General features: G+C 39.7%; 56 protein-coding genes (1 of these 56 running past the window's edge). 23 read left to right on the top strand and 33 right to left on the bottom strand.

Annotation, left to right across the window (positions count from 1 at the left end; translation table 11 throughout):
* A protein-coding gene (locus tag ACHJH3_RS00280; protein WP_407063106.1) for an acetyl-CoA carboxylase biotin carboxylase subunit crosses the window boundary here: on the bottom strand, window positions 1–1,320 show its 5' portion. 9 nt of this gene lie to the left of the window's left edge; the window shows 1,320 of its 1,329 coding nt (coding positions 1–1,320); the start codon lies at window positions 1,318–1,320; its stop codon lies off the left edge, out of view.
* Complete coding sequence (accB, locus tag ACHJH3_RS00275) at window positions 1,320–1,772, bottom strand: acetyl-CoA carboxylase biotin carboxyl carrier protein (RefSeq protein WP_172198319.1); 453 nt, start codon at window positions 1,770–1,772, stop codon at window positions 1,320–1,322. Before accB ends, ACHJH3_RS00280 begins: the two co-directional genes overlap by 1 nt.
* Window positions 1,773–2,008: 236 nt before the next feature.
* Here accB and ACHJH3_RS00270 point away from each other — a divergent pair, with 236 nt between their 5' ends.
* Window positions 2,009–2,857, top strand: coding sequence for a TIGR01777 family oxidoreductase (locus ACHJH3_RS00270; protein ID WP_407063105.1), 849 nt, complete (start codon window positions 2,009–2,011; stop codon window positions 2,855–2,857).
* Window positions 2,858–2,868: 11 nt separating this feature from the next.
* Here ACHJH3_RS00270 and ACHJH3_RS00265 read toward each other — a convergent pair whose 3' ends face one another.
* Both ACHJH3_RS00265 and modA read right to left on the bottom strand, forming a co-directional pair.
* Entirely contained in the window at window positions 2,869–3,534 is a 666-nt protein-coding gene (locus tag ACHJH3_RS00265; protein ID WP_407063104.1) for a molybdate ABC transporter permease subunit, read from the bottom strand.
* A 243-nt stretch (window positions 3,535–3,777) separates the two neighbouring features.
* Entirely contained in the window at window positions 3,778–4,479 is a 702-nt protein-coding gene (modA, locus tag ACHJH3_RS00260; RefSeq protein ID WP_407063103.1) for a molybdate ABC transporter substrate-binding protein, read from the bottom strand.
* Window positions 4,480–4,648: 169 nt separating this feature from the next.
* Here modA and dcd point away from each other — a divergent pair, with 169 nt between their 5' ends.
* The 8 genes from dcd (at window position 4,649) to ACHJH3_RS00220 (ending at window position 12,512) form a co-directional block, all read left to right on the top strand.
* Window positions 4,649–5,209, top strand: coding sequence for a dCTP deaminase (gene dcd, locus ACHJH3_RS00255; RefSeq protein ID WP_169941100.1), 561 nt, complete (start codon window positions 4,649–4,651; stop codon window positions 5,207–5,209).
* Window positions 5,210–5,341: 132 nt separating this feature from the next.
* Complete coding sequence (gene pseB / locus ACHJH3_RS00250) at window positions 5,342–6,337, top strand: UDP-N-acetylglucosamine 4,6-dehydratase (inverting) (protein WP_407063102.1); 996 nt, start codon at window positions 5,342–5,344, stop codon at window positions 6,335–6,337.
* Window positions 6,324–7,451, top strand: coding sequence for a UDP-4-amino-4,6-dideoxy-N-acetyl-beta-L-altrosamine transaminase (gene pseC / locus ACHJH3_RS00245; protein WP_407063101.1), 1,128 nt, complete (start codon window positions 6,324–6,326; stop codon window positions 7,449–7,451). The genes pseB and pseC overlap by 14 nt, the downstream gene beginning before the upstream one ends.
* A complete protein-coding gene (gene pseF / locus ACHJH3_RS00240; protein WP_407063100.1) occupies window positions 7,448–8,128 on the top strand; it encodes a pseudaminic acid cytidylyltransferase in 681 nt (226 codons plus the stop codon). The genes pseC and pseF overlap by 4 nt, the downstream gene beginning before the upstream one ends.
* Window positions 8,118–8,975 carry a UDP-2,4-diacetamido-2,4,6-trideoxy-beta-L-altropyranose hydrolase gene (pseG, locus tag ACHJH3_RS00235; RefSeq protein ID WP_407063099.1) on the top strand — a complete coding sequence of 286 codons (858 nt, stop codon included), beginning with the start codon at window positions 8,118–8,120 and terminating at the stop codon, window positions 8,973–8,975. The genes pseF and pseG overlap by 11 nt, the downstream gene beginning before the upstream one ends.
* Window positions 8,972–9,445: a UDP-4-amino-4,6-dideoxy-N-acetyl-beta-L-altrosamine N-acetyltransferase gene (gene pseH, locus ACHJH3_RS00230; protein WP_407063098.1), complete on the top strand. Its 474-nt coding sequence runs from the start codon at window positions 8,972–8,974 to the stop codon at window positions 9,443–9,445. Before pseG ends, pseH begins: the two co-directional genes overlap by 4 nt.
* Window positions 9,442–10,461, top strand: coding sequence for a pseudaminic acid synthase (pseI, locus tag ACHJH3_RS00225; RefSeq protein WP_407063097.1), 1,020 nt, complete (start codon window positions 9,442–9,444; stop codon window positions 10,459–10,461). Before pseH ends, pseI begins: the two co-directional genes overlap by 4 nt.
* A gap of 11 nt (window positions 10,462–10,472) precedes the next feature.
* Window positions 10,473–12,512, top strand: a complete 2,040-nt coding sequence (locus ACHJH3_RS00220) for a motility associated factor glycosyltransferase family protein (RefSeq protein ID WP_407063096.1) — start codon at window positions 10,473–10,475, stop codon at window positions 12,510–12,512.
* Window positions 12,513–12,729: 217 nt separating this feature from the next.
* Here the strand turns inward: ACHJH3_RS00220 and ACHJH3_RS00215 are convergent, their stop codons facing one another.
* On the bottom strand, window positions 12,730–14,313 hold the full coding sequence (locus tag ACHJH3_RS00215) for a flagellin B (RefSeq protein WP_407063095.1): 1,584 nt from the start codon (window positions 14,311–14,313) through the stop codon (window positions 12,730–12,732).
* 157 nt (window positions 14,314–14,470) lie between these two features.
* Here ACHJH3_RS00215 and topA point away from each other — a divergent pair, with 157 nt between their 5' ends.
* From topA to ACHJH3_RS00190, 5 genes are all read left to right on the top strand, one after another.
* Window positions 14,471–16,573 carry a type I DNA topoisomerase gene (topA, locus tag ACHJH3_RS00210; RefSeq protein ID WP_407063369.1) on the top strand — a complete coding sequence of 701 codons (2,103 nt, stop codon included), beginning with the start codon at window positions 14,471–14,473 and terminating at the stop codon, window positions 16,571–16,573.
* A gap of 317 nt (window positions 16,574–16,890) precedes the next feature.
* A complete protein-coding gene (locus ACHJH3_RS00205; RefSeq protein WP_407063094.1) occupies window positions 16,891–17,730 on the top strand; it encodes a biotin synthase in 840 nt (279 codons plus the stop codon).
* Entirely contained in the window at window positions 17,711–18,895 is a 1,185-nt protein-coding gene (locus ACHJH3_RS00200; RefSeq protein ID WP_172198393.1) for a cation:proton antiporter, read from the top strand. Before ACHJH3_RS00205 ends, ACHJH3_RS00200 begins: the two co-directional genes overlap by 20 nt.
* Before the next feature lie 2 nt (window positions 18,896–18,897).
* Window positions 18,898–20,172 carry a citrate synthase gene (locus ACHJH3_RS00195; protein WP_173030409.1) on the top strand — a complete coding sequence of 425 codons (1,275 nt, stop codon included), beginning with the start codon at window positions 18,898–18,900 and terminating at the stop codon, window positions 20,170–20,172.
* Between the two features lie 172 nt (window positions 20,173–20,344).
* Window positions 20,345–21,301 (top strand): 3'(2'),5'-bisphosphate nucleotidase CysQ family protein, encoded by a 957-nt coding sequence (locus tag ACHJH3_RS00190; protein ID WP_407063093.1) that lies wholly within the window; start codon window positions 20,345–20,347, stop codon window positions 21,299–21,301.
* Between the two features lie 2 nt (window positions 21,302–21,303).
* On the opposite strand, the gene ACHJH3_RS00185 is transcribed toward ACHJH3_RS00190, so the two are convergent.
* Window positions 21,304–21,468 carry a hypothetical protein gene (locus ACHJH3_RS00185; RefSeq protein ID WP_407063092.1) on the bottom strand — a complete coding sequence of 55 codons (165 nt, stop codon included), beginning with the start codon at window positions 21,466–21,468 and terminating at the stop codon, window positions 21,304–21,306.
* Between the two features lie 54 nt (window positions 21,469–21,522).
* Entirely contained in the window at window positions 21,523–21,678 is a 156-nt protein-coding gene (locus ACHJH3_RS00180) for a hypothetical protein (RefSeq protein ID WP_407063091.1), read from the bottom strand.
* Window positions 21,679–21,722: 44 nt separating this feature from the next.
* On the opposite strand from ACHJH3_RS00180, the gene ACHJH3_RS00175 reads away from it, so the two are divergent.
* Entirely contained in the window at window positions 21,723–21,977 is a 255-nt protein-coding gene (locus ACHJH3_RS00175; RefSeq protein WP_407063090.1) for a helix-turn-helix domain-containing protein, read from the top strand.
* 27 nt (window positions 21,978–22,004) lie between these two features.
* On the opposite strand, the gene tsaD is transcribed toward ACHJH3_RS00175, so the two are convergent.
* From tsaD to ACHJH3_RS00140, 7 genes are read right to left on the bottom strand one after another with little or no spacing between them, the layout of a single operon-like run.
* Window positions 22,005–23,012, bottom strand: a complete 1,008-nt coding sequence (gene tsaD, locus ACHJH3_RS00170) for a tRNA (adenosine(37)-N6)-threonylcarbamoyltransferase complex transferase subunit TsaD (protein WP_407063089.1) — start codon at window positions 23,010–23,012, stop codon at window positions 22,005–22,007.
* Entirely contained in the window at window positions 23,009–24,310 is a 1,302-nt protein-coding gene (locus ACHJH3_RS00165; RefSeq protein ID WP_407063088.1) for a M99 family carboxypeptidase catalytic domain-containing protein, read from the bottom strand. Before ACHJH3_RS00165 ends, tsaD begins: the two co-directional genes overlap by 4 nt.
* A gap of 2 nt (window positions 24,311–24,312) precedes the next feature.
* Window positions 24,313–25,554, bottom strand: coding sequence for a uracil-xanthine permease family protein (locus ACHJH3_RS00160; protein ID WP_407063087.1), 1,242 nt, complete (start codon window positions 25,552–25,554; stop codon window positions 24,313–24,315).
* Window positions 25,551–26,675 (bottom strand): 1-deoxy-D-xylulose-5-phosphate reductoisomerase, encoded by a 1,125-nt coding sequence (gene dxr, locus ACHJH3_RS00155; protein WP_407063086.1) that lies wholly within the window; start codon window positions 26,673–26,675, stop codon window positions 25,551–25,553. The genes ACHJH3_RS00160 and dxr overlap by 4 nt, the downstream gene beginning before the upstream one ends.
* Entirely contained in the window at window positions 26,669–27,400 is a 732-nt protein-coding gene (locus ACHJH3_RS00150; RefSeq protein ID WP_173030404.1) for a phosphatidate cytidylyltransferase, read from the bottom strand. The genes dxr and ACHJH3_RS00150 overlap by 7 nt, the downstream gene beginning before the upstream one ends.
* 41 nt (window positions 27,401–27,441) lie before the next feature.
* Window positions 27,442–27,774: a hypothetical protein gene (locus ACHJH3_RS00145; RefSeq protein WP_407063085.1), complete on the bottom strand. Its 333-nt coding sequence runs from the start codon at window positions 27,772–27,774 to the stop codon at window positions 27,442–27,444.
* Between the two features lie 10 nt (window positions 27,775–27,784).
* A complete protein-coding gene (locus tag ACHJH3_RS00140) occupies window positions 27,785–29,170 on the bottom strand; it encodes an NFACT RNA binding domain-containing protein (protein WP_407063084.1) in 1,386 nt (461 codons plus the stop codon).
* Window positions 29,171–29,228: 58 nt separating this feature from the next.
* Between ACHJH3_RS00140 and leuC the strand changes: the two genes are divergently transcribed.
* The 4 genes from leuC (at window position 29,229) to ACHJH3_RS00120 (ending at window position 33,042) form a co-directional block, all read left to right on the top strand.
* Entirely contained in the window at window positions 29,229–30,494 is a 1,266-nt protein-coding gene (leuC, locus tag ACHJH3_RS00135; protein WP_407063083.1) for a 3-isopropylmalate dehydratase large subunit, read from the top strand.
* A gap of 408 nt (window positions 30,495–30,902) precedes the next feature.
* Window positions 30,903–31,463, top strand: coding sequence for a molybdenum cofactor guanylyltransferase (locus ACHJH3_RS00130; RefSeq protein WP_407063082.1), 561 nt, complete (start codon window positions 30,903–30,905; stop codon window positions 31,461–31,463).
* Window positions 31,460–32,461: a phospholipase A gene (locus ACHJH3_RS00125; RefSeq protein ID WP_407063081.1), complete on the top strand. Its 1,002-nt coding sequence runs from the start codon at window positions 31,460–31,462 to the stop codon at window positions 32,459–32,461. Before ACHJH3_RS00130 ends, ACHJH3_RS00125 begins: the two co-directional genes overlap by 4 nt.
* 8 nt (window positions 32,462–32,469) lie before the next feature.
* Window positions 32,470–33,042, top strand: a complete 573-nt coding sequence (locus tag ACHJH3_RS00120) for a YceI family protein (protein ID WP_407063080.1) — start codon at window positions 32,470–32,472, stop codon at window positions 33,040–33,042.
* A 33-nt stretch (window positions 33,043–33,075) separates the two neighbouring features.
* Here the strand turns inward: ACHJH3_RS00120 and ACHJH3_RS00115 are convergent, their stop codons facing one another.
* The 11 genes from ACHJH3_RS00115 to ACHJH3_RS00065 all read right to left on the bottom strand — a co-directional run bounded on the left by ACHJH3_RS00115 (window position 33,076) and on the right by ACHJH3_RS00065 (window position 47,117).
* Entirely contained in the window at window positions 33,076–34,197 is a 1,122-nt protein-coding gene (locus tag ACHJH3_RS00115; RefSeq protein ID WP_407063079.1) for a glycerate kinase family protein, read from the bottom strand.
* Between the two features lie 111 nt (window positions 34,198–34,308).
* Complete coding sequence (locus ACHJH3_RS00110) at window positions 34,309–35,646, bottom strand: GntP family permease (RefSeq protein ID WP_407063078.1); 1,338 nt, start codon at window positions 35,644–35,646, stop codon at window positions 34,309–34,311.
* 417 nt (window positions 35,647–36,063) lie between these two features.
* On the bottom strand, window positions 36,064–37,335 hold the full coding sequence (locus ACHJH3_RS00105; protein WP_407063077.1) for a DUF2254 domain-containing protein: 1,272 nt from the start codon (window positions 37,333–37,335) through the stop codon (window positions 36,064–36,066).
* 96 nt (window positions 37,336–37,431) lie between these two features.
* Complete coding sequence (locus ACHJH3_RS00100; protein WP_407063076.1) at window positions 37,432–39,441, bottom strand: rhodanese-like domain-containing protein; 2,010 nt, start codon at window positions 39,439–39,441, stop codon at window positions 37,432–37,434.
* A 78-nt stretch (window positions 39,442–39,519) separates the two neighbouring features.
* Window positions 39,520–41,466 carry a multiheme c-type cytochrome gene (locus tag ACHJH3_RS00095; RefSeq protein WP_407063368.1) on the bottom strand — a complete coding sequence of 649 codons (1,947 nt, stop codon included), beginning with the start codon at window positions 41,464–41,466 and terminating at the stop codon, window positions 39,520–39,522.
* A 1,013-nt stretch (window positions 41,467–42,479) separates the two neighbouring features.
* Window positions 42,480–43,256, bottom strand: coding sequence for an AMIN domain-containing protein (locus tag ACHJH3_RS00090; RefSeq protein WP_407063075.1), 777 nt, complete (start codon window positions 43,254–43,256; stop codon window positions 42,480–42,482).
* A gap of 11 nt (window positions 43,257–43,267) precedes the next feature.
* Complete coding sequence (locus ACHJH3_RS00085) at window positions 43,268–43,546, bottom strand: septum formation initiator (protein WP_407063074.1); 279 nt, start codon at window positions 43,544–43,546, stop codon at window positions 43,268–43,270.
* Window positions 43,543–44,793, bottom strand: a complete 1,251-nt coding sequence (gene eno / locus ACHJH3_RS00080; protein ID WP_407063367.1) for a phosphopyruvate hydratase — start codon at window positions 44,791–44,793, stop codon at window positions 43,543–43,545. Before eno ends, ACHJH3_RS00085 begins: the two co-directional genes overlap by 4 nt.
* Window positions 44,793–45,887 carry a recombinase RecA gene (gene recA / locus ACHJH3_RS00075; RefSeq protein WP_169941041.1) on the bottom strand — a complete coding sequence of 365 codons (1,095 nt, stop codon included), beginning with the start codon at window positions 45,885–45,887 and terminating at the stop codon, window positions 44,793–44,795. The genes eno and recA overlap by 1 nt, the downstream gene beginning before the upstream one ends.
* A gap of 239 nt (window positions 45,888–46,126) precedes the next feature.
* Window positions 46,127–46,741, bottom strand: a complete 615-nt coding sequence (locus ACHJH3_RS00070; protein WP_407063073.1) for a tetratricopeptide repeat protein — start codon at window positions 46,739–46,741, stop codon at window positions 46,127–46,129.
* Window positions 46,742–46,754: 13 nt separating this feature from the next.
* Window positions 46,755–47,117: a hypothetical protein gene (locus ACHJH3_RS00065; RefSeq protein WP_407063072.1), complete on the bottom strand. Its 363-nt coding sequence runs from the start codon at window positions 47,115–47,117 to the stop codon at window positions 46,755–46,757.
* Between the two features lie 159 nt (window positions 47,118–47,276).
* On the opposite strand from ACHJH3_RS00065, the gene ACHJH3_RS00060 reads away from it, so the two are divergent.
* The 4 genes from ACHJH3_RS00060 to ACHJH3_RS00045 are packed head-to-tail and all read left to right on the top strand — an operon-like array spanning window position 47,277 to window position 50,309.
* The gene (locus tag ACHJH3_RS00060) at window positions 47,277–48,149 is read left to right on the top strand and encodes a menaquinone biosynthesis family protein (RefSeq protein WP_407063071.1); all 873 of its coding nucleotides are present in this window, start codon (window positions 47,277–47,279) and stop codon (window positions 48,147–48,149) included.
* Entirely contained in the window at window positions 48,150–48,416 is a 267-nt protein-coding gene (fliQ, locus tag ACHJH3_RS00055) for a flagellar biosynthesis protein FliQ (protein WP_169941033.1), read from the top strand.
* The gene (locus ACHJH3_RS00050; RefSeq protein WP_407063070.1) at window positions 48,413–49,186 is read left to right on the top strand and encodes a UDP-N-acetylmuramate dehydrogenase; all 774 of its coding nucleotides are present in this window, start codon (window positions 48,413–48,415) and stop codon (window positions 49,184–49,186) included. The genes fliQ and ACHJH3_RS00050 overlap by 4 nt, the downstream gene beginning before the upstream one ends.
* Before the next feature lie 58 nt (window positions 49,187–49,244).
* Complete coding sequence (locus tag ACHJH3_RS00045) at window positions 49,245–50,309, top strand: tetratricopeptide repeat protein (protein ID WP_407063069.1); 1,065 nt, start codon at window positions 49,245–49,247, stop codon at window positions 50,307–50,309.
* 37 nt (window positions 50,310–50,346) lie between these two features.
* On the opposite strand, the gene ACHJH3_RS00040 is transcribed toward ACHJH3_RS00045, so the two are convergent.
* From ACHJH3_RS00040 to ACHJH3_RS00005, 8 genes are all read right to left on the bottom strand, one after another.
* Window positions 50,347–51,444 carry a nicotinate phosphoribosyltransferase gene (locus ACHJH3_RS00040; protein WP_407063068.1) on the bottom strand — a complete coding sequence of 366 codons (1,098 nt, stop codon included), beginning with the start codon at window positions 51,442–51,444 and terminating at the stop codon, window positions 50,347–50,349.
* Window positions 51,445–51,468: 24 nt separating this feature from the next.
* The gene (locus ACHJH3_RS00035) at window positions 51,469–51,879 is read right to left on the bottom strand and encodes a hypothetical protein (RefSeq protein WP_407063067.1); all 411 of its coding nucleotides are present in this window, start codon (window positions 51,877–51,879) and stop codon (window positions 51,469–51,471) included.
* Entirely contained in the window at window positions 51,876–53,165 is a 1,290-nt protein-coding gene (locus ACHJH3_RS00030; protein ID WP_407063066.1) for a phosphatase PAP2/dual specificity phosphatase family protein, read from the bottom strand. Before ACHJH3_RS00030 ends, ACHJH3_RS00035 begins: the two co-directional genes overlap by 4 nt.
* Window positions 53,166–53,190: 25 nt before the next feature.
* Window positions 53,191–54,966, bottom strand: a complete 1,776-nt coding sequence (locus ACHJH3_RS00025; RefSeq protein WP_407063065.1) for a bifunctional alpha/beta hydrolase/class I SAM-dependent methyltransferase — start codon at window positions 54,964–54,966, stop codon at window positions 53,191–53,193.
* Window positions 54,967–54,976: 10 nt separating this feature from the next.
* Window positions 54,977–55,546 carry a DUF1287 domain-containing protein gene (locus ACHJH3_RS00020; RefSeq protein WP_407063064.1) on the bottom strand — a complete coding sequence of 190 codons (570 nt, stop codon included), beginning with the start codon at window positions 55,544–55,546 and terminating at the stop codon, window positions 54,977–54,979.
* A gap of 14 nt (window positions 55,547–55,560) precedes the next feature.
* Window positions 55,561–56,502 (bottom strand): phosphatidate cytidylyltransferase, encoded by a 942-nt coding sequence (locus tag ACHJH3_RS00015; protein WP_407063063.1) that lies wholly within the window; start codon window positions 56,500–56,502, stop codon window positions 55,561–55,563.
* Window positions 56,499–57,131 carry a lysophospholipid acyltransferase family protein gene (locus ACHJH3_RS00010; RefSeq protein ID WP_407063062.1) on the bottom strand — a complete coding sequence of 211 codons (633 nt, stop codon included), beginning with the start codon at window positions 57,129–57,131 and terminating at the stop codon, window positions 56,499–56,501. Before ACHJH3_RS00010 ends, ACHJH3_RS00015 begins: the two co-directional genes overlap by 4 nt.
* A gap of 2 nt (window positions 57,132–57,133) precedes the next feature.
* A partial coding sequence (locus tag ACHJH3_RS00005) for a CDP-alcohol phosphatidyltransferase family protein (protein WP_407063061.1) occupies window positions 57,134–57,671 on the bottom strand: 538 nt, incomplete at its 5' end.

Raw genomic sequence — 57,671 nt, 5'->3', positions numbered from 1 at the left:
TAAGTAATTCGTATCGTAATTATTGTTGATAAAATCTTTGTTTTCCATCATTCCTATATGAAAATCTCTAGTAGTTTTTATACCGTGTATGACAAGCTGCTCAAGAGCCACTTTCATCTTGTGGATTGCTTTGTTTCTATCCTCATCCCACACGATAAGCTTGCCGATCATGCTGTCATAATAAGGCGGTATAGAGTAATCCTGATAGATATGGCTATCCATACGCACGTTTCTACCGCCCGGACAGACATATTTGGTTATCTTTCCCGGACTTGGCGCGAAAGTGTTTGGATCCTCAGCCGTTATTCTGCACTCTATCGCGTGTCCTTTTAGGTTGATACTCTCTTGGCTAGGAAGCCTCTCGCCCTCTGCGACTTTTATCATAAGCTCGATGATGTCAAGTCCACTTACCATTTCGCTTACGCAGTGCTCAACCTGCAAACGGGTATTCATCTCGATAAAGTAAAAGTCCAAATTTTTATCAACTAAAAATTCAAACGTCCCCGCACCCTCATAGCCTATGGCTTTTGCCGCTTTGATTGCGGTTTCGTGAAGTCTTGCACGGGTATTTTCATCAAGCAAAATAGCAGGGCTTTCTTCGATTAGCTTTTGGTGTCTGCGCTGCATAGAGCAATCACGTTCGCCGACGTGAATAACATTGCCGAATTTATCGCCAATGATTTGAACTTCGATATGGCGTGGGTTTAGGATGTATTTTTCCATATACATTGTTCCGTCGCCAAATGCACTCATAGCCTCGCTTTCAGCCGACCAAAACGCCTTTTCTATATCTTCTTCTCTCTCAACCACTCGCATACCGCGACCGCCACCGCCCGCAGCAGCCTTTAAGATAACGGGATAGCCGATTTTTTTGGCTAGCTCTTTGGCAGCTTTAGTATCTGAAATAGCTCCGTCAGAGCCCGGTATTACAGGCACTCCAGCCCTTTGCATCATCTGCTTTGCTTTACTTTTATCGCTCATTAAAGCCATAGCCTCTACGCTAGGCCCTATAAATTTTAGATTGTGATGAGCGCAAATTTCAACGAAATTTTGATTTTCACTTAAAAAACCGTATCCCGGAAATATCGCGTCAGCTTCGCTTATCTCAGCAGCGCTGATGACTGCAGGGATGTTTATATAGCTGTCGCTTGAACGCGGTCCGCCTATACAGATAGCTGCGTCTGCGTATTTCACATAAAGGGCGTCTGCATCGGCGGTAGAATAAACCACGATAGCCTCTTTGCCCATCTCTTTGATAGTTCTTAGTGCGCGCAGTGCTATTTCACCGCGATTTGCGATTAAGACTCTTTTGATTTCCATTAAATTTTCTCCACTCCAAATAGCGGCATCGCAAATTCAACAGGCTGTCCGTCTGAAACCAACATCTCGGTGATAGTGCAGTCAAATTCCGCTTCAATCTCATTCATTATCTTCATGGCTTCTATGATGCCTATTACATCGCCTTTTCTCACCCTTTGTCCTACTTTTACAAACGGCGCCGCACCGGGGCTTGGAGCTACATAAAATGTCCCTACCATAGGCGATTTGATACTCTCTTTTGGGCTTGTAGTTTGCTTAACTTCAGAGCTTACTACTACATTTACGGGTGTTGGAGCCGGAGCAGGCATTGGAGCGGGCGCGGGCTTAGGAAGCTCGCAACAATCGGCGAATTTTTCAAGCTCGACTTCAAAATCTCCGCTTTTAATCTTGATACGATTCATATCCATTTCGTTAAAAAACTCGATCAACTCTTTGATGTCTTCTTTTTTCATAAAGCTCTCCTAAAAATTTTAAGCTAATTAGGGTATTGTATCAAAAAAATCTAAAACTTCAATTTGTTTAATCTTATATTCATACCAACGGGCTTTAGTTGCATACTCAAGGAGTGACAAATAGTGACATTTAATACAAAAATCAGGCTATAAACCAATATTAATTTTTGATTTTAAAATAAAATTTAGCCTAAATATTGAATAATCAAATTTTATATTAAATTTAAGGAAATTTCTTGGCAAAGATAGCTATAAACGGTACAAGAGGCTTTGTGGGCAACTACTTGACTGATTTTTTAAAGTCAAAACACGAGATAGTGCGCATACCAAGAGGAATTTATAACGACATAAAACAACTGCAAGACAAGATAGAAGGATGTGATGTCATAATAAATTTAGCAGGTGCCAGCATAGCTAAAAAATGGAGCGAATCATACAAAAAAGAGCTTGTATCAAGCAGGCTGGATACGACGATAAATTTAGTAAAAGCTATGCAGAATTTACAAAATAAGCCAAAAATTTTTATCAGTACTTCGGCTGTGGGCATATACAAAACAGGCAAAGAACACGATGAAAGTTCGCAGGAATTTGACGACGGGTTTTTAGGAGAGCTTTCTAAAAAATGGGAAGAAGAGGCGCTTAAAGCCAAGCATCTAGGCATCAAAACGGCTATTTTTAGGATATCGGTAGTTATCGGCAAGGGCGGTGCGCTAGAAAAGATGCTTCCCGTTTTTAAACTTGGTCTTGGCGGAATTTTAGGCGACGGCGAACAAGGATTTACATGGATAGATATAAACGATCTGGCAAGAGCTTATGAGTTTGTATTATCAAACGAGCTTGAAGGCATATACAACCTCTCTTCGCCAAATCCCGTATCAAACAAAGAATTTACCGACGCTCTTGCCAACGCTCTAAAACGACCGGCTTGGTTTAAGGTGCCAGAATTAGCACTTAAGCTTAAATTCGGCGAAGGAGCTAAGATACTAACCCAAGGACAGAAAGTATATCCTAAAAATCTACTTCAAAACGGATTTAAATTTAACTACGCAAAGATAGAAGATAGCCTAAAGCACGCCTTAAGTTAGCTAAATTTGACTTACGCGCCGGTCTTTCTTACTTCAAGCAAATTTATAAATCCAAACATTGCTAGGCTTAAGACAACCAAAATAAGGCTTAAAATGAGCGCGCGTTCGTTTTCTCCGTCATAAACGGCGTTAAAAATCGCAAGCGAAACGGTGTCTGTCTTGCCTACTATATTTCCGCCCAGCATGAGCGTGATACCAACTTCGCCAAGGCCTCTTGCAAGCGCTAAAACAAGGGCTGAAATGATGCTTTTAATGACGTTTGGCATGATTATGAAAACTGCTATTTCAAATTTATTCTTGCCAAGGCTCTGCCCCGCTTCAATAAGACTTTTAGGCAAGCTTTCAAGCGCTGCGGATACGGGCTTAACCAAAAGCGGAAGCCCTGCTAAAAACGAAGCTATAACAAGAGCGCTGAAACTAAAAACTATCTGCAAATTTAAAGCCTCTCCCAAAAACGAGTTGCGCCCCAGCAAATAAAGCAACAAAAATCCCGTCGCAATCGGCGGAAATATCAAAGGAAACATAACCAAAGCCTCAAGAGCCGGCTTAAATTTGCCCTTATAAAATGCTAGAAAATATGCTATCGGAAGTCCGATCAAAACAAGGCAGACAAAGGTTATGCAAAGCGTTTTGGCACTTAAAATCAAAGGGTGAACCAACCAAGAAAACTCGCTCAAATTTTAAACCTTTTTAGTTTTCATACATAAATTTAGTTTGACAAAAGCTAGAAATTTTATCTTAAATCTTTTATTTGTAACGCAAATTAATTTAAATTTACCAAGCCGCGTAAATCTATTTTTAAACTCTCTTTTGATTTTAAATTAATCAAATTTACAAATTCCACTCAGCTAGCAAATCTTAAATCCTTAAATGCTATATAAATTTTGCTTTTAGAAGCGACAAATCAAAAGATCAAGCACTCACTTTAAACCGAATTTGGCAAAAATTTCCTTTGAACGTTCGCTTTTAAGCTCATCTATAAATTTAGCGCAATCTACGTGTTTTTCACATGCCGCAAGCTTAGCCGCACTTATAAAAACGGGGCTATAAAGACTCTCATCTACATAAATCACCGAACCGAATTCATCTCTTCTAGCCTCAGCTTCGGTTGAATTTATAAATCCCGCATCAACTTCACCGTTAAGCACGTAAGCCACAACTTGAGGAACGCCCGCTACGGCAAGCATCTTTGAACTCATCTCTTTTTCTAAGTTCGAATTTTTAAGAAACTCGGTAGTGCGAATTCCGTAAATGGCCTTTTTAGCATCAGGCATCGCGATACGCTCAAATTTCAAGATATCCTTGATATCATTTATCATTTTTTCTTTGGGAGTTACAAGAGCCAAAGTGCCTTTTCCAAGACGTTCGTAGCCCTTTATCTCAAGCCCGCTTTTGTTTAAAAATGCCTCATCGCCTACTATCACCGCCATCTTGCCTTCTGCTGCTTGGATAGTGATTTGCTTGATGTTCGCAAAAGCTGCTTCAACATTTACGCCGTCTTTTTTAAGGTTTTCGATAACTGCCGTTACGGGCTTTTTGTATCCGCCGCCCGCACCCACAAGTAAAGCATCCGAAGCAAGTGCAAAGCAGACAGTAGCCGCTAAAAATAAAAATTTTTTCATGTCGATCCTTTTAGTTTTAAAATTTCGCAAATAATATAAAATATATACTTATATACTAATAAAATAGGCTTTATATCGATATTAATTTAAATTTTATATTTTAAATTTACAAAATACTTCATGCGGCGCGAATATGATATAATTAACAAATTTAAAATAAGGAAAAAAGATGGGTCTAAAAAGCGATAGATGGATACGAAAAAAAAGCTTAGAAGAGCGCATGATAGTGCCTTTTTGCGAGGAGCAGGTAGGCAAAGGTGTCGTAAGCTACGGAGTTAGTAGCTACGGGTATGACATAAGAGTCGGAAATGAGTTTAAAATTTTTACAAATGTCGGCGGCACGGTCGTAGATCCAAAGAATTTCGACGAAAAAAACGTAGTTGATTTTGTTGGCGATGTATGTATAGTTCCGCCAAATTCTTTTGCACTTGCTCGCACGGTCGAGTATTTTAATATGCCTGATAACGTACTGGCCATCTGCCTTGGCAAGAGCACCTACGCACGCTGCGGTATCATCGTAAACGTAACGCCGTTTGAGCCGGGGTTTAAGGGACATATCACGATTGAAATTTCAAACACGACCCCGCTTCCGGCTAAAATTTACGCAAACGAAGGCATAGCGCAAGTTTTATTTTTAGAAGGCGATGAGCCGTGCGAAGTGACATACGCCGATAAAAAGGGCAAATATCAAGCTCAAGAAGGCATAACGCTACCTAGAATTTTAAAATAAATTTTGGCTTTAAAAGCAGGTTTTAAATTTTAAGTTAAAAGTGTAGTTTAGCTGATAAAAACCGCCAGATGAGCTAAATTTTGGTATATATTTTGCTTAAGCTTTATAAAATAAACTTTTTAGGAAATAAAGATGTTTAACGGAAAAAATATTTTAATCACCGGCGGAACGGGAAGCTTCGGCAAGAAATACACCGAAATTTTGCTTAAAAATTTTAAGCCAAAAAGGCTAATTATATACTCAAGAGACGAACTTAAGCAATACGAAATGGCTCAAGTTTTTAAAAATCCCGCGATGAGATATTTTATCGGTGACGTGCGAGATGAAAAGAGGCTTAAAACCGCGATGGACGGGGTTGATTTTGTTATTCACGCAGCCGCGATGAAGCACGTTCCCATAGCCGAATATAACCCGATGGAGTGCATAAAAACAAACATCAACGGCGCTCAAAACGTCATTGACGCAGCCTTTGCTTGCGGAGTAAATAAAGTGATCGCACTATCAACGGACAAAGCGTGCAATCCTGTAAATTTATATGGGGCCACAAAGCTTGCTAGCGATAAGCTATTTGTCGCGGCAAACAACATAGCAGGCAGTAAAAAAACTCGCTTTAGTGTCGTAAGATACGGCAATGTCGTGGGCTCTCGAGGCTCGGTAGTGCCGCTGTTTAAAAGGCTCATTCAAGAAGGCGCAAAAGAGCTTCCTATAACGCATGAGCAGATGACGAGATTTTGGATTACTCTTGAGCAAGGGGTAAATTTCGTTCTTAAAAATTTCGAGCGCATGAAGGGTGGAGAAATTTTCATACCTAAAATTCCTTCAATGACTATGCTTGATCTTGCACGCGCCCTTGCGCCTGAACTTAAAGTCAAAATCATAGGCATAAGGCCGGGAGAGAAAATGCATGAAGTGATGGTTGGAAAAGACGATGCGCACCTAACCTACGAATTTAGCGACCACTACGTGATAGGCCCGTCCATTCAGTTTGCGACTATACAAGACTTTTCGACAAATGCGCTTGGCGAAAGAGGCAAACTTGTAGAAGACGGGTTTGAATACAGCTCAAATACTAATAAAATTTGGCTTGATAAAGAGGGTCTTTTGGAGATGATAAATGATAGCTTATAGCAAGCAACAGATCACAAATAGCGATATAGCAGCCGTTTGCGAAGCTATGCAAGCGGAAATTTTAACAGGCGGAGATAAGGTGGCTCAATTTGAAGCGGCCATTTGCGAATATGTCGGAGTAAAACACGCAGTGGTAATGAATTCGGCAACTTCTGCGCTTCACGTCGGATATCTTTCTCTTGGCGTAAAAGAAAACGACGAGGTCATAACTACGCCTTTAACCTTTGCGGCAACGGCAAACGCAGCTTTAATGGCGGGAGCTAAGGTTAAATTTTGCGACATCAAATTTGACGGAAATATAAACGAAAACAAGCTTTCTGAGCTAATCACATCAAAAACAAAGGTCATAGCTCCCGTTGATTTTGGCGGAAATAGCGTAAACATAATAGAGATCATGAAAATAGCTCGCGTAAAAGGTATAAAAGTGCTTGATGACGCCTCACATGCGCTTGGTAGCACCATAGAAGGAGTTAAAGTAGGCTGCCATGCAGACGCAAGCGTGTTTAGCTTCCATGCGATTAAGCCTATCACTACTTTTGAGGGCGGTGCACTTGTAACAAACGATGACGAGATAGCCAAAAAAGCGCGTCTGTATAGAAGTCACGGAATTTCTAAAACTGAACTTTGGCACAGCGATATGAGCCTGCTTGGATACAACTACCGCCTAAGCGACGTAGCTTGCGCGCTAGGGTTAAGCCAGCTTAAAAGACTTGACGAGACGATCGAAATTCGTGAAAATATCGCTCAATTTTACGATGAAAGATTTGATAAAAATCCATATTTTAGCCTCATAAAAATCCCTGAAAACAAAAAAAGCTCGCGTCATCTTTATCCGATCTTGCTTTTTAGCAATCTTTGGAATTCAAAAGAGGAAATTTTTAAAGAGCTTCATTTAAGAGGTGTCGGCGTGCAAGTGCATTATAAACCGACTTATCAGTTTAGCTTTTATACCAAGCTTTACGGAGAGATCGAGCTAAAGACGGCGGAGGATTTTTACAAAGCCGAACTTAGTTTGCCGTGCCACCAGAGCATGAGCATGGATGACGCAAAATTCGTAGCCGATACTCTACTTGAGGTGCTTAGCGAATTTGCAAACCAAAGGCGCGATATATGAATCTTTGCGTCATACCCGCTCGCGGCGGAAGCAAGCGGATACCGCATAAAAACATCAAAGACTTTGCGGGCTTACCGCTCATTGCTTACAGTATAAAAAGCGCGCTAAATTCGGGCGTTTTTGACGAAGTAATAGTAAGTACAGACGATAAGGATATCGCAAGAATTTCGCTTAAATTCGGCGCAAAAGTGCCGTTCATGCGAGAAGGCAATTTAAGTGATGACTTTGCGACTACAAGCGATGTCATAAAAGACGCCTGCCTTAAAATGGGCGAAAATTTTAAAAACGTCTGTTGCCTTTATGCTACGGCTCCGCTTTTAACGGCTGAAATTTTGCGTGAGGCTTACAAGAAATTTCAAGATAATAAGTGTGAGTTTTTATTTTCCGCTTGCGAATTTAGCTTTCCTATCCAGCGTGCAATCAGGCTTGATGAAAAAGGCGCGGTAAGTATGTTTTATCCGCAGCATCTAAGCACTCGCTCGCAAGATTTAGAAAGAGCGTATCACGACGCAGGACAGTTTTATTTCGCAAAACGAGAGGCTTGGCTTGAGCAAAAGCCGATATTTGCGGCACATTCTAGGGCATTTATCCTGCCAAGACACTTGGTATGTGATATAGACACGCTTGCAGATTTTGAGTTCGCGCAAAAACTTTATAAAATCAATCATGAGCTTTGAAAAACTTGCAAATTTAAAAACCTTAATTAGAGCCGACAGCTCCGCAACTATCGGGCACGGACACATCAGGCGAGATATTGTTCTTGCAAAAAAATTCAAAGACATCGGCTTTGCTTGCATAAATTTTGAAGGCTCGCTCATAAACGAGATAAATTCCCCTGTTTTTACTCTTAAAACAAACGATTTAGATGAGCTAATAAGCCTTATAAACGCTCATAAATTTGAACTTCTTATCGTTGATCACTACGGCATTAACTACGAAGATGAAAAGACGATAAAAGAGGCTACGGGAGTTAAAATTTTAAGCTTTGACGATGAGTATAAGCGCCATTTTTGCGATATTTTATTAAACGTAAACATATTTGCCAATGCTAAAAAATATGAAAATTTACTGCCTCCCGCTTGTGAAATTTGGTGCGGGCGAGAATTTATGCTGGTAAGAGATGAATTTTATCAAGAAAAAAAGATAAAGAGAGAGAAAATTTATGACGTTTTTATCGCGCTTGGTGGAACGGACAGTAAAAATTTGAGTGCAAATTTAGCGCTTAAACTACTTGAAAAAAATTTAAAAATCGCCCTTGTTACAACAAGTGCCAATGCAAATTTAAACGCGCTTAAAAAGCTTGAGAAAAGCTATAAAAACTTAACTCTTTTTACCGACTCAAATCAAATCGCAAGGCTAATGAACGAGAGTAAAGAGCTTATCATTTCGGCAAGCTCTCTTGTAAATGAAGCGCTTGTTTTAGGCGCAAATTTCAGTGCGGTTATAGTTGCAAATAATCAAAAACAGATGTATAAATGGCTTATAGAAAACGGATATAAAGCCTATACAAGCGAGGAGATATGATCCGTCTTATAAATTTTACCGAGCTTACAAAAGAGCAAAAGATGATGGTTTTTGATTGGCGAAACGATGAGCGAGTAGCGAAATTTATGCGCTCAAAAAATATAAACTTAAACGAGCATCTTAAATTTATCGACGGATTAAAAAGCGCTTCTGATAGACTTTACTTTTTGGTCGAAGAAAATGGCGAGTTTATCGGTGTGATCGACTTTATAAACATAAGCGATGAGCAGTGTGAATTCGGACTTTATGTAAATCCGAATTTAAAAAATCAAGGCTCAAAATTAATGCAAATTATAATTAACTATGCGTTTAGCGAGCTAAAGGTTTTTAGGCTCAATTCATGCGCTTATAATTTCAACAAAAAAGCCATTGCGCTTTATGAGAAATTTGGCTTTGAAATTTATGACAAAGATGATCAAATGAGCTATCTGAGGCTTACAAAAGCGAATTTACAAGGTAAAACAATATGAAAATAGGAAATTTTGATACGGATAAAAGCGTATTTATCATCGCCGAACTCTCAGCCAACCATTCGGGAAGCTTGGAGACAGCGATTCAAACCATAAAAGCGGCTAAACGCGCCGGAGCCGATGCGATAAAATTACAAACATATACTGCCGATAGTCTTACGCTAAATTCTCAAAAAGAGGATTTTATAATACGAGGCGGGCTTTGGGACGGGAGAAATTTATACGAACTTTACGAGCAAGCTATGACTCCCAGAGAGTGGCACGAGCAGCTTTTTGACACCGCGCATAAGGAGGGCTTAATCTGCTTTTCAAGCCCATTTTGCAAAGACGATGTGGATTTTTTAGAGAAATTTAACCCACCCGCTTATAAAATCGCCAGCTTTGAGGCGGTTGATTATGATTTTGTAGAGTATGTTGCTAAGAAAAACAGGCCAATCATCATATCAACAGGCATCGCAACTCACGAAGAGATCAAGGATATCGTGAAAATTTGCAAAAATACGGGCAATAACGAAATCGCTCTTTTAAAATGCGCTTCAAGCTATCCTGCACCGTTAAATGAGATGAATTTACTAAATATACCTACTATAAAAGATGAATTTGGCGTGGAGGTCGGCTTTAGCGATCATACCCTAGGTATCGTTGCACCCGTTGTAGCGGTAAGCTTGGGAGCACGCATAGTTGAAAAGCATTTTATCCTAAACAAAGACGTAAGAAGCGTAGATGATGCGTTTAGCCTTGATGAAGCGGAATTCTCGCAGATGGTAAAAGCGGTGCGAGACGCTGAAGCCTTGCTTGGCAAAAAGCAGTTTATCTCAGGTGGCGAAAGCCGCAAATTCGCTCGCTCGCTTTATGCAAGTAAAGATATAAAAGCGGGAGAAATTTTTAGCGATGATAACGTAAAAAGTGTGCGTCCAAGCTATGGGCTTCATCCTAAATTTAAAAAAGAGCTAATAGGAAAAACGGCAAAAAGAGATATAGAATTTGGCGAAGCGATAAAACAAGAGGATCTATAAAAGGAGATAAAATGAGCAAAAAAATTGATAAAAAAGAGCAAATAGGCAAAAGTAGTATAAGCACAAAAGAGGCTAAACACAAAGCCGACAGTCAAGCAGGGCAGATACAAAACCCTATCTTTGAAAAAAACCTTCAAGCGTTATTTCAGCAAGATGAAATTTTAGCCGCTAGGCTCTTTGCTATGGGTGCTCAAGACAAATACGAAGTTTTTATAGGAAAAGACCCTCTTGATATAAACATAATCGACCGCAAAAGCTTTAAATACATATACGAAAATCCCGTAAAAGACACGCACGATATGCTTGAAAGTCTTGAAAAACAGTACAAGCGCTATCCGATTATGTATTTTTACGGACTTGGCAACGGAATTTTATACAAAGCACTACTTTGCAATGAGACACATCAAAGAATAATAGTCGTCGAGCCCGAGCTTGAGATAATTTATATAGTGTTAAATTTAATCGATCTTTCAAACGAACTTGCAAGCGAGCGACTGACACTGTTTTACTCGGAATTTGCCAATTATTCGCAGTTTTATTATCTTATCGCAAAGGTTGAATTTAACAGATACGCAAAGCTTTACGATCTGCATATACATACAGATTTTTATGATAACTTTGCCGATGATTACCAAAGGATCAACCAAGAATTCACTAAAGCCATCTCTCAAATGGTGGTAAACAACGGAAATAGCATTGACGATATGCTTATAGGCATAAAAAATCATATAGAGAACTTGCCGACTATGATCACGGGATACTCTTATGTAGATCTTGTTAAAAAGCGCCATAATCTAATGGATACTGCTATAATAGTTGCCACGGGACCTAGTCTTGACAAGCAACTTGATACGCTTAAAAAATTCGCTCCATATGCTACCGTAATCAGTCTTGATGCCTCTTATCCTATACTATTAAAGCACGGCATAAAGCCCGATTATGTAACATCTATCGAAAGAGTAGTTGCTACTTCAAGCTTTTTTAAGCACAAAAACAAAGAATTCGATAAGGACATATACTTTATCGTAGCTTCGCTAACCCACAAGCAAACTATAAAAAATATCTTACCTAGAAGACTTGTGCTAACAATAAGACCTCAACCTAGCGAATTTATCTTTAATCTAAAAAAATACGGCTATCTTGGCATAGGACACTCCACGGCAAATCAAGCATATCAGCTGGCAAGAGTGCTAGGGCATAAAAATATCGTTTTGATAGGGCAGGACTTGGCATTTGCTCCTGACGGCAAAAGCCATGCGACGGGTCACGCATTCGCTCAAGCAGAAGAACACCTCTACACTAAAGCTTACGGCGGAGAAGGTGAAGTAAGGACTACTTACGTTTGGGATAAATTTAAAAATCAATTCGAGAAAGATATAGAGGAATCCAAAAAAGAAGATATCGCGACATATAACTGCACCGAGGGCGGAGCAAGGATAGAAGGTGCTATCGAAAAGCCGTTTTTAGAGGTAATGGATAAGCTTTGTAAAGACAAAAAAGTAAAAAATTTACCAAACATCAACGAAGTAAAAGAAAAAACCGCAAACAGATATCTTTTACAATCATATAAAGTTATAAGCGAAAAAATAAAAATTCAAGAACTTGCTAAGTCTAAAGTAGAAGAAGTGTTTTTAAAAGTGGCTCCTAAAATAGACAGCATACTAAAAATTAGGGACGAAGGAAAAGTAACCGAAAAGCTTTTTGATAAACTAGTTAAAATTTCAAACCAGATAGACAAAGCAAAAAATGTAATAATGAAAAAAAACTACCAAAAATATGTAGACAATATAGTTTCTATGTCTATTTACTATCAAGAGCTAGAGCTTGCTAAGATTTCAGTTGCACCAAGTGAAACACAGCTAGAAAAAGTAAATAAGCTCATAGAGTGGATTGAAATTCATAAATATTGGCTATTTTCAGTTGCAGGCGGACTAAATGCCGATATAGAAACTACTAAAAAAGCTTCAAGAAATTTGATAAAAGAGCTTAAAAAACGAGGTCTTATAGAAAAATCAAATTTAGGTAAAATCAAAGATAATTTTAGATTTTAGGCATATTAAAATTTCAAGTCGGACATCCGACTTGAAATTTGAGTTTTAACAACTAAAGTAACTTAACACATTTTGAGGAAGCCTTAAGGCTAAATATTTTACAACAAAACAGAATTAATCCTGCACTGCTTATAAATTTAAAGCTTTTGTAAAGCTGTAAGTAACGTTTTTCCAGCTAAGCGGGATAAAATCCCGCTTAGCATAGAAATGCCTAAGGCTATTGTAATAGCCTTAGGACATTTTGTTGAACAGCGTTAGCTTGACTCATTGCATAACTTCCTGATTGAGCTAGGATGTTAAATTTAGAGAAGTTAGCTGATTCAGCTGCAAAATCAACGTCTCTTATTTGAGATTCTGCGGCTTTTACGTTTACTTGAGTAACTGTTATATTATTAACAGTCGCTATTAATTGGTTTTGAACAGAGCCTAGGTCAGAGCGGATAAAGTCAAGCGTGCGTTGAGCAGACTCTGCTATATCCATAACAGCCATAGCGCCGCGTAGAGTCATAACGCCTGCGGCTTGATTAGATGTCATAGCGCCACCGTTTAGATGTCCTCTTTGAAAGCCCATAGCTGCAGCTACGGTTTTATCTATCTGTCCTCTTATCTCCCTTAACGAAACAGACCTCTCTGCACCTCCGTTACTATTTGCATTCTGTGAAGCACTAAAGGCGACAGAGAAAGCACCCTCTTTGCCAGCACCTGTAGCGCCTTTAACTTTGATATCTCTACCGTCAAGACGAACTAGGTTAAGCCTTCCCATAAAAACTTTACTCAAAGAAGCACCTGCTTTACTAAGATTCTGAGCTGCAATTCCATATCCAAAAACGGTAGACATTTTATCTTTATTGGCTGCACCATTTTGTTTGGCAGAAGTTTGTATGGCTCTACCGTCGCGACTTGTTAAGACAAGCTTGCCCGTATCTACAGAGGCCTCTACTCCAGTTTGATCTTTTACCGCATTGATAGCGTTTACAAGAACTCCGTTGGCATCTCCCTCTTGTATGCTAAGGTCGCCTATAGTGACACCATTTATAGCAAATTCTTTAATATCTCCTGCGGCTATAGCCGTTTTACCCGTCCAAGTTACGTCATAAGTAGCTCTTACGCCCGTCTTATCCGAAACTTTATTTATATTTTCGGCCAATTTACCAAGACCTTGTCCAAGTCCCGAACCTAGAGTTGCGCCCTCAACTTTTACGTTATTAACTCCGTCAACATTTAAGAATGTAAGACTAACTTTTGTTCCATTAGCGGCAGTTATAAGCTTAGAGCTCTCAAATCTCGTTAAACCGATCTTATCAGATGTAGTAGCACCGATAGAAGCCTTAACTGTTTGGTTTGAGTAAGCACCGATTTGGAACTCTTTGTTAGAGAATGTTCCGTTAAGTAGCTGCTGACCGTTGAAAGAAGTCGTATTACCGATATTATCAAGCTCTTCCATAAGGCGAACGATATCGGCTTGAAGTGCTTGGCGAGATTGGCTTGTTTGTCCGTCTTGAGCCGATTGAGTAGCTTTAACCTTGATAGTCTCAAGAATTTTTAGCTGCTCGTCCATGGCTTTATCTGCAACTTGGATGATACCGATAGCATCGTTACCGTTTGCTATAGCTTGACCTAGAGCGCTTGATTGAGCACGAAGGCTATCTGCGATAGCAAGACCTGAAGCGTCGTCAGCTGCAGTTTGAATTCTCAAGCCTGAGCTTAGTTTGCCAAGAGAATTAGTTAGCATTCTGTTATTGCTAACTGCGTTTGCGTGTGTGTTAAGTGCATTTATGTTAGTGTTAATGCGAAAACTCATTTTAAATCCTTTTAAGTTTAGTTACGACTTCATGTCGCACAAAAACTATATCGTGAGTTTCAAAAAAAAGTTTATAGGGGGAATGAAAAAAATTAAATTTTTATTTTTATGATAAATTTTTGCTACAATTAGCCGATGAATTTTTAATAAGGTTATAATAATGAAAAATTTAATCATCGTAGAATCACCCGCCAAAGCAAAAACTATCAAGAATTTCCTAGGCAAAGACTACGATGTTATAGCCTCCAAAGGGCATATCAGGGATCTTCCCAAAACAACTTTTGGCATAAAGATAGAAGATGATAAATTTACTCCCGAATACAAAGTAAGTAGCGATCACTCCAAAGTCGTAAAAGAGATAAAAGAGCTTGCTAAAAGCGCTGATAACGTCTATCTGGCAACCGACGAGGATAGAGAGGGAGAAGCCATAGCCTATCATATCGCAATGGCGATAGGCAAAAAACCCGAAAGCCTGCCAAGAATCGTATTTCACGAGATAACCAAAACCGCGATAAACAACGCCTTAAACAGCCCGCGAACTATAAATATGTCAAGCGTAAATGCGCAGCAAGCCCGCCGCTTGCTTGATCGCATAGTGGGATACAAGCTCTCTCCGCTTTTAAATTTAAAAATCCAAAAAGGGCTAAGCGCAGGCAGAGTGCAAAGTGCGGCTTTAAAGATAATAGTAGATCGCGAGCGTGAAATTCAGGCGTTTAAACCTATAGAATACTACACGATAGACACAAAATTTAAAAAAGATTTAGAAGCCGAGCTTGTTAAATTTGAAAACCAAAAGATAGAAAAACTTACGATAACGAATTCAGATCGGGCAAAATTTATTGTAGAAAATTTAAAAAACGACAAATTTAAAATTCGTGAGATCGAAAGCAAAGAGCGCAAAACCGAACCAAGCCCACCGTTTATGACCTCAACACTTCAACAAAGTGCAAGCAACAGGCTTGGATTTAGCCCAAGAAAAACGATGATGATAGCTCAAAGCCTATATGAAGGCGTGCAAACCCATCAAGGCTTCATGGGCGCGATAACATACATGAGAACCGATAGCTTAAATTTAGCCAAAGAAGCAGTTGAAGCCGCACGAGAGATCATTAAAAGCGAATACGGAGAGAAATACCTGCCAAGCAAGGCTAAAATTTACGCTACCAAAAGCAAAGGTGCACAAGAAGCTCACGAGGCGATACGTCCTACAAATTTAAGCTTCACTCCTGAAATAGCGGCTAAATTTCTGGAAAAAGACGCGCTTAAGCTTTATACGCTTATATACAACCGCTTTTTAGCGTGCCAAATGAGCGCAAGCATAAGTCAAACGCAAAATGTCTTTGTGTCAGGCGATAAGGGCGAGTTTAAGATAAGTGGACGAAAAGTGCTATTTGACGGCTTTTATAAGGCTTACGGGGATTTGGATAAGGATAAAATTTTACCAAATTTAAATATCGGCGACGAGATGAACTTGCAAAGCATATCAAGTAGCCAGCACTTCACCGAACCGCCTAGTCGCTACTCGGAAGCGGGGCTTGTTAAAAAGCTTGAAAGTCTAGGAATCGGTCGCCCAAGCACATACGCACCGACCATATCGCTACTAACTTCGCGCGATTACGTAAGAGTGGAAAAAAAGCAGCTCATACCAAACGAGATAGCATTTACGATGATGGGCGTGCTTGAAGAACACTTTAGCGATATCGTCGATAGCGAATTTACGTCTGTTATGGAAGAAAAGCTTGATAGCGTAGCTGAAGATAAGGTTGATTGGCAGAAGCTTTTAAGCGAATTTTACTATCCGTTTATGGAGAAGATCTCAAGCGGCAAAACAAATATAAAAAGCCAAAAAGTAGCAACTCCGATCGGCGAAAAATGCCCTGAATGCGGAGGCGATTTACTTCTTAGAAAAGGGCGATTTGGTGAATTTATAGCTTGCGGAAATTTCCCAAAATGCAAATACTCGCGCAATATCAAAAAACAAGAAATAAACGAGTCAAGCGACCAAGTAAAGCCGAAAAAAGAGCTTAAAAAGCTTGATGTGCCTTGTCCTGAGTGCGGAAGCGATCTTGTCGAGCGCATAAGCAAGCGTGGTAAATTTTACGGATGTTCGGGCTATCCGAAGTGCAATTTCATCAGCAAATACGAGCCGACAACCGAAAAATGCGACGAATGTGGCGGTATGATGGCAAGAAAAGAGCTTAAAAAAGGCATTTTCCTAGAGTGCGTAAAGTGCAAGAATAAAAAGCAAATAGAGGGATAATCACTAGCCCATCCCTCTATACAAAGAATTTCGAACGAGTAAAACTAGTATTAGAGACTTTGCCTGATATCTTAAGCCGCTTTACCGCTTGAGCCGCCTCCGCCAAAATTTCCACCTTTGCCGACACGATAACCAAGCTAATATCTCTTTTTACGCTTAAGATTAATCAAAATTCAAACGGCTAAATTTTAGCCTATTCAAAGTAGAGATTTAACTCAATTTTACAACCAAAAAGCCAAAACAAGGCACGTTTAAACAGATAAAAGCTTTGATTTTGTATAATGTTAATTTTTATAAAATCAACAAAAAGAGAATTTATGAAACAAATTATGCTATGCGCGATCTGTTCGCTAAATGTCGGCAACTGCTCGGAAGACTGCGGTTACTGCACGCAAAGCGCAAAGATAGACGCCAGAATAGAAAAATACAAATTAAAAACAATCGAAGAAATCATCTACGAGGCTAAAATCGCCTCAAACAACCACGCACTTGGCTTTTGCCTAGTAACTTCGGGTAAAAATTTAAACGACACCAAGCTTGAACTTATCTGCCGCGCGGCAAAAGAAATTTCAAAAGAGCTTCCGAATTTAATGCTGATCGCATGCAACGGAATGGCAAGCTACGAAGCGCTTAAAGAGCTTAAGAGTGCGGGAGTTTTTAGCTACAACCACAATCTTGAAACCAGCCGCGAATACTTTGCTAAAATTTGCACTACGCACACTTGGGATGAGAGATTTGAGACGAATTTAAACGCCAAAAGGGCAGGATTGGCGCTTTGTTGCGGGGGTATATATGGACTTGGCGAGAGTAACGAGGATAGAGTTAGCTTTAGAAATAGTCTAAAAGAGCTTGATCCGTTTTCCACGCCTATAAATTTCTTTATCCCGCACGCGGCACTTCCTATAAAACAAGAAAAACTAAGCCAAGATGAGGCGCTAAGAATCATAAAAGACACGAAAGAGGCTTTGCCAAACGCAAGAGTCATGATAGCAGGCGGCCGCGAAGCGGTGCTTAAAGAGCGTCAATATGAAGTTTTTGACTACGGCGCGGAGGCTATCGTGATAGGAGATTATCTTACGGCTAAAGGTGAAGTTGCAAGCAGCGATATAAAAGAGCTTACAAAAAGGAGATATAGCTTTGCCACACTCTGCCACTAGCGGTCTTAGCATACTAATAGCACTTGCTTTTATAGTATTTACCTCGCCGTATTTTTCTAAAATTTTGCGTATCCCAATCGCTCCGGTTGAGATCATTTTAGGTGCGGCTGCGGGGTATTTTGGACTTATAGGGCACAACGACATATTTCACATAGTTAGCGAAGTCGGGTTTTTCTACCTGATGTTTTTAGCAGGAACCGAAGTTGATCTAAAGATATTTTTTACAACCGATAAAAAAATCCTAAAATCAGGGCTCATATACATAGCACTCCTCTATCTGCTCTCATCTATAATTACGTTTAGCTTTGATCTAACACCGCTTTTTATCCTCATCATACCGCTTATGAGCGTGGGTATGATATTTACGCTGTTTAAAGAGTATGGGAGAGAAGAAAAATGGCTAAATTTAGGCATGCTTGTCGGCTCCATAGGTGAAGTTGTAAGTATAGTTCTTTTGACGTTTGTTGGGGCATACCTGAAATTTGGTGCCGGAAGCGAGCTGGCACTTTCTATCATTTACCTTGGAGGATTTTTACTGCTTAGCGCATTTGGCTTTAAGATGCTAAATGTGCTTTTTTGGTGGTATCCTCAGCTAAAAGTCATGCTTATGCCTCATTATGATAACGCCGAAAAAGACATAAGGCTTTCTATGGCGCTATTTTTCGGCATTATCGCACTTATGCTTTATCTTGATCTTGAGATAGCCTTTGGAGCTTTTGTCGCAGGCACATTTATAGCGACATTTTTTGATCACAAAAAAGACCTTCCGCATAAGCTTGCAAGCTTTGGATTTGGCTTTTTGGTACCTACATTTTTCATATATATCGGCTCTACTTTTAAGATTGACGCTTTATTTATGGACGGTATCATCAAAAACGCGATGCTGATAGTATCGGTAATGATAGGTTTTAGGATGATAGCAAGCCTTGTATTTTTAAATTTGCTCGGGTTTAAAAAGACCATGCTTTACGCACTATCTCACTCTATGCCGCTTACGCTTTTGATAGCCGTTGCTACCATAGCTCACAAATCAGGCGACATAAGCGAGGAATTTTACTTCTCTTGTATCCTTGCAAGTCTAACTCAGGCTATAATAGTGATGATAAGTATAAAAATTTTGATGAATTCCCAAAAGAAAAATTTTAGAGCAATCTCAAAGGAGTAAAGATGTCAAACACCGTCACGCTTACGGACAACAGAAACGGCAAGAGCTACGAATTCCCGATTTTACAAGGCACTATGGGCCCTGATGTCATAGATATATCGACATTTTTCAGCCAAACGGGTATGTTTACCTTTGACCGCGGATACACTTCAACCGCGATGTGCCGCTCGTCTATCACCTATATAGACGGACTTAAAGGCGAGCTTATGCACCGCGGATACGATATAGCCTATCTAGCCGACAACAAAACCTTCCTTGATGTCGCGTATCTGCTTTTAAACAAAGAATTGCCTAACGCAAAAGAGTATGATGAATTTAGACTCGAGCTTAAAAAGCGCTCCTTTATACACGAAGGCATGATGAAAATTTTTGACGCTTTTCCGGATAAAGCTCACCCTATGGCGATCTTGCAAGCTAGCGTTTCTGCGCTTAGTGCGTTTTATTTCGATCATCTTAATATGGACAAACCCGAAGAATATCATGAAATGGCTATGCGAATAATTGCCAAAATCCCTACCATAGCCGCGTTTAGCTATCGCTACTCAAGAGGGCTTCCTATTATTTATCCGAATTTAGACCGCGGATTTACCGAAAATTTTCTTTATATGATGAGAAGTTATCCTTATGAGCACGTGAATTTAAAACCTATCGAAGTAAAGGCTCTTGATACGGTTTTCATGCTTCACGCCGACCACGAGCAAAACGCCTCAACCACGACAGTTCGCACCGTAGGCTCAACACACGCTCATCCGTATGCGTGTATATCGGCAGGCATCGGAGCTCTTTGGGGATGGGCGCACGGCGGAGCAAACGAAGGTGTCATACGCCAGCTTGAAGAGATAGGCTCGGTAGCAAACGTAGAAAAATACATCGCACGCGCAAAGGATAAAAACGATCCGTTTAGACTCATGGGCTTTGGGCACCGAGTATATAAGAATTTCGACCCGCGCGCAAGAGTGCTTAAAAAGATGTGCGATCAGCTCTTTGATGAGATCGGCATAAATACCGAGCTTTTAAAAATCGCCAAAAAGATCGAAGAGATCGCACTGAGTGATGATTATTTCATCTCGCGCAATCTTTATCCGAACGTGGATTTTTATTCGGGACTTATACTAAAGGCGCTATCGATTCCAAACGATATGTTCGCCGTTATCTTTGTGATCGGGCGCACACCGGGCTGGATAAGCCAGTGGATAGAGCTAAAAGAGCAAGATACGATTAAGATCGTTCGTCCTAGACAGCTTTATGTCGGAGAAACAAACCGAACGCCGAAGTGATTTTTAAACCTGTGCAAAGCACAGCAACTTATAACGTTGCCCTAGGTGGGGTTAAAGGGGACGGAGCGGGCCTTGTAACTCTGAGCAACCGCCCCCTTGATAAAAATCAAAGTGGGCAAAGTTTAAATTTTAAGCTGATTGCCTTATGCTATATCTATAAATTTGGATTAAAATGAAAGACCTGAATTTTTTACTTGAGCTAGCCAAAAATGCCGCCTTTGAGGGCGGAAAAGAGATTTTAAAATTCTACAAAAGCGACTTAGATAAAGAGCTAAAACAAGCGCTAATGCAAAATATACCGATTGATAAAGATAATTTGCCCTTTAAGAAAAGCAAAATTTCAAACAGCCCAGAGCAAAACGACTCGAAAGAAAAAATAGGCTATGAAATTTACATAAAGCCCGATAAATCACCCGTTACTCAAGCCGATCTTGCTTCAAACGATAAAATTTTTGAAATTTTAAGCTCAAGCGGTCTGCCGATTTGCTCGGAAGAGAAAATTTTAGATAAAAATGCAAATGAATTTTGGCTTATAGACCCGCTTGACGGCACAAATGATTTTATTAGCGGGATAGGTGAATTTTGCGTCTGCATAGCTCTTATCAAGGATTTTAGACCGATTTTAGGCGTGATTTATATACCGATATCAAACGAGCTTTTTTATGCAATCAAGAATCAAGGATTGCACTACGAAAAACTGCCAAATTTCAGCTCTTATCAAGATCAAAATGCACAATTTTCAAAAGAAAATTTAAAAAACGTATCAAACAAAGCGAGTAAAAGCTTAATAACCGTTAGCAGGTATAGCAAAAATAAAATCCCGAATTTGCTAGCCCAAAGCCTAAATTTAGAGCCCTTTAGACTAAGTTCCGCTATCAAATTTTGCAAAATAGCCGAGGGCGCGGCTGAAATTTATGCAAGATTTAGCCCAAGCTGTATCTGGGATAACGCGGCAGGTGAAATTATAGCTAGCGAAGCGGGTGCCGTGATGATAGATCTAAAAACTAAAAATTCGCCGCTTTATACCGTGCAAAATCTAAAAAGCAACGAATTTATCGTGATTTCAAACAAATTCTTAGATAAAAAAGATGAAATTTTAGAATTTATAAAAGAACACATACATAAATAACTTTATTTAAATATATCAAACAACGTTTCCACAATACCTTTTAAAAAAGAGGCTCCAACAAAAAATGCAACTATAATCATAATAAGTTCAGGAGTACCCGCCAAAACGCTACTAAAAAGCGATATGCCTAATAAAATACCAATAAAACCACCAAAAATATAATTCATTACTATCCTTAACTTTAAAAAGCTATGACAAAAAATCATAGCTTTTAATTTTTATTATGACTTCTTCTCCGTAGGTTTCATTTTAAATCCACCATTGCTAGTGCGAACTTTAGTGTATCCTCCAAAACTTTGACCTACTTTTTGATGAGCTCTAGCTGATGAGTAGCTTTTTGTGCCAGAGCTTTTGGCTGATGAACCCTTAAACGCCATTTTGCCTCCTTTTTTTGTTTAATATTTATCCTATAGGATAAAAAATGCTTAATGAATTTAAGAACTTTAGTGATGATGAAATTTTGAATTTTTATAAGAAAATATCGCAAAATATAAGAAATTTAAGAGAAACTAATGGCATATCCCAGCTTGATTTAGCATTAAGCATAGATATAAAATCGGTCGCCTTTTATTCAAACTGCGAAAGCAACCGCTATAATAAACACTTTAATTTGGAGCATATTTATAAAATTTCAAAAGTATTAAAAGTAGAGATAGCTGAAATTTTAAAAGTTTAAACTCTAACGATATTTTTAAATAAATATTCACCCCTCATCAAATTTAACACGCGGATTTATCTTTAGCTCATCAAATTTTACAAACTGATTTTTAAGGTATTTTTCACGCCCTGCTCTAGCTATCATGGCCGCATTGTCAGAACAAAATTTAAGTGGTGCAAGCAAAAGCTCGCAATCAAATTTAAAGCATAAATTCTCAATTCGCGAGCGTAAATTTAAATTCGCGCTTGCTCCGCCCACTACGCCAAAACGCCTGAATTTTAGCTCGTTAAATACTTTCTCAAGCTTATTTAAAATATGCTCGCAGGCTGCATTTTCAAAAGCGTAGCAGATGTCGCTGATATCTTGCTCGCTTAAATTTCCACTTTCTTTTAGCTTTTCTATCTCAACCCTAACCTGATTTTTAAGCCCTGAAAAGCTATAAGCCGTGCGAGGATCAAACAAAAGAGGAACCGTGAATTTAAACCTGTCTTTTTGCACACATCGCTGCGCTGCATTTTGCACTTCAACTCCGCCCGGATAGCCAAGATCAAGCATCTTGGCAACCTTATCAAAGCTCTCGCCGAAGCTATCGTCCATCGTGGAAGCAAGTAGCTTGATATCTCCCTTTTCATCGATGTCAAGTATCATTGTATGGCCGCCGCTAACGAGCATCACACCAAGCGGAAAGCGCGCCTCTTCTTCTAAAAAAAGCGAATAAATATGCCCTATGAGATGATTTACTGCGATTAACGGCACGTTTAGCGAGATACTAAGCGCCTTTGCCATACTCACTCCACCCACCAAGCTTACGGTAAGTCCGGGCTCGTTTGTAACGGCAATTGCCTTAATATCCTTAAAATTTGGCTTTATCTCTTCAAGCAGCTTTGGCAAAGCGGCAGTGTGCAGCCTTGCGGCAAGCTCGGGCACCACTCCGCCAAATTTGGAGTGCTCTTCGTCTTGAGATATCTTTTTATGATATATGAGCTTTAAATTTTTGATATCAAAAAGCGCGATAGAGCTATCATCGCAGCTACTTTCTATCCCTAAAATCATTTAACAAATTCCACTAAAATCATACCGACAAATTTATCCTTCTTGCCTAACTCATAAATTTCCACACGGTAAATCTTGCCGCTTTTGTCCAAAGAAAAAGATGTCATCATATTATTTTTACTTACCTTATGCCCCGCTTCATCGGTATTTTTTGAAGTATAGCCTATAATATTGACACGCGCTCCTTCTTTTTGATCTATCTCAAAGAAATCTTTAACTAAGATTTTACTACCCAACTTAACTATACGCCTCTTTCCGTCAACATCGACCAATATCTCATCAAAAGAATTTGAATACTCAAAAAATTCGGGAGTTATACTTGTCAAAAGACGATTTCCGTATCTGATTTGATAACCGTTTTTATACTCTATGGCAGCAGTTATAGGATTTGATGCATTTAATTCTAATTTCTCATTTTTTGGAAGAGGGATAAATTTGATGCTAGATCTAGGATTTTTAAGACTGAGGATAAATTTATCATTAAAAAGACTAACATCTATAGTTTTTTCTATCGCATTTTTAACGCTTTTAACGCTAATGTCAAAAGGCCTAGTGAATTTTATACCCATCATATTCATATACTCTTCTATGGCGAGAAGATGATAGTATGTTCTTTGCTCTGCATTTAAGTTTTTACTAGCTTCATTTGCAAACGCGGACTTACCTTGAGTTATAGCATAGTAAGTAAGAGATCTTAACATCTCCATATCACCCTCTTTAGTCTTTGTATTTTTCACGTGATACCTGTGTTCTTTATTAAGAAGCTTGAGATTTATTGACTTTATTACAGACTCGGCTATACCTTGCAAATTTTTATAAACTCCATTTTCTAAAAAGGCTTGATCTATAATTACAGTATTGCCCCATTTATTTGGATTTCTATCTTTATCTATAAATTCATCCCTATAAAAACCGCTTCCATCATGCAAATTTAAGATCAAAGAAACATTTTTATCTCTAATTAATTTTTTTATATCGGTTACGGCTTCATAGTCAGGATCATTTTTATCGATATATTGAAATTTTCTGTTCATATCGCCTTTTGTTCCCCGACTTCGTTTTAATATGCTTATGAAATTTAAATTTGGCACAACCCAAACGCTTCCTGATGTTATATTATAGTCGGTAGCTACAAGAGAAGCTGCTAAAAAACCGCCCGGCTCATCGCCCTGAATGCCTCCGATTAAGAGTAAGGTGTTGTTATCATCGGTTCCTTTTTTAATTAACGTATGTTTAAAGTCTTGCGCATAAAGACCTATAAAAAAGGCAAAAAATACGAATATATATCTTAAAATCACCTCTAAAAGCCCTCGTAATGCTTGGTTTTTGGTAGTAGTAAATTTAGTACAATGCCAACTAGCGCACCAAGACCCACACCCGAAAAGCTAACCACGCCAAAGTCAAGCACCATGCCGCCTATCGCACAAACAAAGATAAGCGCAACGATGATCATATTTCTTGGCTCGGCAAGATCAACTTCGTGCTTTATAAGTGTTTCTATACCGACAGAAGCGATGATACCAAATAAAAGCAGCATGATACCGCCCACAACAGGAGTCGGAATCGTAGCAAGCACGGCTCCAAGCTTACCGATAAATGCAAGCAAGATCGCCGTAATCGCAGCAAAAGTCATGATCGCAGGATTATATGCCTTAGTGATACTTACCGCACCCGTAACCTCGGAGTAAGTCGTATTTGGCGGACCGCCGAAAAGAGAAGCGGCAGAAGTGGCAAGCCCGTCTCCTAAAAGAGTGTTTTTAAGCCCCGGATTTTTTAAGAAATTCTCTTTAGTAACGTTACTGATAGCTAGCATATCGCCGATGTGCTCGATAGCAGGCGCGATAGCTATAGGCACCATATAAATGATAGCGTCAAAGTTAAAGCTAGGCGTAGTGAAATTTGGCACCGCAAACCAACTCGCCTTTGCAATCGGTGCAAAATCAACAATGCCTGCAAAATAAGAAGCCGCATAACCAACCACTATACCGCAAAGAATCGGTATAAGTCGCATCATTCCCTTGCCAAACATCATAACCAAAATCGTAGCAAGCAAGGACAAAAAGGCTATGCTCATCGCCGTATTTTGGCTGTAAAGGACCTCATTTCCTTTGCCCATAGCCATATTTACCGCAGCGGGAGCCAAAATAAGTCCGATAGTAACTATCACAGGCCCAACAACCACAGGCGGAAGTAATTTGTGCAAAAAGCCCTCGCCTCGGTAGCGAACGATAAAGCTAAGCACCACATAAAAAATCCCTGCGGCAAAAAGTCCGCCCATCGTAGCAGAGAGTCCCCACTTCTCGATACTAAAAGTTATAGGAGCTATGAAGGCAAAGCTGCTTGCCAAAAATATCGGCGGAACGTTTTTGCGAGTAACAACCTGAAACAAAAGAGTTCCGATACCGGCCGTAAATAGCGCCACGCTCGTATCAAGCCCCGTCAAAATCGGCACTAAAACCAGCGCACCAAACGCCACGAATAAAAACTGAACGCCTATAAGGCTATCTTTTAACCTAAATTTATACCCTTCGTATTTTTTCATCTATATCCTTTTATCTCTTTGCTAGCCCAAATTCTTACTTCTTTATCTATCTCAAAAAGCTCGTTAAGGTTCGTAATCTTAGTATTTCTAAACTCCTTAACGCTTTTTAAAACCACTCTTGAAATTTCTAAAAATTCGCACTCGTTTTTTAGAAATTTAAACACTCCGATCTCATTTGCCGCATTTACGACAACTCCTAAATCAGGATTTGCCAAAAGCTCGTCTTTAAGCGAAAAAATTGGATATTTGTTTAAATTTATCTTATGAAATTTTATGTTTTTAAGCGCAAGCAGATCTAAATTCGCAGTTATGTTTTGACTGAATTTTTTATTTTTTTGATCTGCATTTGACGCATTTAAATCACCCAAAACAGCATGCGCAATCGCTAAACTCATATCAGTTCTTGAAAGATGAGCCGTGGTTGAGCCGTCTTTAAAGGCTACAAGCGCATGAATCATCGACGTAGGCTCTATTAGGGCATCTATCCTATCTGTGCCAAAGAGCCAAAACGCTTCTAAAACTTCAAAAAGCTTGTTTGCCATCGTCGCGCTATCTATGGTTATCTTAGCGCCCATATCCCAGTTTGGGTGCTTTAGAGCATCTTTTGCCGTTACGTTTTTTAGCGCTTTGATAGGAGTTTTGTAAAAAGCTCCGCCGCTTGCGGTTATGATGAGGCTATCTACGGGAGTTTTGTTTTCAAGTAGAAATTTCAGTCCAAAATGCTCGCTATCTATCGGATTTATCTCTTTTGCATTTAGAAATTTACCGCCCACTACAAGGCTTTCTTTATTGGCTAATGCTAGCTTTTTGCCTAAATTTTGGATTTTTACGCTTGGAGCAAGCCCCGCAAAACCCACAAGAGAGTTTATCACAAGCTTAGACTTGCAAGCTTCAAGCATATCCAAAATACCCTGCTCTCCTGTAAAAACCTGCTTATGCTTAACAAATTTAGCCAAATTTTCGTCGTTTATACAGACAAATTTGGGATTAAATTTTAAAATTTGCTCGTTTAAAAGCTCGTAGTTTGAGTTGCAGCTAATAGCCTCAATGCCGATATTAAATTTATGAGCTAAATTTAAGCTGGTTTTGCCTATGGAGCCGGTTGAGCCTAGAACTACCACGAAAGCATCCAAAGCATCGCAACTACGCCAAACAGATACCCGTCTATCCTATCAAGCATGCCTCCGTGACCAGGAAATAGATCGCCGCTATCTTTAACTCCCGCTTTGCGCTTTAAATAGCTCTCAAACAGATCGCCCCAAACACTAAAAGCGCCCACAAAGAAGCTTGTAAGCAAGCTATGAAAAAAGGCTTCGGTTATTATGTAGCCAAACACGCTTCCGGCAACGCTTGCAGCGCATATGCCGCCGATTACTCCTTGCCAGGTTTTATTAGGCGAAGTCGGGCTAAAGGAGTGCTTGCCAAAGCGCTTTCCGATGAAATATGCCCCGCTATCGCAAGCTATAACTATAAATATCATCCACGCAAGATATCCTATACCGTATGTATCATAAAGCATCCAGATAAGAAATATCGGAGTCATCGGGTATAAAAACGGCAAGACGGATTTTAAATTTTCGCTTTTAAAATGAACAAGCACGCTTAAAACGAGCAATACCGCCAAAAGCGCTATAAAAACAGGATTTGAAAAAGGTGTTAGCAGATAAAAAATCATAGCGATAAGCACTAATGACTTCTCGTGAATTCCGTATAATCTCTCGCTTTCTATGAACGAGATAAATAAAACAGCGCCCAAAACAGCGAAATTTAGCAGATGGCTATCGATAAGAAATACGATCAAAATAGCCAAAAACATTATAACGCCGGTAATTACTCGTGTTTTCATAAAATTTCCTTTTTGATTTGGAAATATTATAAAAATTTTGCTTAGATTTTAATATCTAAAATTCTATCTTGGCTAATTATCTCGCTCTCATCGTCATCTTGCGCCACACTGCCTTCGCCGTTTGGCTCCTCTTCACCCTCAAAAACACTCTCACGCTGATCGCTTTGCGATTTTTCGTGTTGATGCTGAGGATCGATTTTATAAGTCTCTTCGGTAGGTCTTACTTGCACAACCTCTTTGTCTTCGTCTTCTTTAAGAGTCATGGCGGCTAGACTTTGCAGGTCAAATCTATTTTGCATATCTGCTTGCTTATTTGCAACGACATTCATATTTTGATTTATATAAATCGTATTTCCAAGCGGCGTTACGGGCATCTTATCCCCCTTACTCCTTTTGTATTATTATCGTCTTATAATCCGTATAATTTACATGCGCTCCGTCATTTACTCTGACATTTGCGCGCTTTGTGTAATGAACCTCATATCTGCCCGCACCCTTTACGCTAAATTCCACGCAAAGTTTGGCGGCAAACTTAAGCACATCTTCGCTGGGCGAATTCTTAGACGTTTTAATAATAACATGAGATGATGCAATATCTTTTAAATGCATCCAAATATCGTCTTTTTTTGCGTTTTTGAGCAAATTTACGTTACCTTTTTCGTTTCTGCCGACTAAAATTTTATAATCGTTTATATAAAAAATATCGATATTGTCGCTTATCTGCTCTTTTTGCTTTATATTTTTAGCTCGTTTAGGGTATAAAATTTCAAGCTCGCTTGTGCTTTTTGCGTTTTTAATCAAATTTAGCAAATTTAGATAAAACTCCTTTTTTTCATTCAAATTTGCTCTTTCGTTTATGACGCCGATTGCTTTTTGCTTGAGTCTTTTTGCTTTAGCGAAAAATAAATTTGCACTATTTTTAGGGCTATCATCAAGCTTTAAATTTAAAATTTCGCCATTAAAACCGCTTAGTTTTATATCTCGTTGAAATTCTTTCAAGCTATGCAAATTTGCAAGCAAAACGGTTGCGTTTGCGCTTAAAATTTCACTTTGTCTGCTTAGCTCGTCCTCTTTCTCAAGAGAGTTTAAATTCTCTTCAAGCGAGTGTAATTTTTTTAAAATTTGATTTGTTTTTACCTCTTTTAAGTCGCTTAAATTTTTCTCATTTAGCTTTAAAAATTCCTCTTTAAAAAACTTCTTAAAATCCGAAATTTCACCGACGGGCTTTTCTTTTATCTCTATGGGCTCGAGCCGGATTAATTTTTTAGACGGTTTAATCCTTCTAAAACTATTTTCAATATGCCTTAAAGCTTCGATTATCACATCGTTCTCATCGGTTATAACGGCGTTTGTAAATCTACCTGTAAATTCAAGATAGAGGTTGCTTTTGCTGCTTTTATAAGAACCCTCCTGAACACAGCAAAATTTTAAAATTCTATTGCCGTTAAGAACCTCGGCGCTTAAAATTTTAGAGTTGTTAAACCGCTTTTTTAACGCCACGTCAAAAGGAGCTTTATACTCCTTAATCGCTATAAATTCATCGTTCGTGTAGATAGATGAAGCTGATTTTGAAAGATCAAAAAACAGCTCAAATTTACCATCAAAACACATCAATATCACCATATCTTGGACGCGTTTAACGGATGTGATTTTTCTAAATTCGGATAAAAACTTTTGTATCTGCTTTAAAACTGCGTATTTCATGAGGCTTATTATATGAAAAATTAACAAATTTTTGATAAAATCAGGTAAATTTATGCGCTCTTGCAACTCGCAATCAGACCTATTTGGCTAGGCAAAGAGACTAAATTCAAAAAGGAAATTTAACATGAAACAGACAATAACCGAAAAGATATTCTCAAGCCACGTAGGACGCGAAGTTTTTGCAAACGAGATAATAGAGTGCGATATAGACATGGTAATCGGCAACGACATCACGACTCCGATTTCTATAAAGCAGTTTGAGCGAAGCGGTGCGACAAAACTTGCAAATCCTGACGGATTTTCAATCGTCATGGATCACTACATACCCGCCAAAGACATCCTAAGCGCAAATCAAGCCAAAATTTCGCGCGACTTTGCCTATAAGCACGATTTAAAGCACTATTTTGACGAAAAAGATATGGGTATCGAGCATGCGCTTTTGCCCGAAAAAGGACTTGTAGTCCCGGGAGACGTGATAATAGGTGCTGATTCTCATACCTGTACCCACGGCGCGCTTGGAGCATTCTCAACGGGCATGGGCTCAACCGATCTTGCGTATGCGATGATAACGGGCAAAAACTGGTTTAAGGTACCGCCTACGATCAAAGTCGTATTTAAAGGCAAGCTTGGCGAGCATGTTTACGGTAAGGACTTGATCTTAGAGATCATAAGGCGAATCGGAGTTGACGGCGCTCTTTATAAAGCGCTTGAATTTAGCGGAGAGACGATAGAAGCGCTTGACATGGACTCAAGATTTTCGATGTGCAATATGGCGATAGAAGCGGGCGGCAAAAGCGGAATTATCGCGGTAGATGATATAACAAAAGAATTTTTAAAAGATAAAAATTTACGCTGCGAACCGAAATTTTTCTACTCCGACGAAGGCGCAAAGTATGAGCAAATTTTAGAAATAGACGTTACGAATTTAGATCCCGTCATAGCCTATCCGTTTTTACCAAGCAACGGAAAGAGCGTAAGAGAGGCGGTCAAAGACGATCTGGCGGTAGATCAGGTATTTATCGGATCTTGCACGAACGGGCGCTTAAGCGATCTTAGAATCGCAGCAAAACTTCTAAAAGGAAGAAAAGTAGCGCGCAAAACTCGCCTTATCATAACTCCTGCAACGCAAAAAATCGCCCTTGCCGCACAAAAAGAGGGGCTTATGGATATATTTGTGGAAGCGGGCGCAGTAGTGAGTAACCCGACTTGTGGAGCCTGTCTTGGCGGATATATGGGAATTTTAGGCGCGGGCGAAAGGTGCGTAGCAACTACGAACAGGAATTTCGTAGGACGAATGGGCGATAGAACAAGCGAAATTTACCTTGCCAACTCAGCCGTAGCCGTAGCAAGCGCAATAGCGGGCAAGATAGCCGACCCTAGGGATTTGTAAATTTTAGATTTATTTTCTCATGGCGGCGATTTGGCTGCAAAATGGAGTAAATTTTAAGATTTGGCAAATACGAGCAAGCTAGAGAATTTTTAAAGCTTTTGCGATAAAGATAATTATCAAGCTTACAACGGCTATCGCCACTAAAACCGCTATAGCCTAGCCAGTTATGTATGTCGCTTCAAAAGGGTTACGCCAAGAAAAACGGCTTAAATTTAATAAATATTTGTGCTTTTACGATTAAATTTGGCACAAAAACGCCGATAAGTTAGATATTTAATAAGATTTAACTTATAAAGCGGCACAATAATCGATTAAATTTAAGATAGTTTTTAAAATTTTAGACGACAAAGCGCTGAAAACTTCCTTTAAATGCACTTTACAAAGAGCAAAAGGACTCAAAGGAAAATAATGAAACATTGCGTTATCTTAGCAGGAGGCAAAAGCTCGCGCATGGGGCAGGATAAGACTCTCATGCCGTTTGGAAATTTTGCCACGCTTACGCACTTTCAAGTGGATAAATTTAGCCAAATTTTTGATAACGTATTTGTAAGCTCGAAATTTGAGAAATTTGATCCGCCGTTAAAACTCATCAAAGACAAAGTTACGGACGATTTTTCGCCGATGTTGGCGTTAGCGAGCATTTTGTCGAATTTCAAAGACGAAAGTGTTTTTATAATCCCTGCGGATATGCCCTTCGTTACCGCAAATACCATAGAAGAGCTTTTTAAATTTACGAAAGAATTTGATATAGTTATCCCGCAAGATGACAATCACACACACTCGCTGTGCGGATTTTTTAACTCAAATTTGGCAGATAAAGCAAAAGAATTTTACGAAAAAGGCGAGCATAAGATCGGGCTTTTACACTCGGTTTGCAAATGTAAAAAAGTAAAATTTGAAGATGAAAAAGAGTTTTTTAATATAAATTATTTTAGCGACTACGAAGTTGCGATAAAGGTAAAAATATGAGAAAAATTTTAATCATAGCGCTTATGTCCGCAAGCTTGTTTGCTCAAAGCGCACAAGAACTTTACGACATGGCTCAGGAATTTGAAAGCAAGGGCGACACAGCAAATGCAATGAAATTTTACAAACTCTCAGCCGAGCGTTCGTTTATCAAGGCTAACGGCGAACAGCTTGAAAAAAGCATCATAGCGCCATCTCAAACGATCGCGGACGCTACTACAGAAGAAAGAAAGATTGCGGCAACCAACGAGCCTCTTAAGATATACGAGAGCGAAGCGCCTTATGACATAGATGAAATTTTAGGCATCAAAATGCACCATCTTAACTACCTTTTGCCTGCGACTACGGCGTTTAAGGATATAGAAGGCAGAAAGAAATTTGAGACAAATTTCCAGCTTAGTATCCAAAAGCCGCTCTTTCATGATGTTTTTGATATGAACGAAACCATCTCGTTTGGCTACTCGCAAAGCTCGTGGTGGCAGACGGCAAAGAGCTCAACGCCGTTTAGAGAAACCAACTACCGACCTGAAATTTTCGTAACGTTTCCTACGAAATTTGAATTTTTACCTCAGCTTGACTACATAAGGGCGGGGCTTTTACACGAGAGCAACGGACAAGGCGGTGAAAAATCACGCTCGTGGAATAGAATTTACGCAAGCGCCAAATTTTACGCAGGCAAATTTATAATCATACCGCGAGGTTGGGTGAGACTGCCTGATCCTGACGGCAAAGACGATAATCCCGGCATAACAAAATATATAGGCGTGGCGGATGTAAATATAGCGTTTCCTTACCGCGGGCACATACTAACTCTTATGCTTCGCAACAACCTGCGTCTTGATAGCACAAACAAAGGTGCTGCCGAAGCAGGATGGCTATTTCCGTTTGGAAACAGCGGAGTTTATGGATATGTGAAATATTTCAGCGGATACGGTGAGAGCTTGATTGACTACAACAGACACACAAATAAAATCGGAATCGGATTTGCATTACTGAAATAAGGACTAAAATGAAAAATTTACTTAGAATTTTATTTTTGATAACAACTGCCACAAGCACCATATATGCTTCAAGCTACAAGGTCGATTTGGAGCATAGTAATGTAGGTTTTATAGTAAAATACTTAAAAATATCAAAAGTTTATGGAAATTTCACAAAATATGATATTAATCTAAATTACGATAAAAATAAAAATATAATCCACTATTTAGATGCAGTCATAAAAGTAAATTCTGTAGATACTCAACATGCCAAAAGAGACAAGCACCTAAAAAGCGAGGAATTTTTTGACATCAAAAATTTTGAATATATAACCTTTAAAATGACAAAATTTGAAAATGACGGTCCAAGTCAAGGAACAATATATGGAAATCTTACTATAAAGGGAGTTACAAAGCCTATAAGACTTGACTTTGAGTATAATGGGCATGCCAAAGAAAAAGACAACATAAATAAAATAGGTTTTAGCATTAAAGGAAATTTGCTTCGCACACATTTTAAATTAGGAGACAAATTTCCCGATAATATGATATCCGACAAAGTTGAAATCAGGATAGATCTTCAAGCTATTCAAATAAAATAAGTATCATAAAAAGAAAATTTTATATACTAAAAATTAAATTCTATAAAGCCTCATAACCTGTTCGCTAACTCGTGTTATGTTTTTCGTTGCGGTTTCTTTATCCATAGCTTCTTCAAGACTTAAGGGCTCATTTAGTATACTAAAAAACGCATCGATGCCGCTTTCATTGCAGCTTGACGCACAGTCCATCACGCATCCTGCAAGTGCTACTGCTGGCTTGTTGTATTTTTTTGCCATCTTTGCAACCCCCGTAGGTGTCTTGCCCATCGAGCTTTGAAAATCAAGCCTACCCTCGCCCGTTATAACCAAATCAGCCTTTCTAACCTCATCTTCAAGGCGAATTTCTTCCGTTATGATGTCAATTCCCGGCTTTAATTTGGCGTTTAAGTAGCTTACGAACCCAAACCCAAGTCCGCCCGCTGCTCCAGCACCTTTAAAATTCCAAAATTCGCTTGAAAAATGCTCGCTCGTAGCGCTTGCAAAGCTGATAAGTCCCGCGTCAAGCTCCTTTACCATCTTCTCATCAGCCCCCTTTTGAGGTCCATAAACATAAGCCGCTCCGTTTTTACCAAATAAAGGATTATCCACATCACATGCTATTAGGAATTCACACTCCTTAAGCTCCGGCATAACGTTTTTTTCGGAAATTTTAGTTATCTTAATCAAATTTTCGCCTATGCCTTCAAGCAAATTTCCGAATTCGTCATAAAATTCATATCCAAGCGCGCTTAGCATGCCCGTACCTGCGTCATTTGTAGCGCTTCCGCCGATACCTATGATGAATTTTCTCGCACCCTTGTTTATCGCATGCACTATCATCTGACCAAAGCCGTAGGTGCTTGTTTTGTTAGGATTTCTGCGCTCTTTTTCTATGAGAGTTAGCCCGCTGGCGCTTGCCATCTCCAAAATTCCAAGCTCGCCTGCGATAGCGTATCTTGCGGGGATTTTTTCGCCAAGAGGATTTTGTACGATAGCTTCTATAAATTCGCCGCCAAGAGCATCGGCTAAAGCCTCCACGCTACCCTCGCCGCCGTCTGCTATGGGCTTAACGATAACCTCGTCGCAAAACGCTTTAATACCCTCTTTTACGGCATTGCCCGCCTCAAACGAGCTTAGCGAACCCTTAAAAGAATCAATAGCTACTAAAACTCTCATAAACTCTCCTTACATGATCTTTCACGGCTCGCATCGCCGCATATAAATTAAAATTTAGGCTAAATTTGACTCTAGTGTAAGTTCAAATTTAGCCGAGAAATCACTTGCTAATTATAGCAATATAAGCGAAGCCAACCAAACGGTCGCCATACCCACAACTCCCATAATAAGAGTTAAGGTAGTTTGGGTCTTATAGCCTTGTTCAGGTGTCATCTTACTGAAATTCGTAACAACCCAAAAATAGCTGTCGTTAGCGTGAGATACGGTCATGGCTCCCGCTGCGATAGCCATAACGGTAAGAGCAGCACCCATTTCCGTAGTAAGCCCAAGAGCCGTCATCATGGATGTGCTGTCGGTAAATAATCCCATAATCGCCGCCGTAGTAGTAAGCGCGACGGTTGAGCTTCCTTGAGCCGTCTTGATGATAGCGGATATAAGAAACGGAAAGAATATTCCAACCGAGCCTATAACGTGAGCGTTCGCTTTCATAAATTCAACAAATCCAGCTGCGGTTATAAACAAAATCGGTCCTACTATCTTAAGCGTGTCGTTTGTCATTAGGTTAAATTCTTTAATCTTGCCCGTATTTACAAGTAAGATAACGGCAAACACAACGCCTACGCCAAGCGCTATAACAGGACTTCCTAAGAATAAAAAGAAATTTGCGATCGCACCTTTCATACCTGCGATTTTTACTATCGAGCCAAGAGCCATCAAAACGATAGGAGCTAAAATCGGAGCCAAACTTAAAAATGCGCACGGAAGCTTGCCGTATTCTTTGATAAGCTCGTCATAGCTCTTGCCTACTTCGTTTAAATCCTCTTTGATGGTTATTTTACTACCTATGTATTTAGAGTAAAGGTAAGCTGATATAAGCACCGGGATAGAAACTACGATACCAACCATAATCACAAGAAGCAAATTTCCGCCTATACCTACAAATCCCGCTGCGGCTATAGGTCCTGGAGTCGGAGGAACAAATACGTGAGAGGTGTAAAGACCGCCCGAGAGAGCTACCGCCATGCCGACAGGGCTTGCGCCGATCTTTTCTCTTATGGCTCTGCGAATCGGATCAAGCACGACAAAACCGCTATCGCAAAACACGGGAATTCCTACTATCCAACCCATGATAAGCATAGCCATTTCAGGATGCTTTTCGCCTACGCATTTTACGACCATATCGGCTAATTTTAAAGCAGCACCTGTCTTTTCAAGCGCCATGCCAATAAGCGCGCCAAAGATGATGACTATACCGATACTTTTAAATATCCCGCTAAATCCGTCGCCGATAATTCCAGGTATCTTAACCAGATCAATGCCCGCAACGATCGCAAGAACCAAGGATATAAGCATGATAGCCAAAAACGGATGCACTCCGACCTTTGATATAAGCCAAATCATCAAAATTATAGCTATAACAAAACACACGATTAACGCAACGCCGCTCATAAAAGCTCCTTTGAAATAAATTTGTCTGAAACATCTTACCAAAAGTTAGTTTTTAAAATCTTAAATGCTAGGCGGATTTGTTTTATATTTATTATCAAAATATTTAAATTTATTATTTTAAGTTTTTGCCAAATTTTAGGCAAAATTTTAACCTTAAAAGAGTTTTGGGATAAGTAAATTGAGTTTAAACCATAAACATCAAATAGCACCTCAATAAGCCTTGAGTACTAAAACATGTCACAAAATTTTAAACAAACACTGCTTTATCAAGGATATAGACTAAACCAAAGGCTTCTTGAACAGCAGCTTATCTGGCACACTTAATGGCAAAAGCGAATCGATTGCTCAATTTAAAAATTTAAACAAGTCTTTTGGCGCTTGTAAATAAGTATAAAGTTGCTAAAATTTTAAGACAGCTTAACCGAAAAATTCACCATACTTCTTACTTAATCTTGCTTTGTCAAAATCACTTACAAGCACGCTTAAGCTTCTATCAAGAGCCGTTTTGGCTTGAGCTTTGGAAGCGGATTTTAAAATTTCATCCTCGCTGTTTTTGTATACGGCAAAAAGCGTCTTTTGAACCCTAAGAGCTACCTCTACGTTTGAAGCTCCGTCGCGAGCTATGGCATCTATGCTTTGAGTTATAAAGTCGCTTATATCAAGGTCTTTAACGCCTATTCGGTCATAAATATATGCTTTGTCCTTATCCTGTAAGACGCTCTCGTCAAGCAAAAGTCTGGCTATCAAATTTAGCACGCTAAATGCCGTTCCAGGGTCATTTACGGCAGGAGACAGGGCTCTTTGCGCAACTTCACTAAGCACGATAAGTCCAAATCTCGGATCTTGCTCAAAGCTTCTTTGAGTTTCTACAACAAAGCTTTCATAAATTTGAGCAAGCATGCCCTCTTTTTCTTTTGCACTTAAGTCGGTATCTTCATCAAAATACAAAAATGCAAGCTCATCGCCCTTAAAGATATAATCTCCCGATCTTACATCAATAAAAATTTTAAAGCCAAATTTTTTAGATAGATTATAAAGATAGTTTAAATTCATATGAGTTAGATAACCCGTGCCTTTAGAGTAAAGCGCCATATCGGGCTCTTTGTCGTTTGGACTCCAGCAAGCTCCCAAATTTGGGCTTAAAGCATGGTTCTTCATGGCTTTTGCGGTAGCCTTATAAATTTTATCAAGAGTATTTCCAAGTCTACCAAGATGCGAGAGCGTATGAACCCACTTTATAAGCGTATAGATAAGATAGACAAGCACGGTAGCCGTACTTATAAATAGTATAAATCTGCCGTTTTGACCGTAGTATTCAAGCCCAAGGGCTATCTTAGCGATCACCGCATAGATAAATGCCGATATGAAGCTAGCTATCGTTATACGGGTATTGTCATCGGCCATTATTAGCTCGGTAGCCCTTGGAGTAGCGTTTGCAGAAGCGCTAGAAAAAGCAGAAACCATAATGGAAAGCGAAAAGGTAATAACTGCAAGCATACTTGAAGCTATGATGTCAAGAAGTCCTTGTAATATATCTCGCTTAATATCAGGCAAAAGCTCGGGCGGAAGATAAAAAGTCCCTAAAAACGCCATAAAGGCAAATACTATAGCGATGACCGCGCCAAGAGCAGGCATAACCCAAAGAGTATTACTCGGCTTTTTTAGCCAGATGAAAATTTTATACCACAAATTTAATCCTTTGAGAGATTATACAATTTTAAGAGCGGGATTATGAAATTTAAAAAGTATAAAAAGAAAAATCCCCGCCAAAAGCGGGGATAAGTGTTACGCTATAAACGCGTAGATCATCATAAATAAGAACACCATACCGGTTACTAGCATCGCATATCCTGCGAGTTTAGCTAGGAAGCTGTATGATTTGAAGTTATCTTCTTTCTCGACTAATTTATCAAACATTCCGTTTTTCATCAAGCGGTCATACCACTTGCTTCTTTCTTGTCTCATCTCTTCGGCAGTTAAGCTTCCTGAGAAGATTACCGTATCCATAGGGAAGCGGTCCGCTCTAAAGTGAGTGTTAAAGAAGTGGATCGCAAAGATAAATCCTGTCGCTAGCAACGCCTCGTCTGAGTGTACTAGAGTCGAAAGGTTTAGCGCCCAACCCGGTAAGAAATTTGAAAACCAAGTAGGGAACCACAACACAAGACCGGAAAATCCGATGATAAACATACCCCAGAACACCGCAAGGTAGTCGAATTTCTCCCAGTATGTCCAGCGGTCAAACTGAGGTCTTTCGCCTTTACCCATAAACCATCTGAAGTGGTCTCTCATATCTCTTAAGTCTTGCATATTTGGCATCAAGCTGTTTACGCCAAAGACACCGCCTTCATATTTACCCCATTTAGCGATTATTTCGGCTATATGGCTAAAGAACACGGCAAACATAATAACCGCCGAAATATGGTGAATTTGAGTAGCCATGATAGGTCCGCCCATTAAATTCATCATATCTTGAGCCCAAGGAGCCGTATAGAATTTTTGCGGTAAGCCCGAGAACGCAAGTCCAAGGAATGAAGCCGCCATAAAGAAGTGCTGCCACATATGGAATGCGCTAAAGCGTCTAACTTTAACTCTATCATGATGAGCTGCTTCTCTTGCTTTTTTCCAAGCGACCGGATTTTCAAGTCTAGTTTTAATAAGCTTAATTGACCACAACAATGTATGGAAGCCAAAGAAGCTAAATACCGCTATAACAAGTCCCGTCATAAATATATACGCCGTATATAAAAGAGGGAATTTCTCACCGTCCGTATGATCCGCGTGAGCTACAAAGCTAACGAAATTCTCATTTGATCCAGGGTGACACTCGGCACATGTTTTGATACGATTTTCCGTCATAGCCAAAGTTGATCTTGGATCATCGATCTTAAATACGTTGTGTGTTCCGTGACAATCAAAGCACGCCGCAACTCTTGGTGCATCGCCCGGCTTGTTAAGCAAGAGCGCTTTACCGTGGAAGGTATCGTGATAGTGCTTTTGTTGCTCTTCGTGACAAGAGCCGCATTTTTGCTCGCTAAGTTGCTTAAGATCAAGCTTCATTCTAGCTTGCGCCGTGTGAATACCGTGACAATCAGAGCAGTTAGGAAGCTCTTTGTTCGGATCTAAATTCTTATGAGACGCTTCATCGTGAACGCTTCCCATAAAATCTTTTTTCACATCTTTGTGACAGCTTGCACAGTTGTCGTTTACGAAATCTTTATCTTTAAAAAGCTCTTCGCGTTGCTCTTTTGAAGCAAATAGAATTTTTTCCGAGCTATGGCAATCTCTACAAGAAGGAATTTGACCAAATAGTCTTCCTCCGTGAACCATATCTTCAAAATCTTCTATCTTTTCTTCGGTTAGCTTTCTTTTTGATTTACCTACTTTTTCTATCTTATTTCCGGCTATTGACCATCCCTCTACGCCATCGGTTAAGATGTAGAGATTTTTATAGCCCAAATCTTTAGCAGTCTTTGCTGCAACGCTGCTATCAAAGCTCATTCTATTATCAGAGTAAAATACTAAATGAGCCTCTTTATCTTTTGGCAATAACGATGCATTCAACTCGTCCGCATTGTTTAAAATCGCTCCGGGAATATGTCCAAACAGACGACCCGCAGGCGAACTCATATCTATAAAATATGTATCTTTTTGACCTAGCATCTTCTCAGCCTGATTGATACTAAGCGATTTTGCCCCTTCAATACCAAAATTTAAAGGCGAATCCATACTAGCAAAAAGATTATGCGATATCGTTAAAGCAAAAAATATCATCAATCTTATACATAATCCATACATATTCTTTCCTCCATATATCCTAATGAACCGTCACTAGGTATAGCGGGGCTATATTTTTGCCCCGCAGCCGTGTTTAGCTTATTTTGATTTACCTTCTAAGATGTTTGTTGCTTGCTCAACGTAAACCAAAGCTTCATCAACTAGTTTCAAAGAATATTTAGGTCCGTGAACACCCCAAGAACCGTCTTTTTTGAGTTTTTCTAAGATATCCTCGGCTTGTCTTGCATAAGATATAACTCTAGCTTTTTGATCTGTTGTAAGTTTTTTGTTGTTACTCATACCGCGATCAATCTTTCTAAGAGCGATCTCTACTTTTGAGTAGCCGTCTTTAACAGGAAGTTGCCATTCCATAACTAGGTCATAAATCATAGCTTGATCTGTAAATTTAAGCTTATCAGGCAATGTTGATTGAACAGGGCTATGGCAACCGCTAGCTCCAGGAGCCATTAGGTTAGGATCGCTAAAGCTTGTTCTACCGCAAGACCACATTAAGTCAACGAAGAATCTTCCGTTTTCATCTCTATCAAGTGTCCAACCTTTTACGGTCATAGGATCTCTTGGTTTGCCTTCAGGCGGGTTGATTGATTTTCTATCTTTATCAACCATGATGTTCCAGATGTGTGAAGCACGAACGTTATCAAAGCCACCTTTGTCAGGGTTTTGAACAGCTGCGAAGTTCTCACAACTCATCATATTTGGCATGTGACATCCTGTACAATTGTCTTTCGCGTGGATTCCGCCTTGTTTAAAGAAGCTTTTTTGAACTTCGTGGCAGTCTTCGCAAGTCTTTTTAAGTCCTGTTAATGTATAGCCGTCTTTCCAGTCGTTAGCTGTAACTTCGTGTGGATCGTGGCAAGTGTTACATCTCATACCTTCATCATAGTGAGCAGAGTTGAACAGTTGAGCACCTTCGGTTCCGCAAGATGGACAAGATGATTTAAAGTATGCATTAAACTGTTTTCTTGGGTTCTTTTCAGAGTCTGCTTTATGCCAAGCAAATCTTTGGTGACATCTTTCGCAGTTACTTGGCATACCCGCACCCCTAGCTCCGTATAAGTGAGCTCCCGCACCGTGGCACTCCTCGCAGCTAATACCTTTTGTTATAGTATGCTCTCTTAATTTCTTAGAATCGCCAAGAGCCGCATAAAATTCATCTTTAGATTTAAAGTCGAATTTAAATGTATGACAAATTTCGCAATACGCACTTGCAGGTTGGAATTTGAAATTTTTTCTATTTGATGCGCCGTATGAGTTCATACCCCACATATGAGAACCGCTCTTGCCGAAATCTTCCATTTTAGTAGGGAATCCCGGAGAGAATTCTGCTATCTTTTTAGTCATTTCAGGAGTTAGGAATTTAGCCCATAAAACTGAGTATTGGTTACCACCCGCTACTAGTTTACCGCTAAGATCGCTTAAATTTCCGTCTTCAACGTGGTATGTTCCGCGAACCAACCATTTATCAAGGAAGCCGTATTTTGTTCTTGGGGTTCCTATGATACCGTATACATCATCAGGCTGAATACCTGTAGTAAGGATAGGAGTTGTCTCGATAGCTCCCGGAAGTCCTTTTTTAACATCTCCACCTACCTCTTCAAGCTCTTCTGGCCATCTTATGGTTTTAGCGTGACGTGAGCGCTCCCATTGCATATATTGAGCAGGGTGGCACTCGCCGCATTTTTTATGCCCTACGAATTTGTTTGGAAAGTCAAGGAATGACTCCATACCAAGACGATAAGTAACTGCGGTATGCTCCATATTGTTCTCTTTAGCATAATCAGGACCATGGTTTATCTCAATAAATTCCTCCACACGATCGCTTAAGCCGTATTTACCTACAAGCCTACCTTCTTTTTCATAGTGAAAAACCGGGTGATTTTTCTTTAAATACTCCCAGTACTCTTTTTCATGCCCAACATAATCTTCCAAAGTTCTTGGGGCAACGCCGTCGTTTTGAAACGTTTCTCCTTGCTCAAAAGGCTCCTCATATCTGTCGTCCGCGCTTAGAGGAGATATAGCGCACATAGCAAGAAAACAACTACAGGTTATAAATTTTAACCAACCTCGTTTCATCTCATTCTCCTTCATAAATTTTATAAACAACATTTTTCAAAAATTATGTTATCGGTACAAATCTAAATATTAAAATTTAATCTTTAGATTTAAAAAATTAAAGCCAAATTTATTAAGGTTCTGGCTATTTAACCTTAAATCTGATCTTTTTATACCGAGAAAAGATCAAATCTAGCTCTCGTCTTTATACCCTCCTTTCATGACAAGAGAAATACAAGAACTAATGTATTAATCCTATTTTAAATGAAATATTAATACATATTTTTTTAAACTATTATAAATTTAAGTGTAAGCGAAATATTATTTTTGAGTTTTTTTTGATGTTGTTTTAGTATCATAATATTCTTATATATAAATTATAAATTTACTATCTATAAATCTTGTAAATTCACTATTTGATATCCAATATTAAAAAGATAATATATTACTATTACATATAATTCTCAATATAAATTTTAGATATACATAACCTTAAATAATAAAAATAGTAACTAAACCGTTACAAATTATAAATTTAATAATTTATAATTTATTAAAAATTTATTAGGATTATAGCAAAAGCGATATTGTCAAAAACAGCCATATAAACAATTGTCTCAATGTAACTATTCGAAACACTTTTTTATTATTACTTTAAATTTAATTTTTAGTTCAAATATTAAGTATTTAGTGGATTTTATGTTTGTAATTCATAATTGGGTTATGCTTAAAATTTACATTATAATGTATAAGTATGGTTTTTAAACAATAGCTTTGATAAATCAAAAACAAATTGTATATATTTCCATTTCTCAATACAGATAAAAACACAAAACTTAAAAAGCTGTAAAACAAATTTGAGTAATCAGTTTTCTTTATTATGTAAGGTCATAACAAGCAGAGGATATCTTTGGTAATAACAAAATTAAGACAAACGACAAATTTTGATGTTATTTGGCATACATTTATTGAAGGTTAAAAAAGGTCTATTTTTTAACCTTCAATAAATATCCTTCTTCGCTAGCATCAATCGCATATTTATATCTACCGTCAAGAGTTATAACTATACGATAAAAATCATTATGGGCACCAAATTTGACATTATTAAAAGCACCGCAATTTATTTCAGCAATCTTTGTATAAAATGGTTTTGAACTTTTAAGGTCTATTACTATCTTATTATCTCTAAGAATCATAAAATCTTTAATCTTAATATCCTTGGTAATAACCTTGATCTTCATAGGGTATATTTCTAAATCAGCCCTATCAAATTTAACAACTTTTAAAGGCTCTTGAATTTCTGGTTTAACAGGAGCCGGATCGATAACAATATCCATTAATTTATCTTTGCTTATATTGCCTACAATAGTTGTGTTGAAATCAAAAACTTCATCAGGCTTTACTTCTTTCTTTAAAATCACCTTATTGTCCAATTCATTAGTAACCGACACATCAGGCTTTAGCACTACCGCAGGCGACAGAGTCTTTGTTAGCGTTAGTTCATCATTCCAATTTATGCTCTTATTTACATCGATAACTTTTTCTTTGATACTTCCGTCTTCGCTCTTATACTTAACCGATATAGAGATAAAATTCCTTGCATCGCTCGGGAATTTTATGTTTTGCTTTTCAAAAGGAGTTAAAATTTCAACCGAATTTGTCGTAGTTACACTTGTATTTAACTCGCCCGTCGGCACGAACGGATTTTCCCTACCAAAACTAAAGCTTAAAAAAACCAATACAAAAAACCAAATTTTACCCATATCAACTCCAGTTATTTACTATCTTGCGGCTCAAGCTCTTTTAGCTCAAAAAACGACTTTTGAAGCTCGGCATTGCGCTTTTTTAAAATTTCCACATCTTTTTTAAGCTGCTCTTTTTGATCCTGAAGCCCAAGCATTACATCTAAAGACCTCTTGCCAAACATTATATTTCCCACATATATGCCAAAAAGAGCCACACAAAGAAGCAATCCGATAATCTTAATAATAGTTTTAAAAGAGTATGATCTCTTTATCTCATTCTCGTCATACTCTTTTAAAATTTCACTCAAATTTCATTTCCTAAAAATTCATCTGTCTCAAGCTCGATCTCAAGCAAGCGGTTGTATTTAGCGTTTCTTTCGCTTCTTGAGGTTGCGCCCGTTTTTATCTGACCCGTATTCATCGCTACGGCAAAATCAGCTATAAAGCTATCTTCACTCTCGCCGCTTCTATGACTCATGACGCAGCGATAGCCCTTGCGTTGCGCTAAGCGGATAGTTTGCATCGTTTCACTTACGCTTCCTATCTGATTTGGCTTGATTAAAATCGCGTTTGCAACGCCTTTTTTAATGCCCTCTCGTAAAATTTTCTCATTAGTTACGAAAAGATCGTCTCCTACTAGCTGAACCTTGCTTCCAAGTCTAGCCGTGAGCTTCGCCCAACCGTCCCAATCATCCTCGCTAAGTCCGTCTTCGATAGAAAATATCGGATACTTATCGCAAAGTTTTGCGTAGTATTCTATAAGCTCTTCAGAGCTAAATTTCTTGCCCTCAAGCTCGTAAGAGCCCGCTTTATAAAGCTCACTTGCAGCCACGTCAAGAGCCAGTTTTATCTGCTCGCCCGGCTTATATCCAGCTTTTTCAATGGCTTGCATTATGATCTTAAGAGGCTCTTCATTATCCTTTAAATTCGGTGCAAATCCGCCCTCGTCGCCAACTGCGGTGCTGTGACCAAGCTCGTTTAAAATTCCTTTTAAAACCTGATAAATTTCAGCCGCAGCTCTTAGGGCATCGCTGAATTTCTCAAACCCGAAAGGCATAATCATAAATTCTTGAAAATCCACGCTGTTATTTGCGTGCGCTCCGCCGTTTATGATGTTAAACATCGGCACGGGAAGCACGCTCGCATTCGCTCCGCCAAGATAACGATAAAGAGGTATATTTAAGCTTTTTGCAGCCGCTCTAGCAACCGCCATAGATACGCCAAGCACGGCATTTGCGCCTAAATTTGAGTAATTATCGGTCCCATCAAGCCTCTTCATCTCATCATCGATTGATTTTTGATCGTAAGCGTTTAGCCCGATTATCGCTTCGGCTATAGCTTCATTTACGTTGCTAACCGCCTTTAGCACGCCCTTACCGCAATATCTACTATCCTTATCCCTAAGCTCCAAAGCCTCGCGCTTGCCGGTACTGGCTCCGCTTGGCACGACAGCGCTTGCAACCGTCCCGTCACTTAGTGCAACCGTAGCGCGTACAGTCGGATTTCCTCTGCTGTCTAAAACTTCTAACGCCGTAACATCATCTACAAAAATCATCATTCATCTCCTGTTTCTTGACTATCTTCGTCATCTTTTCCACCACCGCTTATGATGTGCTCAATTCCCATAGATCCTTTTATCGCAGCTACGATCTCATCGGCCACTTCAGGATTTTCTTTTAAATACGCCTTGGCATTTTCTCTGCCTTGACCGAGTTTGCTCGCATTATAACTAAACCAAGCGCCGCTTTTATCGACTATATCAAGCTTAACTCCATAGTCGATTATCTCGCCCTCTTTGCTGATTCCTTCGCCAAACATTATGTCAAATTCGGCCGTTTTAAACGGAGGTGCGACTTTGTTTTTCACTACTTTTACTTTCGTTCGGTTGCCGATAGGCTCTTCATTTTGTTTAAGAGTCGCTATTTTACGAACGTCAAGACGAACGGAAGAGTAAAATTTAAGCGCATTTCCACCCGTTGTAGTCTCAGGCGTGCCATACCCCATAGCGCCTATCTTCATACGAATTTGGTTGATGAAGATGACGGTGGTTTTCATCTTATGCACGATTCCGGTTAGCTTTCTTAAGGCTTGGCTCATAAGTCTTGCTTGAAGTCCTACGTGTTGATCGCCCATATCGCCCTCTATCTCGCTTTTTGGCGTAAGTGCAGCGACGCTATCAACTACGATAAGATCGATCGCTCCGCTTCTTGCAAGAGTCTCTACGATATCAAGAGCCTGCTCGCCAAAATCGGGTTGAGATATGTAAAGATTGTCCGTATCAACGCCTAAATTTGAAGCGTATTTTACGTCAAGAGCATGTTCCGCATCGACAAATGCGCAAATTCCGCCCGCTTTTTGAGCTTCGGCGATGATATGAAGCGTTAAGGTCGTCTTTCCCGAGCTTTCAGGTCCGTAAATTTCTATAACCCTACCCTTTGGAACGCCGCCTATGCCAAGAGCCAGATCAAGTCCGATCGAGCCCGTAGCTATCGAGTCTATAGGCTCTACTTGCCTATCTCCAAGGCGCACCATAGTGCCCTTGCCAAAAGCTTTATCAATCTGTTTTAACGCCAGATCAAGAGCTTTCTTTTTGTCGGATTCGGATTCTAGGGGGGTTAACTTTTTCTTGTCGTCTTTTTCAGCTGCCATTTACTGCCTTTAAATTTGTAATAAATTGTCTGATTTTATCAAATTTGAGATGAATTTTCGTTTATTTGAAATTTGAAGTTTAAATTTTATATTTGATTTGCACAAAAGCTTAAAGCCCTAAAACCAAAATAAATAATCACGATAAAGCCAAAAGAGCTACCAAAATATAGCTCTTTTGTAAATTTGAATTTATAAAAGTTGCGATTTTATAAAGATTTCCATATAAGCCGCAAATTTGATCAATTAATTTTATTAAGCATCTCCTCAGCCCGTTTGTTTCCATTTTTAGCCGCAAGAGTAAAAAGTCTTTTAGCCTCTTTTAGATCCTGAGCTACACCGTGGGCGTTCATGTAACAAATTCCAAGCATATACTGAGCCCCCGCATGTCCTAAATCAGCCGCCTTTTTAAAATAATTCACCGCCTTTACTAAGTCTCTTCCGATTTTTATATCGCCTTGTTCGTCGTAGTAGATAATACCCAGCATATACGCCGCAGGTGCGTAGTTTTGCTTATCTGCTTGTTCATATAGCTTAAAGGCCTGCTTATAATCAAACATATGATAATAAATATTCGCCAAATTCGACTTAGCCACGGGATTTCCTCTGTCTGCCGATCTTTTATACCACATCATGCCGTCTTTGTAGTTTTTAAGCCTCGCTTCATAAGCATAGCCTACTTTAAGCTCGGCGTCATCGTCCTTTTGCTCTGCATAAGGCATCATGAGATCAATCGCCTCTTTAAATTTGCCGTTATCCGTAAGCTCAAAATATCTATTCACAACATCTTGGGGAACCTCGGCAAAGCAGTTCATAGCAAAAGCGGCAAGTATCGCGGTTAAAATTTTAAATTTCATTATCTCTCCTTAATTATCTCTTGATTATTATCAGATCTTTAAAATACTTCTGATAGTCGTCATGGTATCTGTAGCCCTCTTCTACGTAGTCTTTGATGAAGCCGTCCTTATCGGTAACAAAGTGCATATTTCCGCAGTGGTAAATCGGCTGGCGACTTAAAATCACGCCGTATCCGTTATAAGTGATATTGTCTCCCTTGTACTCGCACTCTTTGTATATATAATACTTATTGCTAAGCATACCGATATCTACATGAGGAAAATACTTAATACGATCAATGACCAAAGATATATGCTGCCCTTTTAGTTGCTTTAAACTAGGGTTTATATACCGACTCGTGCCGTCAAAAATACTCGCACATCCGCTAAAAAACAATGCTTTTTTATAGTACTCTCCACGAATCTATTTAATTTTGCCGAGAACTTGTATCGCAATAAAGCAAATTTTATTATTCAAGATATAAAAGCTTGTTTGAAACTTAAATTTAATCAACTATTCATAAAATTTAACCTATAATCCTAAAAAGGATTAAATTTGAGATATTTTAAAGATATTAGCGTAGCGCATTCACCAGATGCGGACGATATTTTTATGTATATGGCGATAAAATTCGGCTGGGTTGATTCTGTAAATTTGCGTTTTAGCAACCTTGCTTTAGACATCCAAACGCTTAACGTCGAGGCGCTTAAAGGCACTTACGACGCTACTGCGATTAGTTTTGGATTATATCCGCTTATAAGAGATAACTACGCTTTGCTTCGGTGCGCGGTTAGTTTTGGAGAGGGATACGGACCAAAACTGGTAAAGAAAAAAGATAAAATTCTAAAACGAAATTTCAAGGTCGCACTCTCAGGCAAACACACCACAAACGCGCTTTTGTTTCGCGTGGCATATCCTGAGGCGCGCATAGTTTATAAAAATTTCTTAGAGATAGAAAACGCCGTTTTAAGCGGCGAAGTAGATGCAGGAGTGCTCATACACGAAAGCATCTTAACTTTTAGCGAAGAGCTTTGCGTAGAGCGTGAAATTTGGGATATATGGCAGGAGTTTTCAGGCGGGGATCTACCTCTTCCGCTTGGCGGCATGGCTGTTCGTCGTTCACTTCCCATAACCGACGCCATAGAGTGCGAGCGAGTGCTTACCAAAGCCGTTAAAATCGCAACCGAGCATAAGCCGTTTTTATCGCACATGCTCATGGAGCGAAATTTGATCCGAGTCGATAAAGAAAAGCTTAAAATTTATCTGAATTTATATGCAAACGATAGCTCCGTATCGATGAACGAAACGCAACTAAACGCTGTAAATAAGCTGTTTGAGATAGGCTACAAGCACGGCTTTTACGATGAGTTAATCGACGCGCGCGACTATCTGGTGCCAACCGAATACAACGACGTAAGGTTTAGCTAAATGCAATCAACCCTAATCGAACTGGGCATAGAGACCTTTAAAACCGCACTTTATCTTAGCTTTCCTATGCTTTTAGCAGGTCTTAGCGCGGGTCTTATCATCAGCATTTTTCAAGCGACCACGCAGATAAACGAGATGACGCTAAGCTTCGTGCCAAAAATCATCCTCGTAGTCGTCGTTATCATATTTCTCATGCCTTGGATGGTGAGCATGATGGTTGATTTTACTATCCGAATGATCGAATTTATCCCGCATTTCGTGCAATGACTAGGCTTATTGACTTTTCTAAATTTACTTCCGTTAAAATAGGTGGCGTGCACGAGGTTTTGCTCATAGATAGCACACAAGATGATACGCAAGGTCGCGTGATAATAGGCGGAGGAAATAACCTTTTAGTTTCGCTAAATCCTTCACCGATGGCGATTTTAAGCGATAAATTTGACTATATAAAGCTTGAAGGCGAAATTTTAGAGATAGGTGCTGCTACAAAGAGCGGTAAAATTTATAATTTTGCTAAGAAGCACGATCTAGCAGGCTTTGAGTTTTTGCAAAATATCCCCGGCACCCTTGGAGGCATGATCAAGATGAACGCGGGGCTTTGTGGAATTTCCATGAGTGACAATCTGCTTGAGGTCCGTTTAAAACGAGGCTGGGTTAAAAAAGAAGAGATAAAATTTGCTTATAGATATTGCGAGCTAAACGAAATTGTTTTTGCAGCCAAATTTAAAGAGACAAAAGGCTTTAACTCCGCACTTGCAAGCGAATTTGCGCTTAAACGCTCAAACCAGCCAAAAGGAGCCAGCTTTGGAAGCTGTTTTGTAAATCCGGCGGGAGATTACGCAGGCAGACTTATCGAAGCAGTAGGGCTAAAAGGACATTCTATCGGCGGAGCAAAATTTAGCGAAAAACACGCAAATTTCTTAATAAATTTTGATAATGCAAGCTTTGATGATGCAATAAATCTCATAAATTTAGCCAAAAAACTAGTGCTGGAAAAATTCGGCATAGAACTAAAAACGGAAGTTGTTATAATTTAGATTAAAAATATATTAAAAAAGTTATAATTCTTACAGATTTACTCGCAAGGAGGAGTCTATGAAAAAGTTAGCTTTAACCCTGTTTTTAGTATTTAGTTGCTTGTCGGTAGCACAAGCCGGACCAAATCACAACAACGGGCTAGCGGCAAAGTCCAAAGGTCAGTGGAAAGACGCGGAGCACTACTTCAAGCTAGGTTGCTATAAAGAAAAAGTTGATTCTTCTTGCAAAGAGCTTGGGCAGCTTTATGAGTTCGGAAAGGGTTCTGATGTCAAAAAAGACTCGGGGCTTGCAAAGCAGGCTTATGAAAAATGCTGCGAGATATCATTTGGTAAAAGATCCGATTGCTGCAATAAAGTAAAAGACAAAACAGCCGTAAGCCCTGAAAAAGGTTGTGAAAACGGCGATGCATCCGCTTGTATAGACTACGCTTATGAAAAACAAGACGTCAAATACTACCAAAAAGCTTGCGATTTGGGCTCAAATTTAGGATGTCTATGGACAGGATACTCATACACCGAAGGCAAAAACGGCGCGCAGCACGATCCTAAAAAGGGCTTTGAGATATTTTCAAAGCTTTGCAACGGCGGCTACGATGACGGTTGCAAATTTGTAGCGATGGGCTATAGAGACGGCAAAGGTGTCGAGAAAAACATAGACAAAGCGATCGAAATTCTAAGCCAAATTTGCGGGGGCGATAGATTTGACGGATGCGCAAAGCTTGGTGAAATCTACCAAGATGACAAATACGGCAAAAAAGACGAGATAAAGGCGTTTGAGTATTATTTGCTAGCCTTTATAAAAAAAGATCATGAAGCTTCAGGAAAATACGTAAAAGATAAAGATAACGCAGCAAAAGCTTGCGAAGCCAAGATCGCCATTGGATGTGAATACGCAGGCTCTGCATATTATCAAGAAAAGCAATTTGCCAAAGCTGTTGAGTATTTTGACAAGAGCTGCGAACACGGCTTAGTCGAATCATGCCTATTTGCAGGCTACACATACTACATGCCGCCTGCTGAAAGCGGGGTCGCAAAGGATCTTGAAAAGGCTAAAATTTACTTCAAAAAAGGCTGCGATATAGGCTCGGCTCAGTGTTGCAGCGCTCTTGAATCTATAAAATAAACTTACAGGCGCAAATTTAGCTCGTTTGCGCCTAAATTTACTTTTTAAACTCTACTTTTTGCAAGCGCTCGGAGATGAAATTTCGGCGCCCAACTTTGGCTTCTGCTTTGCCGTTTAGCTCCACAAGATCGCCCGTAAATCCGCAAGTATCGTTTCTAACGGTAAAGCTTCCCACGCCATAGATATCAACAGGCGTATCATGCGCTTCAAATTCAGCAATTTTTTCAGGAGTAAAGCCCGAGCTAACGACTATCTTAACATGATTAAAGCCATTTTCATCAAGAGCTTTACGAAGTGCAAAAATAAGCTCTTTGCAGACTCCATGCGGATCAAATCCGCTTGTGTCTTTGTCCTCAAAATACCTATCTATAAGGCTTTGAGATGTATCGACCCTAACGGCACCAAGCCTTGATTTTAGCGCATTTGCGGCTAAAAGTGCATCGGTGATCACGTCGTTATTATAATCAACAAGTGCCGTTACAAGCTCGCCGGGAAATGTTTTAGCGTAAATTTCACACGCCTTTACTATATCTCCCCCACACATCTGAACAAGCGCGTGCGGCATAGTCCCCATACCCTTGCCGCCCCACCAAAAGCCCTGAGCGTCGGTTGAAACGCGATCTATGCCCGCGACATAAGTGGCGTATCCGTCGCCTATCTGCGTTGAGATGTCATCTTGCCTATCCGCCATAGAAAAGACTATCTTGCCGTTTGCAGCCTTTAAGGCTCTAGCGACATTCGTAGCTACCGAGCTTCTGCGAGCCAGTGTGGCATCTATAATATTTTCTAAAAAGCCGAAATTTTCATACTTGCCGCTTATCTTTAAAACAGGTTCGTTTGCATTTATGATATCACCGTCATTTAACGCATAAATTTCAAGCTCTTCAGGCTCTTTAGCAAAGGTATGTACGATCGCTATGGCTTCATCGATACCGCATAAAGTGATGTTATTAGCCCTTTGAAAAAATTGCATAGTTACGTGCCGGTTGGGTAAATTTTGCTTTATGACTTGATTTATCTTTAAAAAATATCTTGCAGTATAAAATCCCTCGGCTATCCTTGGGTCAAATTTAAAAGTCTTGTTCGTAAGACGCTTGATGACGCCTTGTTTTTTTAGCTCTATCTCGCTACTCATCACACCTCTTTATATAAATTTGCTTCACGCTATCCACTTAAGACAAAGCGTATAAATAATAGCCGCAAAGCTAACGCCAATCAGCATAAACCAAAGCTTCATAGCGCCTTTGCACCTTGAGGTCATATCTCTTTGGATGAAGGATTTTTTATCTTTAAAAGATATCTGCTTAACAAGTCCAAGCGTCCTAAGGCTCTCGTCAAACCTCTCAAGACTAAGCATGCCGTCAGCAAATTCCTTAAAAATTTTCGCGTCAAAATAAAGCCTAATATGAAGATAAAATATAAAAATATAAAGCGCGGCGAAGATAAATTCCTGCCAAATTTTGTGCGGATACTGCCAAAATATAAAGGCGTGAATCAAATTTACAAACAATATTATCTTATGGGTATTTATGAGCTTCGAAGTAGTAAGTGCCAGCGATGATTTGCTCATCCAAACTCCATAAAAAATTTTCTCACGCTATCATCTATGACAACTTTGGGGCGCGAATTTTTAATCAGTAAAATCGCATCATCTACGTTCATTTTATTGCACCAAACCAGCCAACCAAGCAGCACAAGAGCGCTTCTGCCGTATCCTAGTGCGCAACAAAGGAGCGTTCTTTTATTTTTGCTAATTATACTATCCATTGCCTTTACGGCGGCTTTGAGCTCATCAAATTTTGGCTTTACCATGTCAAGCATGGCGAAATTTAAGTAAATTTGCTCCGCTTTGGGGCGAGATTCGCACTCCGCCGTAAGGTCAAAAACGGCTTCAAATTTATGTGCCTCGGCGATCGAGCCAAGATAGATGTTTGGCAAAATTTCACTGCTTTTTGGCGCGCGCTTTAAATTTAGCCAGTAGATGATGTTTAGCCGAGCCATTATAAGATATGGCAAGAGCAGCCAAAATGATGAAATTTTGCCGTTTTGCTCTTTGCGAAAAATTTGTGCGCCGAACAAAGCGTAACCAAAACCGACAAGAGCAAAGCTAACACTAAAATAAAGCAACCAAAGAAAGGCTCCGCCAAGATAAAAAGCCAATGCGGCAAATATGAGCGCAAGCAGAGCGTAAAAGCTCGCCCATTTTAGATGAGCTTTGGTGTGAGCGAGGTTAAATTTTAAAATTTCGCCTTCAATTGGCACTATAACAAGCACTAAAAAGCCCACCAAAAGCCCTGTAGGTATATCGATAAAATGGTGCTGATATATAGTAAGCACGCTAAGAGCTATCAGGGCAAACCACGCCAAAACGATAGCCTTAAGCCAAATTTTGCTCGTTTTTGATATATAAAGCGAACCCACGACCACACACAAGATGATATGAAGCGAAGGAGCTTGATTAAACGGCATATCAAAGGTCGCAAGGCTATCAAAGAGAAATTTGGACAACCCAAAACTCTCAGGCTTACTCCAAGAAATTTGAAGCGGAAAGAGTATAAAAAATACAACCGCGATAAGCTGAGAAAGCAGCAACTGAGCCGTGTAGCGGTTTAGTTCGCGAGAATTTTTACACAGCAAAAATCCAAGCCCGTAAAGCAAATTTAACGACCAGTAAGGCAGTATCGTCCAAGCGATAAACGGGATATCATACTCCCATTCAAAGATGATTTCGGGCACGAAGCTTTGCTTTGAGGCAAGGTAGTTTGCAAAGCCGTAGCTTGCGTAAAATGCAGTTGCTACGCAAAGCAGATAACCAAGTCTGGTTAAAAACCGGCTAAGCTTAGGGCTAAATTTCACTTCTCATCTTTAAATGGGACAAATTTCACTCTTTTACCGCGACGCTAACGGTAAATATCCCGTCCTCGTCTATCCATTGGTGGATCTTTTTAAATCCCGCTCTACTAACAAGCTGATCCATCTCGACCACGCTTCGTCTGCGCATAATCCACGCTTCGCCGTCTCTATGACTTGAAAGCGCCCTTGCGATCATCTCAAGCTGCGGATGATACGGCTGATTCGTATAGATGAGATATCCGCCCTTGCGCACGCTACGCCCAAAGCCTTCAAGCGCGACTCTTATAAGCGCATTATCGCTAAATAGCTCAAAAAGCCCCGAAACCACACCGACACTTGCGAAATTTTCTAAATTTTCATAGCTTGCTTTATGAAATGCGTTTGCCTCTTCAAATGTCGCGATATCCTCTAAATTTCGCTCTTTTATGAGCTCCTGCCCCGCTTTTACGTTTACTTTGTCGTAGTCTCTTAAAAGTATCTTTTCGGGGCGAATTTCACCGCTTAGCGCATCAAGTATATATCTGCCGTGCCCTGAAGCGATATCGAGAATTTCTATACGCTCGCCTTTTTGCTTTAACTCGTTCATCACGAAATTTAGCGCATGGGCGATATTTTCTTTGCGCTTTCTTATGCCTCTCCAGCCGATTGAATTTAGATAAATTTTATCAACCCACTTTACAAAAGCGTTTGAGCCTTGCGGCTGGTTTTGATAGACATAATCAAGCGTGCTTCCGCTGTCATAACCCCTATCTTCGCCGATTTTAAGCCCTTTAACCCAAGGCGAAAGTAGCTTCATGCCAAATCTTTGCACACTAAAGCAGATGTTTTTAGGATGAAATTTACAAAGCGGAGTGGCTAGTCTATCGGCCTCCTCTCTACTAAAGCCGAATTTATCCGCTTGCGTGCAATCAACCTCGCTTAAAGGCTTGCTAAATCGCTCGTTTATAAAGTTTTCAATCTTCTTAAACGCCAGATGTCTATCCTGCTCGCCCAAAGTATCGTGATAAAAGCCTTTCATCACATGGCGCTCTTTGATATGCGAGCCAAGCGAGTTATAAAACTCATGCTGAGGTGCGTGATTTACCACCCAGTCATCGCCTGAAATAAGCAGCTGCAAAGGCGTAGTGATAGCCGCAGCATCGCCTACAACTCGCTTGCTTGCCTCATAAAGCCCAAGCAAAATTCTAACCGATATGGCGCGCGCTATGAGGCTATCTTCGTTATAAGAGTTTATGCGCTCCTTGTTGTGCGTGAGGTAGTTCGCCTTGACGTAGCTATTTACGAAAAAATTTCCTTTGAATTTATAAAGTAGCGCTAAGCCCTCTTTGGCAAAAGGCACATAAAGCTTCACGTCAAATGCAGGACTTGCAAGCACCGCGCAGCGAATTTTAGGCGCATAATCATGCAGCCAAGTAGCAACCAGCACCGCACCCACGCTTTGAGCGATCACGGCGATATTTTCCTTGGCTATATCGTACTCTTTTGATATATGATCTATGAATTCATCCACGTCAGATACGAGCCTGCCGATACTAGGCGCATCTCCGCGTTCTCCGGGGCTCTTGCCGTGACCGCGCGCATCCCAAGCAAAGAAATGAAAATCACTTAAATTTAACTCCTCGCTCATAAACATCATGCGTCCGGAGTGCTCATGTCCTCTGTGAAAGAGCACGATAGCTTTTTGGGGGCTTAAATTTGAGCTTTGCGCGCTGTTTGAATTTCCATTTTGCCCCTGATCGCTTGGCGACTTGTGGCGATAAAAAAGCTCTGCTCCGTCGCTTGTGAGAAAAGTTTTTTCTTGCATATTAATTCCTTTAATTCGTAATCCTAAAATGCCCGGTTATCTTAAAATCATTTAGCACGTCTTCTTCTTGCACGCCAAGCCCGATATTGTGAATAATAAGCGGGGTGTTTCCAAAGAGGGATTTCTTATCGGATACTATGCCGATATGCGGTCTGCCGTTATCAAGCGTCCAAGTAACTATATCGCCCGGTTTATAAATTTTATCGCTTACGCTGTAGCCTTTGCGCTTAAGATATGTAGCGATGTTTGGCACGCGCCTGTGGTCTATGTTTTTATCGGTGTTTTTTAAGCCCCAATTTTTAGGATAGGAGCTAAAATTTGCGCTCATATCTTTATGGATTAGCTCTTGCAAGTCGATATTTTGCTCTCTTAAAGCACGCACAACCACATCGGTACAAACCCCCTTTGAGATATCCACATCGCCCATCGGATAAGCAAGTCTTTCGTAGCTCGCATCATAATAAATCGTTACACCGATCTGGCTTCTTGCGTCCTTTACAAGCTCGCTTGGCGAAAAAGCTAATAAATTTAAACCCGCCAAGAGCAAAGCAAATTTGACTAAATTTTTAAAATTTCTCATTTTACTCCTTAAATTTACGCCCAAAAATAGCGCACTATATGAAAAAATATCGGCGCAGAAAAGCATAGCGAATCCATCCTATCAAGCATTCCGCCGTGTCCGCTTATGATATTGCCCCAATCCTTCACGCGCAAATCCCGTTTAATAGCAGACATCACAAGTCCGCCCAAAAAGCCCATAAGGCAAATAACAAGGCTGATAAAAAACGCCTGAATAAAGCTAAAAGGCGTTAGCCAGTGCAAAAACGCCCCAAGCAAGCTGGCGCTCATCACTCCACCCGTAAAGCCTACGACAGTTTTGGAAGGAGAGATATTTGGAGCTATCTTTGTCTTACCAAATAGCTTGCCCCAGATATACTGAAGCACGTCGCTAGCTTGAGTTACAAGGATCAAAAAGAGCATTAAAAGAACCGATTTGCCTTCAAATTCATGCACATCAAGGATAAGAAGCGCAGGGATGTGAGAGATACAAAAAACACTTATCATAATCGCCCATTGAATGGTGGTTGAGCGCTCCAAAAAGTGCGCAGGATCGCCAAGAAGAGCGGACAAAATCGGCAAAAACAAAAACGCATAAACAGGGATAAATATCATCGCCATAGAGTACCAATCCATAAGGATAAAGAGATACTGAAGCGGCAAGATGATATAAAAGCAAGCCACAAGAGCGATATGATCGCCGCGCCTTATGTAAATGAGCGATAGAAATTCGCGCAAAGCGGCAAAGGATATGACAAAAAACAAAAATATAAGCGCCTTTGTGCCCATATAAACAAAGCCGAATATGACTAAAATCATCACCCACCAAGCGTTTATGCGCGCGGTTAGGTTATCGATCGTAGCGTTTGGCGCGCCTTTAGCGACAAATTTTTTAAGTATAAAAGCTATGGTTGAAGATAGCGCCAGCATAACTAAAAGCCCAAAAAATAGCTTTAAAATCGCCTCGCCGCTACTCATTTCTCATCCTTTTTTAGGCTTAATAAAGCCTCTTTGGCTTTTGCCAAAAACTCAAATTTGTCTTCGTTTTCGTATCTGAATTCATCTCCTACGCAAATATCACAAATAAGCGGAATCGGCAGGCAAAAACCCTTGGGAAGAACGTTTTGGATATTACTTATCCAAAGAGGGACTAAATTTACATTTGGATTAGCTTTGGCCAGACGATAAATTCCGCTTTTAAAATTTCCGATTTCAATGTCATCATCCATCTTGCGTGTGCCCTCGGGAAAGATGATAAGAGAATGAGTCTTTAGCGCCTCGCTCATCTTTTCTATAAATTCAAGGGGATTTTTAGACTTGCGATCTATCAAAAACATATTAAAAACGTGTCTAGCTAAAAACGGGCGAATTTTGCCCTTAGCCCAATAATCAGCCCCTGCCACTGGACGAATTTGCTTGCGCAACTTGTAGGGCATCGATACGAAAATCAGCAAAAAATCGCCGTGGCTAGTATGGTTGGCGTAGTAAATTTTAGGCGAAAGATCACTCATCTGCTTTAGCTGCTCGCTAGGGCGAATACCCGTGATAAAAACCGCTATTTTACACAATGTAAAATCAACGACTCTAGCCACCATATCTTTTATCATAATTACGCCTCCTTAAGTCCTGATTTCACGCGATTTATGCAGGTCATCACAAGCAATACTATTATCAAAACGCCAAGATAATAAACCCACTGCCAAAGCTCGCCAAAGCAAGCGTATAGCATCCCAAAAAGCCCAAAAGCAAAGGCTCTGTCACTTTTACCCATAGGGCCGTCATATCTACGGCTCCTACCTAAAACCTGCCCCAAAACGCCTAGAAATTCGCTAAGTTGCGATAAAAAAATTATAAGCATAATAGTGCCCCAATCAAACGGTGCGATAAAGGCAAAAGGCAGATAAAGAGCGCTATCCGAAATCACGTCCGTAGCTTCATTTAGATAGCCTCCGAGGGCTGATTTTTGGTTAAATTCGCGAGCAAGCATTCCGTCAATGGCATTAAGCGCCATTCTAACAAAAAGCCAAATAGGCAAGATAAAAAACAGCGCTGAAACATGAGAGAATTTAACCAGCAAAAATCCTATGAATACGGATACAATGCAGGCAAAAATGGTAACTTGATTTGCAGTGATGCCTAGATTAAAA

The sequence above is a fragment of the Campylobacter canis genome (assembly GCF_045504005.1).
Classification (GTDB): Bacteria; Campylobacterota; Campylobacteria; order Campylobacterales; family Campylobacteraceae; genus Campylobacter_A; species Campylobacter_A canis.
The sequence above is the reverse complement of the archived record's forward strand: the minus strand, read 5'-3'. Positions and strand labels throughout refer to the sequence as shown.

What these genes read in the sequence shown, in the direction of transcription:
- accB (WP_172198319.1), bottom strand. Translation starts at nt 1,772, where the DNA reads ATGAAAAAAGAAGACATCAAAGAGTTGATCGAGTTTTTTAACGAAATG.
- modA (WP_407063103.1), bottom strand. Translation starts at nt 4,479, where the DNA reads ATGAAAAAATTTTTATTTTTAGCGGCTACTGTCTGCTTTGCACTTGCT.
- dcd (WP_169941100.1), top strand. Translation starts at nt 4,649, where the DNA reads ATGGGTCTAAAAAGCGATAGATGGATACGAAAAAAAAGCTTAGAAGAG.
- pseB (WP_407063102.1), top strand. Translation starts at nt 5,342, where the DNA reads ATGTTTAACGGAAAAAATATTTTAATCACCGGCGGAACGGGAAGCTTC.
- pseC (WP_407063101.1), top strand. Translation starts at nt 6,324, where the DNA reads ATGATAGCTTATAGCAAGCAACAGATCACAAATAGCGATATAGCAGCC.
- pseF (WP_407063100.1), top strand. Translation starts at nt 7,448, where the DNA reads ATGAATCTTTGCGTCATACCCGCTCGCGGCGGAAGCAAGCGGATACCG.
- pseG (WP_407063099.1), top strand. Translation starts at nt 8,118, where the DNA reads ATGAGCTTTGAAAAACTTGCAAATTTAAAAACCTTAATTAGAGCCGAC.
- pseH (WP_407063098.1), top strand. Translation starts at nt 8,972, where the DNA reads ATGATCCGTCTTATAAATTTTACCGAGCTTACAAAAGAGCAAAAGATG.
- pseI (WP_407063097.1), top strand. Translation starts at nt 9,442, where the DNA reads ATGAAAATAGGAAATTTTGATACGGATAAAAGCGTATTTATCATCGCC.
- ACHJH3_RS00220 (WP_407063096.1), top strand. Translation starts at nt 10,473, where the DNA reads ATGAGCAAAAAAATTGATAAAAAAGAGCAAATAGGCAAAAGTAGTATA.
- ACHJH3_RS00215 (WP_407063095.1), bottom strand. Translation starts at nt 14,313, where the DNA reads ATGAGTTTTCGCATTAACACTAACATAAATGCACTTAACACACACGCA.
- ACHJH3_RS00205 (WP_407063094.1), top strand. Translation starts at nt 16,891, where the DNA reads ATGAAACAAATTATGCTATGCGCGATCTGTTCGCTAAATGTCGGCAAC.
- ACHJH3_RS00195 (WP_173030409.1), top strand. Translation starts at nt 18,898, where the DNA reads ATGTCAAACACCGTCACGCTTACGGACAACAGAAACGGCAAGAGCTAC.
- ACHJH3_RS00190 (WP_407063093.1), top strand. Translation starts at nt 20,345, where the DNA reads ATGAAAGACCTGAATTTTTTACTTGAGCTAGCCAAAAATGCCGCCTTT.
- ACHJH3_RS00185 (WP_407063092.1), bottom strand. Translation starts at nt 21,468, where the DNA reads ATGAATTATATTTTTGGTGGTTTTATTGGTATTTTATTAGGCATATCG.
- ACHJH3_RS00180 (WP_407063091.1), bottom strand. Translation starts at nt 21,678, where the DNA reads ATGGCGTTTAAGGGTTCATCAGCCAAAAGCTCTGGCACAAAAAGCTAC.
- ACHJH3_RS00175 (WP_407063090.1), top strand. Translation starts at nt 21,723, where the DNA reads ATGCTTAATGAATTTAAGAACTTTAGTGATGATGAAATTTTGAATTTT.
- tsaD (WP_407063089.1), bottom strand. Translation starts at nt 23,012, where the DNA reads ATGATTTTAGGGATAGAAAGTAGCTGCGATGATAGCTCTATCGCGCTT.
- ACHJH3_RS00160 (WP_407063087.1), bottom strand. Translation starts at nt 25,554, where the DNA reads ATGAAAAAATACGAAGGGTATAAATTTAGGTTAAAAGATAGCCTTATA.
- ACHJH3_RS00150 (WP_173030404.1), bottom strand. Translation starts at nt 27,400, where the DNA reads ATGAAAACACGAGTAATTACCGGCGTTATAATGTTTTTGGCTATTTTG.
- ACHJH3_RS00145 (WP_407063085.1), bottom strand. Translation starts at nt 27,774, where the DNA reads ATGCCCGTAACGCCGCTTGGAAATACGATTTATATAAATCAAAATATG.
- leuC (WP_407063083.1), top strand. Translation starts at nt 29,229, where the DNA reads ATGAAACAGACAATAACCGAAAAGATATTCTCAAGCCACGTAGGACGC.
- ACHJH3_RS00130 (WP_407063082.1), top strand. Translation starts at nt 30,903, where the DNA reads ATGAAACATTGCGTTATCTTAGCAGGAGGCAAAAGCTCGCGCATGGGG.
- ACHJH3_RS00125 (WP_407063081.1), top strand. Translation starts at nt 31,460, where the DNA reads ATGAGAAAAATTTTAATCATAGCGCTTATGTCCGCAAGCTTGTTTGCT.
- ACHJH3_RS00120 (WP_407063080.1), top strand. Translation starts at nt 32,470, where the DNA reads ATGAAAAATTTACTTAGAATTTTATTTTTGATAACAACTGCCACAAGC.
- ACHJH3_RS00115 (WP_407063079.1), bottom strand. Translation starts at nt 34,197, where the DNA reads ATGAGAGTTTTAGTAGCTATTGATTCTTTTAAGGGTTCGCTAAGCTCG.
- ACHJH3_RS00110 (WP_407063078.1), bottom strand. Translation starts at nt 35,646, where the DNA reads ATGAGCGGCGTTGCGTTAATCGTGTGTTTTGTTATAGCTATAATTTTG.
- ACHJH3_RS00100 (WP_407063076.1), bottom strand. Translation starts at nt 39,441, where the DNA reads ATGTATGGATTATGTATAAGATTGATGATATTTTTTGCTTTAACGATA.
- ACHJH3_RS00095 (WP_407063368.1), bottom strand. Translation starts at nt 41,466, where the DNA reads ATGTGCGCTATATCTCCTCTAAGCGCGGACGACAGATATGAGGAGCCT.
- ACHJH3_RS00090 (WP_407063075.1), bottom strand. Translation starts at nt 43,256, where the DNA reads ATGGGTAAAATTTGGTTTTTTGTATTGGTTTTTTTAAGCTTTAGTTTT.
- eno (WP_407063367.1), bottom strand. Translation starts at nt 44,793, where the DNA reads ATGATTTTTGTAGATGATGTTACGGCGTTAGAAGTTTTAGACAGCAGA.
- recA (WP_169941041.1), bottom strand. Translation starts at nt 45,887, where the DNA reads ATGGCAGCTGAAAAAGACGACAAGAAAAAGTTAACCCCCCTAGAATCC.
- ACHJH3_RS00070 (WP_407063073.1), bottom strand. Translation starts at nt 46,741, where the DNA reads ATGAAATTTAAAATTTTAACCGCGATACTTGCCGCTTTTGCTATGAAC.
- fliQ (WP_169941033.1), top strand. Translation starts at nt 48,150, where the DNA reads ATGCAATCAACCCTAATCGAACTGGGCATAGAGACCTTTAAAACCGCA.
- ACHJH3_RS00050 (WP_407063070.1), top strand. Translation starts at nt 48,413, where the DNA reads ATGACTAGGCTTATTGACTTTTCTAAATTTACTTCCGTTAAAATAGGT.
- ACHJH3_RS00045 (WP_407063069.1), top strand. Translation starts at nt 49,245, where the DNA reads ATGAAAAAGTTAGCTTTAACCCTGTTTTTAGTATTTAGTTGCTTGTCG.
- ACHJH3_RS00040 (WP_407063068.1), bottom strand. Translation starts at nt 51,444, where the DNA reads ATGAGTAGCGAGATAGAGCTAAAAAAACAAGGCGTCATCAAGCGTCTT.
- ACHJH3_RS00035 (WP_407063067.1), bottom strand. Translation starts at nt 51,879, where the DNA reads ATGAGCAAATCATCGCTGGCACTTACTACTTCGAAGCTCATAAATACC.
- ACHJH3_RS00025 (WP_407063065.1), bottom strand. Translation starts at nt 54,966, where the DNA reads ATGCAAGAAAAAACTTTTCTCACAAGCGACGGAGCAGAGCTTTTTTAT.
- ACHJH3_RS00020 (WP_407063064.1), bottom strand. Translation starts at nt 55,546, where the DNA reads ATGAGAAATTTTAAAAATTTAGTCAAATTTGCTTTGCTCTTGGCGGGT.
- ACHJH3_RS00015 (WP_407063063.1), bottom strand. Translation starts at nt 56,502, where the DNA reads ATGAGTAGCGGCGAGGCGATTTTAAAGCTATTTTTTGGGCTTTTAGTT.
- ACHJH3_RS00010 (WP_407063062.1), bottom strand. Translation starts at nt 57,131, where the DNA reads ATGATAAAAGATATGGTGGCTAGAGTCGTTGATTTTACATTGTGTAAA.